This window comes from Paraburkholderia sp., from assembly GCF_024281035.1.
In the GTDB taxonomy this organism is placed as follows: domain Bacteria; phylum Pseudomonadota; class Gammaproteobacteria; order Burkholderiales; family Burkholderiaceae; genus Paraburkholderia.
Window position 1 is genome coordinate 1 of sequence record NZ_JAMXLH010000056.1, and the last position, 46,356, is coordinate 46,356.

At 63.7% G+C, this 46,356-nt stretch carries 43 protein-coding genes, 1 tRNA gene, 1 pseudogene and 1 riboswitch; of the genes and pseudogenes, 16 read left to right on the plus strand and 29 right to left on the minus strand.

All coding sequences use genetic code 11. From position 1 onward, the window contains the following. The coding region (locus Q0L30_RS19335; RefSeq protein WP_296659899.1) for a cytochrome c3 family protein at positions 1 to 588 on the minus strand (588 nt) is incomplete at its 3' end. A gap of 131 nt (positions 589 to 719) precedes the next feature. Beyond that, the gene (locus Q0L30_RS19340) at positions 720 to 1,079 is read right to left on the minus strand and encodes a c-type cytochrome (protein ID WP_296659901.1); all 360 of its coding nucleotides are present in this window, start codon (positions 1,077 to 1,079) and stop codon (positions 720 to 722) included. 671 nt (positions 1,080 to 1,750) lie between these two features. Here Q0L30_RS19340 and Q0L30_RS19345 point away from each other — a divergent pair. Next, complete coding sequence (locus Q0L30_RS19345; RefSeq protein ID WP_296659904.1) at positions 1,751 to 2,239, plus strand: Rrf2 family transcriptional regulator; 489 nt, start codon at positions 1,751 to 1,753, stop codon at positions 2,237 to 2,239. A 774-nt stretch (positions 2,240 to 3,013) separates the two neighbouring features. On the opposite strand, the gene Q0L30_RS19350 is transcribed toward Q0L30_RS19345, so the two are convergent. Further along, entirely contained in the window at positions 3,014 to 3,205 is a 192-nt protein-coding gene (locus Q0L30_RS19350) for a hypothetical protein (RefSeq protein ID WP_296659906.1), read from the minus strand. 433 nt (positions 3,206 to 3,638) lie between these two features. Here Q0L30_RS19350 and Q0L30_RS19355 point away from each other — a divergent pair, with 433 nt between their 5' ends. Continuing rightward, the gene (locus tag Q0L30_RS19355) at positions 3,639 to 3,869 is read left to right on the plus strand and encodes a plastocyanin/azurin family copper-binding protein (RefSeq protein ID WP_296659909.1); all 231 of its coding nucleotides are present in this window, start codon (positions 3,639 to 3,641) and stop codon (positions 3,867 to 3,869) included. A 343-nt stretch (positions 3,870 to 4,212) separates the two neighbouring features. Here the strand turns inward: Q0L30_RS19355 and Q0L30_RS19360 are convergent, their stop codons facing one another. The 3 genes from Q0L30_RS19360 to Q0L30_RS19370 all read right to left on the minus strand — a co-directional run bounded on the left by Q0L30_RS19360 (position 4,213) and on the right by Q0L30_RS19370 (position 6,836). Next, positions 4,213 to 5,814: a peptide chain release factor 3 gene (locus tag Q0L30_RS19360; protein ID WP_293033265.1), complete on the minus strand. Its 1,602-nt coding sequence runs from the start codon at positions 5,812 to 5,814 to the stop codon at positions 4,213 to 4,215. A gap of 399 nt (positions 5,815 to 6,213) precedes the next feature. Then, positions 6,214 to 6,504, minus strand: coding sequence for an H-NS histone family protein (locus tag Q0L30_RS19365; RefSeq protein ID WP_296659913.1), 291 nt, complete (start codon positions 6,502 to 6,504; stop codon positions 6,214 to 6,216). A 104-nt stretch (positions 6,505 to 6,608) separates the two neighbouring features. Beyond that, positions 6,609 to 6,836, minus strand: coding sequence for a hypothetical protein (locus Q0L30_RS19370; protein WP_296659915.1), 228 nt, complete (start codon positions 6,834 to 6,836; stop codon positions 6,609 to 6,611). 532 nt (positions 6,837 to 7,368) lie between these two features. Here Q0L30_RS19370 and Q0L30_RS19375 point away from each other — a divergent pair. After that, on the plus strand, positions 7,369 to 8,412 hold the full coding sequence (locus tag Q0L30_RS19375) for a LuxR C-terminal-related transcriptional regulator (protein WP_296659916.1): 1,044 nt from the start codon (positions 7,369 to 7,371) through the stop codon (positions 8,410 to 8,412). A 17-nt stretch (positions 8,413 to 8,429) separates the two neighbouring features. Here the strand turns inward: Q0L30_RS19375 and Q0L30_RS19380 are convergent, their stop codons facing one another. Further along, positions 8,430 to 8,708, minus strand: coding sequence for a hypothetical protein (locus tag Q0L30_RS19380; RefSeq protein WP_296659919.1), 279 nt, complete (start codon positions 8,706 to 8,708; stop codon positions 8,430 to 8,432). 94 nt (positions 8,709 to 8,802) lie between these two features. Next, a complete protein-coding gene (locus tag Q0L30_RS19385) occupies positions 8,803 to 9,276 on the minus strand; it encodes a BON domain-containing protein (RefSeq protein WP_296660004.1) in 474 nt (157 codons plus the stop codon). A 273-nt stretch (positions 9,277 to 9,549) separates the two neighbouring features. On the opposite strand from Q0L30_RS19385, the gene Q0L30_RS19390 reads away from it, so the two are divergent. The 3 genes from Q0L30_RS19390 (at position 9,550) to Q0L30_RS19400 (ending at position 13,189) form a co-directional block, all read left to right on the plus strand. Further along, positions 9,550 to 10,950: a GntP family permease gene (locus Q0L30_RS19390; protein WP_296659921.1), complete on the plus strand. Its 1,401-nt coding sequence runs from the start codon at positions 9,550 to 9,552 to the stop codon at positions 10,948 to 10,950. A gap of 283 nt (positions 10,951 to 11,233) precedes the next feature. Next, positions 11,234 to 12,706, plus strand: a complete 1,473-nt coding sequence (locus tag Q0L30_RS19395; RefSeq protein WP_296659924.1) for an alkaline phosphatase family protein — start codon at positions 11,234 to 11,236, stop codon at positions 12,704 to 12,706. Positions 12,707 to 12,736: 30 nt separating this feature from the next. Then, positions 12,737 to 13,189 carry a hypothetical protein gene (locus Q0L30_RS19400; RefSeq protein WP_296659926.1) on the plus strand — a complete coding sequence of 151 codons (453 nt, stop codon included), beginning with the start codon at positions 12,737 to 12,739 and terminating at the stop codon, positions 13,187 to 13,189. Between the two features lie 57 nt (positions 13,190 to 13,246). On the opposite strand, the gene Q0L30_RS19405 is transcribed toward Q0L30_RS19400, so the two are convergent. The 5 genes and pseudogenes from Q0L30_RS19405 to Q0L30_RS19425 form a co-directional block, all read right to left on the minus strand. Next, the gene (locus Q0L30_RS19405) at positions 13,247 to 13,732 is read right to left on the minus strand and encodes an SRPBCC family protein (RefSeq protein ID WP_296659929.1); all 486 of its coding nucleotides are present in this window, start codon (positions 13,730 to 13,732) and stop codon (positions 13,247 to 13,249) included. Next, positions 13,704 to 13,838 (minus strand): annotated as a pseudogene (locus Q0L30_RS19410) (transcriptional regulator); the annotation flags it as partial. The gene Q0L30_RS19405 and the pseudogene Q0L30_RS19410, both read right to left, overlap by 29 nt. A gap of 23 nt (positions 13,839 to 13,861) precedes the next feature. Continuing rightward, positions 13,862 to 14,533 carry a SagB/ThcOx family dehydrogenase gene (locus tag Q0L30_RS19415; RefSeq protein ID WP_296659931.1) on the minus strand — a complete coding sequence of 224 codons (672 nt, stop codon included), beginning with the start codon at positions 14,531 to 14,533 and terminating at the stop codon, positions 13,862 to 13,864. Between the two features lie 311 nt (positions 14,534 to 14,844). Further along, complete coding sequence (gene bluB / locus Q0L30_RS19420; protein WP_296659934.1) at positions 14,845 to 15,690, minus strand: 5,6-dimethylbenzimidazole synthase; 846 nt, start codon at positions 15,688 to 15,690, stop codon at positions 14,845 to 14,847. Next, positions 15,648 to 15,824, minus strand: a riboswitch (cobalamin riboswitch). (Overlaps the previous gene by 43 nt.) A gap of 60 nt (positions 15,825 to 15,884) precedes the next feature. Further along, positions 15,885 to 16,781 carry an EamA family transporter gene (locus tag Q0L30_RS19425; protein ID WP_296659938.1) on the minus strand — a complete coding sequence of 299 codons (897 nt, stop codon included), beginning with the start codon at positions 16,779 to 16,781 and terminating at the stop codon, positions 15,885 to 15,887. Positions 16,782 to 16,941: 160 nt separating this feature from the next. Here Q0L30_RS19425 and Q0L30_RS19430 point away from each other — a divergent pair, with 160 nt between their 5' ends. Together Q0L30_RS19430 and Q0L30_RS19435 are read left to right on the plus strand one after the other, a co-directional pair. Continuing rightward, on the plus strand, positions 16,942 to 17,859 hold the full coding sequence (locus tag Q0L30_RS19430; protein WP_296659940.1) for an AraC family transcriptional regulator: 918 nt from the start codon (positions 16,942 to 16,944) through the stop codon (positions 17,857 to 17,859). A 204-nt stretch (positions 17,860 to 18,063) separates the two neighbouring features. Next, a tRNA-Val gene (locus Q0L30_RS19435) sits at positions 18,064 to 18,140 on the plus strand. Positions 18,141 to 18,434: 294 nt separating this feature from the next. On the opposite strand, the gene Q0L30_RS19440 is transcribed toward Q0L30_RS19435, so the two are convergent. From Q0L30_RS19440 to Q0L30_RS19495, 12 genes are all read right to left on the minus strand, one after another. After that, a complete protein-coding gene (locus Q0L30_RS19440; protein ID WP_296659943.1) occupies positions 18,435 to 19,022 on the minus strand; it encodes a YSC84-related protein in 588 nt (195 codons plus the stop codon). Between the two features lie 343 nt (positions 19,023 to 19,365). Further along, complete coding sequence (locus tag Q0L30_RS19445) at positions 19,366 to 20,709, minus strand: TAXI family TRAP transporter solute-binding subunit (protein WP_296659946.1); 1,344 nt, start codon at positions 20,707 to 20,709, stop codon at positions 19,366 to 19,368. Positions 20,710 to 20,829: 120 nt separating this feature from the next. Further along, positions 20,830 to 21,261: a MarR family winged helix-turn-helix transcriptional regulator gene (locus tag Q0L30_RS19450; protein WP_296659949.1), complete on the minus strand. Its 432-nt coding sequence runs from the start codon at positions 21,259 to 21,261 to the stop codon at positions 20,830 to 20,832. 114 nt (positions 21,262 to 21,375) lie between these two features. Further along, a complete protein-coding gene (locus Q0L30_RS19455; RefSeq protein ID WP_296659951.1) occupies positions 21,376 to 22,869 on the minus strand; it encodes an efflux transporter outer membrane subunit in 1,494 nt (497 codons plus the stop codon). A gap of 16 nt (positions 22,870 to 22,885) precedes the next feature. Next, positions 22,886 to 24,391, minus strand: coding sequence for a DHA2 family efflux MFS transporter permease subunit (locus tag Q0L30_RS19460; RefSeq protein WP_296660007.1), 1,506 nt, complete (start codon positions 24,389 to 24,391; stop codon positions 22,886 to 22,888). A 119-nt stretch (positions 24,392 to 24,510) separates the two neighbouring features. Beyond that, on the minus strand, positions 24,511 to 25,611 hold the full coding sequence (locus Q0L30_RS19465; RefSeq protein WP_296659954.1) for an HlyD family secretion protein: 1,101 nt from the start codon (positions 25,609 to 25,611) through the stop codon (positions 24,511 to 24,513). 265 nt (positions 25,612 to 25,876) lie between these two features. After that, entirely contained in the window at positions 25,877 to 26,812 is a 936-nt protein-coding gene (locus Q0L30_RS19470) for a LysR family transcriptional regulator (RefSeq protein WP_296659957.1), read from the minus strand. 281 nt (positions 26,813 to 27,093) lie between these two features. Continuing rightward, complete coding sequence (locus Q0L30_RS19475) at positions 27,094 to 27,459, minus strand: response regulator (protein WP_293034638.1); 366 nt, start codon at positions 27,457 to 27,459, stop codon at positions 27,094 to 27,096. Positions 27,460 to 27,496: 37 nt separating this feature from the next. Beyond that, complete coding sequence (locus tag Q0L30_RS19480; RefSeq protein ID WP_296659960.1) at positions 27,497 to 28,480, minus strand: chemotaxis protein CheX; 984 nt, start codon at positions 28,478 to 28,480, stop codon at positions 27,497 to 27,499. A gap of 153 nt (positions 28,481 to 28,633) precedes the next feature. Further along, positions 28,634 to 29,164, minus strand: coding sequence for a hypothetical protein (locus Q0L30_RS19485; RefSeq protein ID WP_296659962.1), 531 nt, complete (start codon positions 29,162 to 29,164; stop codon positions 28,634 to 28,636). Next, the gene (locus tag Q0L30_RS19490) at positions 29,161 to 29,889 is read right to left on the minus strand and encodes a methyl-accepting chemotaxis protein (protein ID WP_296660009.1); all 729 of its coding nucleotides are present in this window, start codon (positions 29,887 to 29,889) and stop codon (positions 29,161 to 29,163) included. Before Q0L30_RS19490 ends, Q0L30_RS19485 begins: the two co-directional genes overlap by 4 nt. Before the next feature lie 36 nt (positions 29,890 to 29,925). Next, complete coding sequence (locus tag Q0L30_RS19495) at positions 29,926 to 32,286, minus strand: ATP-binding protein (protein ID WP_296659966.1); 2,361 nt, start codon at positions 32,284 to 32,286, stop codon at positions 29,926 to 29,928. Positions 32,287 to 32,545: 259 nt separating this feature from the next. Here Q0L30_RS19495 and Q0L30_RS19500 point away from each other — a divergent pair, with 259 nt between their 5' ends. Further along, positions 32,546 to 33,382, plus strand: coding sequence for an AraC family transcriptional regulator (locus Q0L30_RS19500; RefSeq protein WP_296659968.1), 837 nt, complete (start codon positions 32,546 to 32,548; stop codon positions 33,380 to 33,382). 24 nt (positions 33,383 to 33,406) lie between these two features. On the opposite strand, the gene Q0L30_RS19505 is transcribed toward Q0L30_RS19500, so the two are convergent. Continuing rightward, on the minus strand, positions 33,407 to 33,994 hold the full coding sequence (locus Q0L30_RS19505; RefSeq protein WP_296659971.1) for a LysE family translocator: 588 nt from the start codon (positions 33,992 to 33,994) through the stop codon (positions 33,407 to 33,409). Positions 33,995 to 35,139: 1,145 nt separating this feature from the next. Here Q0L30_RS19505 and Q0L30_RS19510 point away from each other — a divergent pair. Next, positions 35,140 to 35,385, plus strand: coding sequence for a hypothetical protein (locus Q0L30_RS19510; RefSeq protein WP_296659973.1), 246 nt, complete (start codon positions 35,140 to 35,142; stop codon positions 35,383 to 35,385). Positions 35,386 to 35,550: 165 nt separating this feature from the next. Here Q0L30_RS19510 and Q0L30_RS19515 read toward each other — a convergent pair whose 3' ends face one another. Beyond that, on the minus strand, positions 35,551 to 35,847 hold the full coding sequence (locus Q0L30_RS19515) for a hypothetical protein (RefSeq protein WP_296659976.1): 297 nt from the start codon (positions 35,845 to 35,847) through the stop codon (positions 35,551 to 35,553). A 53-nt stretch (positions 35,848 to 35,900) separates the two neighbouring features. On the opposite strand from Q0L30_RS19515, the gene Q0L30_RS19520 reads away from it, so the two are divergent. Together Q0L30_RS19520 and Q0L30_RS19525 are read left to right on the plus strand one after the other, a co-directional pair. Then, positions 35,901 to 36,890 (plus strand): DedA family protein/thiosulfate sulfurtransferase GlpE, encoded by a 990-nt coding sequence (locus Q0L30_RS19520; RefSeq protein WP_296659979.1) that lies wholly within the window; start codon positions 35,901 to 35,903, stop codon positions 36,888 to 36,890. Between the two features lie 130 nt (positions 36,891 to 37,020). Then, on the plus strand, positions 37,021 to 38,724 hold the full coding sequence (locus Q0L30_RS19525; RefSeq protein ID WP_296659981.1) for an FAD-dependent oxidoreductase: 1,704 nt from the start codon (positions 37,021 to 37,023) through the stop codon (positions 38,722 to 38,724). A 257-nt stretch (positions 38,725 to 38,981) separates the two neighbouring features. On the opposite strand, the gene Q0L30_RS19530 is transcribed toward Q0L30_RS19525, so the two are convergent. After that, positions 38,982 to 39,257: a hypothetical protein gene (locus Q0L30_RS19530; RefSeq protein ID WP_296659985.1), complete on the minus strand. Its 276-nt coding sequence runs from the start codon at positions 39,255 to 39,257 to the stop codon at positions 38,982 to 38,984. 606 nt (positions 39,258 to 39,863) lie between these two features. Between Q0L30_RS19530 and Q0L30_RS19535 the strand changes: the two genes are divergently transcribed. The 4 genes from Q0L30_RS19535 (at position 39,864) to Q0L30_RS19550 (ending at position 45,280) form a co-directional block, all read left to right on the plus strand. After that, positions 39,864 to 40,664, plus strand: a complete 801-nt coding sequence (locus tag Q0L30_RS19535) for a class I SAM-dependent methyltransferase (RefSeq protein WP_296659987.1) — start codon at positions 39,864 to 39,866, stop codon at positions 40,662 to 40,664. Between the two features lie 52 nt (positions 40,665 to 40,716). Continuing rightward, on the plus strand, positions 40,717 to 41,028 hold the full coding sequence (locus Q0L30_RS19540) for a thioredoxin family protein (protein WP_296659990.1): 312 nt from the start codon (positions 40,717 to 40,719) through the stop codon (positions 41,026 to 41,028). Between the two features lie 125 nt (positions 41,029 to 41,153). Next, entirely contained in the window at positions 41,154 to 42,161 is a 1,008-nt protein-coding gene (locus Q0L30_RS19545) for a 2-dehydropantoate 2-reductase (protein ID WP_296659993.1), read from the plus strand. A 428-nt stretch (positions 42,162 to 42,589) separates the two neighbouring features. Then, on the plus strand, positions 42,590 to 45,280 hold the full coding sequence (locus Q0L30_RS19550; RefSeq protein ID WP_296659997.1) for a mechanosensitive ion channel family protein: 2,691 nt from the start codon (positions 42,590 to 42,592) through the stop codon (positions 45,278 to 45,280). A 369-nt stretch (positions 45,281 to 45,649) separates the two neighbouring features. Here the strand turns inward: Q0L30_RS19550 and Q0L30_RS19555 are convergent. Further along, a partial coding sequence (locus Q0L30_RS19555) for an AAA-associated domain-containing protein (RefSeq protein WP_296660000.1) occupies positions 45,650 to 46,356 on the minus strand: 707 nt, incomplete at its 5' end.

The window sequence follows — 46,356 nt, forward strand, 5'->3', positions numbered from 1 at the left end:
GGAACAGGCCATCTTGCCCACGGCGATCGGGTGCGCGGAAATCTTGTTGATTTCGGCACGCTTTTCACGGTGGCACTTGAAGCAGACGGTCGGCTGCTCTTCCTTGATACGCACAGGGTCAGTCGGGTTGTGAACCACGTGGCAGCTGGTGCAGGCGACGTCGTTTGCCTGGTGCTGGCTACCCGGCCAATGCATGCGCAGACCTGCCTTGTGGCAGACGAGGCACGCTTCGGACTGCGCCTGCGGGCTGATCGGCGTATAGCCGGCGGGCGAGTGCTTGCTGCCGAACACGCGATCGGGCGGCAGGCGATGACCGCCTTCGGTCTTGCCGCTCAGGTGGTTCTGGCTTTCGCCGTGGCAGTCCTGGCAAGCCGGGGTCCTCGAATCGCCAATCGCGCCATGGGGCGTCTGGTAGATCGAGAGGATCGGTTTCTTTTCAGATTCGTCGTGGCATTTCGTGCAGACCGCGTCACGCTGCTGACGCGTGAGACTCCCCGACGGGGAGTCCTCCGCATGGCTAGCGGACACCAGCCCTAAGGCCAGCATCACGCCGCAAAATACCCCTTTCCACCAATTTTTTGATTTCATGTCTGCACGTCATCCCACGTGTCCGCCGTGCTTCGCCTGCGTTTAGTACCACTAAGGGCAGACGCAGCGCGGAGGACAGTTTCAAGAATTTTTATAGGGAAGCTACCCGGACAACCCGGGTACTCCAGCCGCTATTGAAGCGAGAGGATCCAGTCGATCAGATTCTTGATTTGTGCCATGTCCTTCGGCGGATCCGTTTCGATGATCTTGTGGTTCTCTTCGTGACCATCCGGGAACTTCGCCTTTTCACCGGACGTGACGTGGTGAATCAGCTTGGCCTCTGCATCGGGATTGCCCTTGTACTTCTGCGCAACCTTCGCCCATGCCGGACCATCCTTGTCCTTCTGAATGGCATGGCAACGGAAGCAGTTGTTCTGGCGGGCGAGTGCCTTGGCGGCGTCAGCATCGGCTGCCGATGCCGAACCCGATACAAACAACATTCCTGCGGCCAGTGTGGCGACAGCGAGTGAAACGGTAGAAATTGCTCTCACGACTTGCTCCTTCGATTGATACGAACCAACACCCTCGTCGATGTCATGTTGCTATCCACAGGTTTGTCTTTATTGACCCTGCGGATCCGCCTCAAGACGCCTTTCAATTAACTTACGTTTATTAAGTAAGTTCAATGCAACCCGCTACCTCAACGAACGCCTGCAATGATCCACACCTGCAACGTAGCTAACAATATTTATCCCTACGTTCGTTACACCAAGTTCATTCCTGGTTGCGCTCTATCAATGGCGAATCAGAGAGGTGTTGGCTGTAAATGACATCGCGAAAAGTCATCATTTGTTCGCTTCCCCAATTACCCATCGACAGCGAATAAACATCAAATCGTGATAGAACTAACCTTCTTATGAAATGCATGTTTTTTATATCGCTATAGACGGGCGTCGTGACAGGCACATTAAGCGAAAGGGAGGTCCGTCTTTCAGACTCGGGCGATATAGGCGCTATATGTTTGTTACAGGATGAACGATGTGGACCCGTGTCGCAATTGGGTGTGACGTCAAGTCACGCAGATCGGATGATTCTTGAAAGCCGTTGCAATGTATAACGTCAATCACAGCGAATAGATGAGTGGAAAAACGATAGATTCAGCTCACTATTTGTTAGAAGATTCAAAAACGGTTGCGGCTATCACACAGTCATATGGTGACTTATGAGACTTACTGATTTTACCGATTACAGCCTGCGGGTCCTGATCTATGTTGCGGAGCGCAACGACGAACTCACCACCATTCAAGAGATATCCGACTCGCTTTCCATTGCACGAGGGCACGTCGGAAAGATCGTTCACACGCTTGCGCGCGCTGGTTATCTGAGCACGACCAGAGGCCGGATGGGCGGAATGCGTCTGGGCCGGCCGGCAAACGAAATAACCATTGGCGCCGTCGTTCGCACGACCGAGCCGGATTTCTGCATCGTCGAATGCTTCAGCGCGGGCGACAACAAATGCGCGATCACGGCGGCCTGCGGCCTGCGAGGCGTGCTGGAGCAGGCTTTGCGCGTGTACATGGACGTTCTCGACCGATATTCTTTGGCGGACATATCGATTGAACAAGGCACACTGGCACGTCTCATTGCCTGCGCTCCGCCGGTTCGCCCACTAGTGCATTGCGTTCATGAGTTGGCCGTCATCGAGAGTTGATCGCGTCGAGCGAAAAAAAATCTTCGCACGTCGCGTGGAATGGCAAATGGTTTCATATCCACCGGATTTGCAAACCAAATGGCACTCCGATGGCGGGAGTGAATGACGCGAATTCAAGCACACGATGGCGAAGGAGTTGCATAGGCAACTCGACATATGGAGAGTTTGAGCGAAATATTACGGCGTGTTACATGACTCGCTCTTCTCGGGGTAATTTCCACACAGCACTTCAGCGTAGTCCGGTTTCTGGCGAATGACGCAATTACCATCTTGAAGCCCGGCCGATCGAAAATGGCGCCGCTGTCAGTTTTCTCGCAGCACACTCTAATTCTTAAGAAACCTTAAGTTAAATCGGCGGACAATCGATACGCCTTAAGAAATCTTAAGTAATAATCGCGGGCAGCCTCTACTCCTATTTGATCCACTTGCGCAACTGAAAACTGCCCAACGCAATTTGGCCAATTCTCAAGCACGGCTGTTCGATTTCAATCCGGCTCCCCATCACGTTATCGACATACCCTGCAGAGTCTGCGGCTTTATGCCCCGAAAAAGCTGTGTAAAGTACGCACGCGAATCGCTTCTATTCAATCCGGCCATATTGGATCAGCGCCACAAAATCTTCATATTTTCAACGGTATTAGCCCCATGAGGTGACGCACGACTTACCGTTGAGCGATTCTCTCGTACGCCCTGGATGCGGCAGTTTGCCCGGCGAATTTGAGTCGATGTCTGTTTGGGAATTGCAATGTACAGCCCGGTTTTCTTTCAAATCAATTACTGTTGAGCACTGTCGTTGTTCGAACTCTTCTGCCCGGGTCTGGCGAACTGCATCTGGAATTGATCGGTTGTGAACACACCGATGGCGGTTGCACGCGCCAGGACGGCCACGCATGTATGCCGCAACAAGAAGACTGGCTGGAGCGAATCCAGCGGCGTGGTGCGGCTTGGCGCGCTATTCAGGCTCATGCGCCTCGGGATGTCGGCCGCGCTCTTGGCGGAGCTCTATGCGGCTGCCGGTCACTGTCCGGACTGCAACGGTTGTGCCTGGCGTATTCCGCTGTGTCGTGCGACGATTCGACACCTGGCGGCACACGAATAATCGCGATACAGGCCCTGCCTGTTTGCACACGAGATCACCCGGGGCTGCACCATGCTTGCCCCGCACCGGAGAATCATCGTGAAGACGGCAAGCATCCAGATGCATTGTCTCGCTCGCATTCGCCAGTACCGCAGTCATGGCGCACGGCCATGGCGAAGCGTCAGCCGTGGGCAAGGCCGGCGATCCGAATGAGGTGTCCCGCACGAACGCGGTAACCATGCTGGATACCCTGCACTTCAGCCCGGCCGACATCTCCTCAAGAGAGGCGAAACAATCCGGTTCGTGATCGGGAATGGGGGCGTGCTTCGCCGCGAAATGATGCTGGGCACTGCCGGAGAATTGACGGAGCACGCACAGATGATGCGTGCCATGCCGGATATGGTGCATCACGACGCCAACGCGATCACCGTGGACGCGGGACACAGCGGCAAGCTGGTGTGGAAGTTCACCAGGGCGGAAAAGTTCGAGTTCGCCTGCCTCCAGCCGGGACATTACGAAGCCGGAATGACGGGAACGGTGACCGTGAAGTAACGCGAGGCTGCATGTCGCCTGCGTGAAGTGCCCCGCGTTTCGGGGCACGCTATAGACACGTGATAGACACGCAATAGGCACGCAAAGGCACGCGGACGGAAAATTCGGCACGTACGCGAGCCGCCCTTGCGATCTAGCTTGAGGATGAGGCGCTTCACAGCGCTCTTCTGAATCAGCGCTACTGAATATCGACAGACGCCTGGAACAGATGAAAAAAAAGCCAGGTTCCCCTGGCTCATCATTTCCATTCAGTAAATCCGGATCGAGCGGCGTCAACCCGATCCGAATTCAACACGACTTCGCCTCAAGAATGACAACGCATCCGTGAGGCGAAAACGGGCGACTACAAGCCCTTGCGGAACGGTGCGCCCGAGTGCTCGCGCAACTCGTTGAACACGATCTTCGGCCAGGCCTTCTGCGCGACTTCGATTTCGGAAACGTGCGAAGCAAGGTAAGTCGGCGCGTTCGATGCGTCGTAGGCCATACGGGCCGCGTAGGCATCGGTGAAGCGGCGCAGCTCGGCGGAGTCGTCGCAGGTAACCCAGCGAGAAAGACGGTAGCGTGCGGGCATGATGCGCACATCCACCTTGTATTCGGCGGACAGGCGGTGCGACACCACTTCGAACTGCAGCTGGCCGACGGCGCCCAGAATCATCGAGCCCCCATGCAACGGGCGGAACACCTGAATCGCGCCTTCTTCGCCGAGCTGCTTGAGCGCTTCGCCCAATTGTTTCGCACGCATCGGATCGACCACTTCGATGGTCTGGAAAATTTCCGGTGCGAAGAACGGAAGACCCGTGAATTGAAGATCCTCGCCTTCGGTCAGCGTATCGCCGAGGCTCAGCGCGCCGTGATTAGGAATACCGATGATATCGCCAGGGTACGCTTCGGCCACGGTTTCGCGGCGCTGCGAGAGAAAGCTCACAACGTTGTTCGCGCGGAACGTCTTGTTGTTGCGCGTGATCTTCAGTTGCATGCCGCGCTCGAAGCGGCCCGAGCACACGCGGATAAACGCCACGCGGTCGCGGTGCGCGAGGTCCATGTTTGCCTGCACCTTGAACACGACGCCCGTGAACTTCGGCTCGTCAGGCTCGACCGGGCGCTGCACGGTCATACGGGCGGACGGCGGCGGCGCGAGATCGACGAGCGCATCGAGAATTTCTTTCACGCCGAAGTTGTTGATCGCCGAACCGAACAGCACCGGCGACTGCTCGCCTGCGAGGAACGCGTCGCGATCGAACGTGGGCGTCGCGCCCGTAATCAGCTCGACCTCTTCCTTGGCGCGCTTCCAGTGATAGCCGAAGCGGCGCTCGCCCTCTTCGAAGTCGAGAGCCTGCAGCGTTTCGACCGCGCCGCCGAGCGTTTCCTCGCCCGCGCGGAACACGCGCACCTGGTCGCGCTGAATGTCGTAGACGCCCTGGAACTCCTTGCCCATACCGATAGGCCAGGTGAACGGCACGGCGGCCACGCCGAGGTGCTGCTCGATTTCGTCGAGCAGGTCGAGCGGCTCGCGCACTTCGCGGTCGAGTTTGTTGATGAACGTGAGAATCGGCGTCTTGCGGCTGCGGCAGACTTCGAGCAGCTTGAGCGTCTGCGCTTCCACGCCGTTCGCGCCGTCGATCACCATCACGGCGGCGTCCACGGCGGTCAGCACGCGGTACGTGTCTTCCGAAAAGTCCTCGTGGCCCGGCGTGTCGAGTAGATTGATGACGGCATCGCCGTACTCGAACTGCATGACCGAACTCGCGACAGAAATGCCGCGTTGCTTTTCGATCTCCATCCAGTCGGACGTCGCATAGCGATTGCTCTTGCGGCCTTTCACCGTGCCCGCGATCTGAATCGCGCCCGAAAACAGCAGCAGCTTTTCGGTGAGCGTGGTTTTACCCGCGTCCGGGTGAGAAATGACCGCGAACGTGCGGCGGCGTTTGAGTTCGGAAACTGACATCGAGCTGGGTATCACAGATGAAATTCGGGCAACCGGGCCGCGCGGGCATGGGTTGCTGCAAAGGCGGCGGCGTGGGCGGCCACCCGGGTCCGGTTACCGGACGGCATCGCAGGGCCGGCGTGGGATCCGGCGCCGCGACGAATAGCACGCACGGTCGGGGAATCATGGCTCACACCGGCGCAAAGCGGCGCCGCGGACGAATGATACACGGCATTACGGCGTGCGATGAAGAGTTCGATACGCGCGTATGGGCGCCGCGGCGACATCCTGCATGCGACGCATGCACGCAAACGCCCTGTGACGCGATGTGCGCGACCCGTGGTGAGCTTTTGCGGGAGCGCGCGGCCCGTGCCGCGCAAGAAGGCTGCCGGCCCGCAATCGCTCGTGGCGGCCTGCCGGTTAATCCTGGATCAGGAAGCGGTCGCGATTCTTGCCTGCGAGCCAGCCCGGCGCGCGGCCGCGGCCGCTCCACGTTTCACCGGTTTTCGGATTCCGGTAGCGGGCCGGCAGCGGCTTCTTGCGCGGCGCAGCCGCGCGACTCGAGAAGCCGAGTTCTTCGGCCGTGATGTCGTACTCGGCAATTTTTTCCTTGATCTCGGCGATTGCCTGCGCAATTTCTTTTTCGCGTGCCACCGCAACTTCCTTGTGGAGCTTTTCCAGTTGGGCGGTCAATTGCTTGTAGCTCGGCATGAGAAGTGATCTCCAGAATGGTCACACGACAGCATTGTGACCATTCTGGCGTCAAAGAGTGCCGAATTGCGTCTTTTTTTTCCTCAGTACAGCAATCCATTGCGCTATCGCAGCGTCTGGCGGCGCATGCTTTCGCGCACGCGTGTCTCAAGCGCGTGGAGCGCATCGCGCAGCCGCTTCACACGCTCCGTCTGCGAAGGCGTCAGATTCGCGCACAGCACCGATTCGAGCCGCCCGCGCCAATACGAAAGCGGAATGCGGTCCTGCCCTGAAAGTCGTGCAATGACATGTTCCAGATGCTCGATATCCCTTTCCAGTTGATGGTGATTCACTGTTGCCCCCGGGTTATGACAAGCCATTTAAAGACACGCCCGCGGGCGCATCTACGTATTTTCGGTTTGCGCTGCTTCTTTTAAGCGATGTCCGGGCATTTTTCCCGATTGGCGTTTATGCCGGATTCGTTACGGATAATGGCACGCGCGCATGGCAAAAATCTGTCGCGCATGCCTGAGAAAACCAATCCCGTGATTGTGCTTATCCGCCGACCATCCGCGGTTGTCCGTTGGCTACCGCACTGAAGCTGGGCGCCACGTCTGCGAGCCTGACGACGCATCGACGACAAACCCACTCGAGAGTAACGACGGCTATTGAACCTGTACATTCCTCATTTGTGGAAAAATATGCTCCGCGCATTTTTGCGGACAACAGGCGGTGCCGATATTCAGCGATGAGTCCGCGGTGGAATCGAACGAATCACAATATGACAGTTTGCTGAACGCCATTTACGAAACAATCGACAACTCTGCGTTCTGGAAAGAATTTTGCACAAGATTATTAAAATCGACCGAAACCACCTCGGTTCATTTGTTTGCATTCGACCGGCACCGCAATATTTTCTCGTATGGTGACGGTTTCGATGTCGCCCGGAGCGAGCCGCTCGAACTGATCCGGCCGCTCTATCGCGACGATCCACGGCTTGAATGGCTGCGCGCGTTTGCGCCCGGCAAATGGCTGCATTACAGCGACACCGCCGAAAGCGATCATGCCAGCGGACTTCCCGTATTCGAGCCGCGCATTCTCGCCGCGGAACATCGGCACGTTTCGCTTTGCAAGCTGATCGACAGCTCGTCGCTGACCGTCATGCTCGCCTGCCGGCGCGATGCGGTGCAAGGTCCGCTGTCCGATGCCGCGCGTGCGCTGCTCGACCGGCTCACGCCCCACCTCATACGCGCGCTGCGTCTTCACGCACAACGCAGCACGCTGAACGCATCCGCGCTCGTGCATCGCGCGAGTCCGCCCGCGATGCTCGTCGATGCGCATGGTGAAGTGCTGTACGGCAACGAACGCGCGCAGCAGCTCCTGAACGCGACGCCGCTCGTGCGCGTGCGCGCGCACCGGCTATCCCTCCCGGCCCCCTGGCAGGCACGCTTGCTGGAAGACATCGCCATCGCCGAAGCGCGGCTGCGCAGCGCGACAAACGGTGCCCGGGAGGCCGCCACGCGGTTTCGCGCACTGCGCATCGTCGCGCCCGGCGATACGAACGGCCCGGAAGTGCTCTACGCGTTCTATAACGTGCAGACGTACGGCGACGCCCCGGTCGCCGAACTGTGCGCCGTGGCCGCGCTCACGTTCTATCATCCGCGCTCCGCGCCGCCGGTCGACGAGCAGGTCCTTGCCGACGCATTCGATCTGTCGCCCGCGGAATGCCGTATCGCCCATCTGCTCGCGGAAGGGCTCACACAAAAGGAAATTGCGGCGCGTGTCGGCGTGCAGCACGATACCGTGCGCAAGCAACTGCAGTCGGTGTTCCAAAAGACCGCGACGCGCCGCCAGCCCGATCTGCTGCGCCTGCTGCTGAATCTGCCGGTACACCGGACGCAGCAGACGCACGTGACACACGCAGGCTAGCCGCGCGGGACGCGGGCTTATTTGGCCCGGCAGGCGAACACGAGGTTGAAGGTGGAGCCGCTCGTGGATGTATCGATGGTGTCGTAGGCGCCGCCGCACTGCGCGCGCGCCTGCTGCGAGCAGGAGTCGCGGTCGCCTGCAGACGGGCATTGCACCTGGACCGTCGGGCGGCCATCGGAGAGAAACAGCGGCGGGCTGCTGCTGCACGCGGACAAGGCGGCAAGCAGCGCGCAGGCGAGGGCCGCGAATGGCAGCCTGCACAAGCGGAAGGACAGCGACAAACCTGGACGATTCATGTAGCACCCCAATGAACTTTCTCATTCTTCGATGTGCGATTGTGCCATGCCGCGCACCTGCGGCGCGGCATGCGCCCTGCGCGCGCGGGCACACTCAGTTCGGCGGCGGCAGCGTCTTGTAAGGCAGCGCGCCGTGCGGATCGGCGACCACGCGCACAAACACCTGCTCGACATCCGGGATCGCTTCGAGGCGGCGCTGCAACGCAGCCCGATCGAATGAGGCGGGCGCGCATCCTTCCGCGTAGACAAAACGCCGCTGCACGGTAATCCAGAGGCTCGTGTTCGCGAGCGACGCGTCGCCCTGGAACTGCCGGCGAACCGCGGCCGCGATATCCGCGTCGTAAAGATACGAGTTCGGCTTCGAGCACTTGTGCGCAAGCCAGCAGGTCGTGCCGCGCTCCACACGATAATGCGCATCGTCTTCGGCCTCGGCCCGCGTCATGAACGGCCCGAGCGGCACCGGACATGCGCTCACCGCGCTCGACAGCGCGAAAAACGGATCGTTGTACCAGTTCTTCACCTGCGCCTGCGCGGCGGTTGCCGTCTGCGCATGCACACCGGGGCACATCGCAAAACCGGCCACAGCAACGGCCACAAGACCGGCCGCGCGTGCGCCACGCGCAATCCACGTCATGCGCGGCGGCTTCGCCCGGCGCAACACCCGAATCGAATCGAACCACTTCATCGCCGTCGCCCTCCCCACCGCCAGCACGCCCTGGCACGACCTCGCACGGCCAACGATAGCGCCGGTCAACCGGCGCGGCAATCATCAGACGATTCTGTAGAATTGCCGCGACGCCTCAACGATTGCCGAACCACGATCATCATTGAAGGAAACGCAATGTCGTTTGTCATCGTCCTCGCCGCCCTGGCGTTCCTCATGCTCGCTGCTTATCGCGGCTACAGCGTGATCCTCTTCGCCCCCATCGCCGCCCTCGCGGCCGTGCTGCTCACCGGTCCGTCCGCCGTCGCGCCTGTGTTCTCCGGCATTTTCATGGACAAGATGGTCGGCTTCGTGAAGCTGTACTTTCCCGTGTTCCTGCTTGGCGCCGTTTTCGGTAAGGTTATCGAACTTTCAGGCTTTTCCGAGTCGATCGTCCACGCCGCCATTCGCTACATTGGCCGCTCGCGCGCGAATGCCGTGATCGTTGCGGTTTGCGCGCTGCTCACGTATGGCGGCGTGTCGCTCTTCGTCGTGGTGTTCGCCGTCTATCCGTTCGCCGCCGAACTCTATCGCCAGAGCAACATCCCGAAGCGGTTGATGCCCGGCGCCATCGCGCTCGGCGCGTTCTCGTTCACGATGGACTCGCTGCCCGGCACGCCGCAGATCCAGAACATCATCCCGACGAGCTTCTTCAGGACGACCACGTGGGCAGCACCCGTGCTCGGCATCATCGGCTCGCTCTTTATCGTCGTCGTGGGTCTCACGTACCTCGAATGGCGCCGCCGCACCGCGATGGCGAAGGGCGAAGGCTACGGCACGTCGCTCGTGAACGAGCCCGATCGCGTCGAAACGAAGAGCCTGCCGAATCCGTTGCTCGCCATCGCGCCGCTCGTGCTCGTCGGCGTCGCGAATTTCGTGCTCACGCGCTGGATTCCGGTGTGGTACGGCGAGAGCTTCACCGTCGCGCCCGACGTGCTGCCCGGCATTCACGCGCCCGTCACGACCACCATCAAGCAGGTTGTCGGCATCTGGTCCGTAGAAGGCGCGCTGCTGCTCGGCATCGCACTCGTGCTGGTCACGGCGTTCCGCCGCGTGCAGTCGCGCTTCGCGACTGGCACGAAGGCGGCCGTGGCCGGTGCGCTGCTCGCTTCGATGAATACCGCCTCCGAATACGGCTTCGGCGGCGTGATCGCCGCGCTGCCGGGTTTCATCGTCGTGAGCGACGCGCTCAAGAGCATTCCGAATCCGCTCGTCAATGCGGCAGTTTCCGTGAGTTCACTCGCGGGTATCACGGGCTCGGCATCGGGCGGCATGAGCATCGCGCTCGCGGCCATGTCCGACCAGTTCATCAAGAGCGCGCAGGCCGCGCACATTCCGATGGAAGTGCTGCACCGCGTGGTCGCAATGGCGAGCGGCGGCATGGACACGCTTCCGCACAACGGCGCCGTCATCACGCTGCTCGCCGTGACGGGCCTCACGCACCGCGAGTCGTATCGCGACATCTTCGCGGTCACGGTCATTAAAACGCTCGCGGTGTTCTTCGTGATCGCCGTGTACTACGCGACCGGACTCGTTTGACCGTGCGCGACCGCTTGACCGGTCGACCGCTCGGCCGCTCATGCGGCGGCGGCGCTGAAGGCGTGCGTTTTCCCGGCGCGTGGCCGTCCACGCGCCGGGCAGCGCCGCATCCGGGCACAATGCAGCGCAACCCGCGCGCAATAGCACGTGATTTTCCAGCCGGGCAACACGCCGATTGGCGGCGCACAGCTTCGCGCGGATAATCCGTGAAGCTGCTTCGCGGGCGCAAGCCGACTGGCGGGGCCGCAGCATCGCAAGACTCGTGCAATCCGCAGGAGGCAAGATGACTGACTGGTCCGCCATACGGCATGTCGTTGTCCTGATGCTGGAGAACCGTTCGTTCGATAACGTCTTCGGTTTCTTGCGCCCGGCAGGCCCCGATTTCGACGGGCTCGACGGCGCAGGTTGCGCGGGCAACGACGGCATCGCACCGTGGCCCACGCCCGGGGACACCGGCTGTTCGACGGTCCCCAACCCCGATCCGGGCGAAACGTTCGACGACATCAACGCGCAACTCTTCAACGGGCCGATCACCGGCGTGCCGTCGATGAGCGGCTTCGTCGCCAATTACAACCACCTCGGCGGCAACGGCGCCGATGTCATGCACTGCTTCACGCGCAACGATCTGCCTGTCCTGAGCGAACTGGCGAGCAGCTTCGCCGTCTCGGATCGCTGGTTCGCGTCGGCGCCGTGCCAGACCTGGCCCAACCGGTTTTTCGTGCATGCGGGCACCGCCAACGGGTATGAGAACAACACGCTCGACGGCTTCCCGTTTCCGATGCAGACGATCTTCAACGAACTGCAAGGCGTCGTGCCGTGGAAGATCTATTTCCACGATTTTCCGCAGACCGCGCTGCTCTCGCGCCTGTGGCCGTATTTCGCGAATTTCAGGTTGATCGACGAATTCATCAGCGACGCTGCGGCAGGCCAGTTGCCGGCCTACGCCTTCATCGAGCCGCGGTATTACCCGGATGTGGTGCAATTGCCGAACGATATGCATCCGCCGCATCACGTGCCGTTCGCCGATGCGCTCGTCGCACGCGTCTATAACGCGGTGCGTGCGTCGCCCAACTGGGACAACACGCTGCTGATCGTCACGTTCGACGAACACGGCGGCTGTTTCGATCACGTTCCCCCGCCCGCCGCGACGCAGCCCGAACCGCCACGGCCGATGCAGCGCTTCACGTTCGACCGCTTCGGCGTGCGCGTACCCGCCGTCGTCGTCTCGCCGTACACCGCCGCGGGCACCGTGTTGCGCGCGGACGGTCCCGTGCCGTACGACCACACGTCGATCCTCAAGACCGTGCGCAACTGCTTCGGCATTGCCGGGCCGCTTTCCGCGCGCGAGGCCGCCGCCCCCGATCTGTCCGCAGCGCTCAATGCGCCCTTCGACGCGAATCGCGGGCCGCTATCGATCGATGTGCCCGCACCCATCGTCGACGACGCCACACTGCAGGCCGCGAACGGGCGCGACGTGACGCACATGCAGGGTCTGTTCGCGCTCGCCGCAAAGAGCCTCGCGCCACTGGGCGCCAGCACGACCGTTACCCAGCACATTCAGGACCTCATCCAGTCAAAGAATCCCCCGGCTGGCGCGGCCGATGCCCAGACACCGGCGGCGCCGACGACCGCCGGCGCCGCCGGCACCTTTGCGCGCAGCATCATGCAGAAGATACTCGCGCGTTTCGCGGCCCCGAAGCCGCCGCAGGCAGTGCCGCAAGCAGCGCCGCAAGACTCGATTTATCGCGGTCAATGACGTTTTCATCTGGTTTTCCAGGAGAATGCGATGCCCTTACCCTCCGATACCGGCACCTGGCTCGCGCAGCCCATGAATTACTGGTTCGCCGCGCTGCGGCCGTTCTTTGCGCTTTACGCCGTACCGAGGTCACTCGACCAGTCGATCTTGCCGTGGACCTTCGCGGGCCTTGTGGTCAACGAGAACAATTCGAGCGACCCGGCGACCGAACAGGCCGTCGTCACCAAAGACAGTTATGGCCGGCAACTGGGACGCATCTCCGATGCGCTCGCGTGCCTGATCGACACGCTTGCCGAAGACGAAAAGAAGAACAAGGCCATCGAGGCGTTTCTCGGCATGAAGGCGCAAATCGACGCGATCAAGGACAAGGCTCAGGCCGCGCGCTTCGACAAGGTGCTGTCCGACCTCGCAGACCTCCGCCAGCGCGACGAGCCTACCTTCTACGAACGCGTCGAGCGCATCAGTGCGCTCGCAACTAAATGACGTCGCGGGTAGCCTCCTGAGCATGCGGCGGAGCAATCCGCCGATGAGTCAGGCAGGTTAACGCAGCGCGCTCGCGAACTCGTCGAGCTGAGTGATCACGGTATTCCAGCCGTCGAAAAAACCCAGCTTTTCGTGCTGCTCGCGCGCCGCATCGTCCTGATGCATGACCCGGGCAATGTAGCGGCTTCCTGCGCCTTCGTCGGCCATCGTGATGATCGCCGTGAAGCCGAGCCACGGCTTGGCCGGACGCCAGCCTGCCGTGAGCATCGACGTGAACACGATGCGCGATTGCGGCACGACATCGAGGAAGCTGCCGGGGTTATCGCTGGTGTTGCCATCCGGCCCCCGCATGACGGTATGGAAAGCCCCGCCCGGTTGCAGGTCGAAGGCGCTCACTTCGGTCGTCCACGGCCTGGGGCACCACCACTGCCTGAGCAGGTCCGGCTCCGACCACGCGCGCCACAGCGCGGCCCGGGGTGCGCGCAGCACGCGGGTGATGACGAGGTCGCGGGAATCAGCGTTTTCGGCTTTGGGTTGTGTCATGGGTTTGCTCCTCTTGATGAAGTCGTTCGACAAAATTGGCCATGCGGTCAGACCGTGCTTCCCACACGGCGCGCTGCTCCGCGATCCATTGCTCCGCCTGCGAAAGCGTAGCCGGAATCCGCTCGCAAATCAGGCCGGAAAACCTACCGGGATGAGATAGCCGGGCGTCTGGCCGGGAGGCAGGGCGAGTGTCCGCGCTGCCCGAGCTGCGTCGAAAGAGCCGACGGGCACGGCGACAAGCCCAAGTACGGCGGCCTGAAGCAGCATGTTCTGTGCCGCGTGCCCGACCTCGAGGTCTGCATACCGGTTGGCTCGGGCGCCGTACCTGGGGGCGAGCCGGTTCGGGTCGGCGGCCACTGCGATCACGAGCGGAGCGCCGCCGACTGACGCTTGCCCGAGTGCAAGTTCTCTCAGTTGAGGGCGCAGGTCGGGCGTGGCCCGCGTCTCGGCGCGGTGGCCGTGAGGCAGGTAGTGGATCACCTCCGTGGGCGTCACGGCGTAGAGCTCCAGCGCGTACAAGGCGCCGGCCGACGGAGCCGCGCGCTTGCCATCCGGGCTGGTGATGCCCTGCCCGGCCCACAGCAACTGGGCGATGGACTCGATCGGCACCTGCGCTGGCCCGAAGGTGCGCACCGATCTGCGCCGCGTGATGGCTTCCTCGAAAGAGACCGGGCCGGTGACTTTGGGCTTGGGCAGCGCGATGTCATTCACGTACTTCGCCGGGGTTTCCTGCGCTTCGCAGCCGGCAACCTCGGCCATCGCGCTTGCGGCCAGCACTGCCAACAGTTCACGGCGTTTCATCGGGCGCCTCCAGGAGCGAAGGAGCAGGCCAGCAGGCGGATCCCGCACCCTGCGCGAAGCTCAGTATTTCACGTTTCCGGTCCTGTCTTATTTTGTGTGCACGCAATCCCGCAAAGAGACAAGTGCCTGATAGTTTTGGGTTTTATCTCGTGCGCGAAGGTGTTTCGACCGAGTTTCAGCAGGCGCTGGATCGAGTCTGGAGATTGGCGCCGGCATGTCGAATGCCCGGCCTGGAACAGTCAATGGCCAATCCTGAAAGCGGCCATTGATAAGCGGCCACTCGTTAAGCGCGAGTGGCCCGCATGGGAGAGTTATCTAAACAGCGTCCCGTTCAGACCATTCTCCTGAATGGTTGTCTGTTGCCGACGCAAGCAGTCGACGAGCGGATCGTCTGCTTTGGGCTGTTGTTCCCACTGGTCGACGTACACCAGCTCGTCGATCGGCAGCCTGGGCAACCAACCTGCGCTTTCCAGCTCCGGCTTGTCGTAGAAGTGGCTGACGTAGCCCAGACAGAGGTAGGCCACCGGCGCGATATTGCGGGGGATCTGGAGGGCGTCCTGCACATCGCGCTGATTGAAGATGCTCACCCAACCCACACCCAGTCCTTCGGCTCGCGCCGCCAGCCACAGATTTTGCACCGCGCAGACGCTGCTATAGAGATCCATCGTCCGGATATGGGTGCGTCCCACCACGACCGGGCCGGTACGTTTGCGATCACAGGTGATACACAGGTTGACGGGCGACTCCAGGATGCCTTCGAGTTTGAGGCGGCTGTAGACTTCGCGCTTTTCGCCCTCGAACATCTGCGCAGCTTCTGCGTTGGCCTTTTTGAACAGGTCATGGACGCGCTGCTTGACGTCCTGCGAGCGAACCACCAGAAAATTCCAGGGCTGCATGAAGCCCACCGAAGGCGCATGGTGTGCGGCCATCAGCACCCGGCTTAACACCTCGTCGGGGATAGCATCGGGCAGGAATTGTCCGCGCACGTCACGGCGGCTGAAAATGGTCCGGTAGACTGCGGCGCGCTCTGCTTCGGAAAATTGGTGATCGGGCCGGACAGCTTGGTTTTCCATGGATTCCCCTTTTGGAAAAGATTCGGCTGCCGGGCCTGGCAGCGTTTTTTCGCTCTTCAGGCCGGTCTTCTGACTTGGATTCATCCGTGTAGAGCGCCTTCCCGGCTAACGCCAGTGGCATCTTGCTCTACCCGTCCTCCATACAGCGTTGGGCACGTGGCGGAATCGCACCGCCTTCCCGATTCTCCCTTGCGGGCACCTGAAGAAAAGTCGCCGCAACAAAACGTTGCGGCGGGCCGAATCCTATTACACCCATGCAATGCGGGCAACCGCGCCAATCAGGCAGGCGCACGCCGGGCGAAAATACGGCGTGTCAGATCGAATGCAACGAGATTGCCGGCCAGAATCAGCACCAGTCCAACCACGGCCAGCAATGACCAGCGGTAGCCTTCGAATACGGTCGAAATCGCGAGCGCGACGATCGGAAACAAAACCGTGCAATAGGCTGCGCGCTCGGGTCCGATCCGTCCAACCAGCGTCAGATACGCGGTAAATCCGATCACCGACCCTGCGATGACGAGATAGGCAAGCGCGCCGAGGTAGCGCGCATCCAGTTCGGGCCGGAACGGCAAACCGGCGAACGCACTGCCGGTCACCAGCACCGCGGTGCCGATCAGCATGGCCCAACCGTTCGTGACAAACGGATGCAGCCCCATCGATTGCATGCGGCTGGACAAGAGATTGCCCGCCGAAAAACACTGCGTGCCGAGAAACGCGACGGCGAGCCCGAGCCAGGCGGTGTGATCGCCGATATGGCCCGCCATCTGTTGCATGAACAGGCAAACGATCCCGATCAGGCCGAGCACGGCCCCGCCGACCGCAGAAGGCTGCAGCGGCCGCCCCATGAACAGGCGGCCGTTGATGGAATTGAGCAGCGGCGCGGTCGAGAACACCACGGCGACGAGACCGCTCGGCACGATGCCCTCGGCGTAATAAAAGCACAGGAAGTTAAGGCAGAAGAGCGCCAGCCCCTGGCCCACCAGATATCGCCATGCCGCGCGCGGCGGCCAGATCGGGCGGCGCATCGCGCGCAGCAGCGCAAACATCACGAGCGCCGCGAGCCCGAAGCGCCAGGCGATGGAAACCGGCGCCGGCACGACGCCAAGCTGCCATTTGATGGCGATCCAGGTGGTTCCCCAGATCACGACGGTAAGCGCATAGAGCAAGAGATTCATTGCCGGAACCCGATCGATGCTGAAAGTCCTCACTATCGCGCGTAGCCGCGAGCCGCACTTGTCCAGGATTGCGCTTTTTTTGGCGGCGGCCTGCTCCGGTCGGCGCGCGCGTATACTTTCACGATCCCTCCACCGGTCGCACAGCGGCCTGTTGCGAACCATGAACGCCCAGCCGACTCCCTCCGTGCCCGATCTCGCCGACACCCCATTCGGGCTGCATTCGGTGTGCCGCACGCTGAGCGAAGCCGACGCGACGCTCGAGCGGTTTGCGTGGCTCGGCGACCGGCTTGCGGCAGCCGTCTGGGTGCGCGAGACGCGCGAGGCGGAGACCGTCTACGAGCGGCCCGGCCATCACACGCTGTCGTGCTACATCGACGGCGGCTACCGGACCGAGCGGCAGAAGCTGCCGGGCATCTACGGCGCGCCGAGCCGCCTCTGCGCGCTGCCGGGCGATCACGAATCGCGCTGGTGGGTGCGGGGCCACATGCATTTCATGCACCTTTATTTCCTGCCCGAGCACTTTACGCAACGTGCCGTCAGCGAACTCGATCTGGAGCCGCGCGAACTCACGCTGGCAGACCGCACGTATTTCGAAGACGAGCGGATCGCGGTGCTTTGCCAGACGCTTGCCCACGAAGACTGGACCGATCCGCAAGGGCTTTTGCGCGGCAACGAAACGGCCCACGAAGTGCTGAGCCTGCTGCTGCGCAGCCAGGGCGTGCGCCGCCCGGGCGCGACGCTCAAGGGCGGCCTTTCGGTGGCGACGCGGCGGTGCCTGCGCGACTATATCGACGCCCATCTGGGCGAGCCTTTGACGCTTGGGGCACTCGCCGAAATCGCGTGCCTGTCCGAATACCATCTCGCGCGCATGTTCCGCACGTCGTTCGGGCAACCGCCGCATGCATGGATTGCGGCCCAGCGTCTTGAACGCGCCCGCGCCCTGTTGCGCACGACCGCGCAACCGCTCGTGCGGATTGCAGCCGAGTGCGGCTATGCGAACGCGAGCCACTTCAGCCATCGGTTCCGCGATGCATTCGGCGCCGCGCCCAATACTTACCGGCAAGCAGTCCAGAAATAGCCCGCGGGGGCCGGTAGGGTGACCGCGCGGGTGACCACGCAGTTGACCACGCAGTTGACCACGCAGTTAGCCACGCAGTTGACCACGCAGTTAGCCACGCAGTTAGCCACATAGGCGCCCGCGACGATCTCGCACCAGGAAAGAGAACCCGCAACAAAAGCGCTTGCAAGCGCGCACGAGTCTCTCTATAATTCGCGCCTCGACAGGCTCGTAGCTCAGCTGGTTAGAGCACCACCTTGACATGGTGGGGGTCGTTGGTTCGAGTCCAATCGAGCCTACCAACGAATATTGCAGCACCTGGTTGTAACACCCGGCAATGACGCAGTCCCTCGCGGGAGTGCGTCATTTTCGTTTTTGGCTCTTGGTTTTACGATCGGTTTTACGATCTCGCCCGCGGCCCGCATCTTCGCCACCGTTTTATCGACGAACTGCCTGAACCGCAGATCGATTGCGCCGCGGCATGGATACGTAGTTATCCAAAGCATATTGCGTGGATGTCACGGCGCTGCGCCGCACGTTCGCTATCGAGGGAAAGCCAGGCAAGGCGATTGCGCCTTGCCTTATTTCCTGCGCATCTAGATCTTCAGCCGCGAGACCTTCGTGCCCGCGAGCGACACATCGCCCATCAGGCCCGCGTTCGTCACGATGAACACCTGAACCGGCGCCGTCGCGGTGGTCGTATCGACCGCACCGTTCGCGCCCACCTTCACGAGCGCCACCGACGCATCCGCCCCCACCGACCAGCCCTCCGACGCGCGGAAGCGGTTGAGCGAATCCTGGGTCATGAAGCAGAAGATGACCGCCTTCGACTGCGCGCCCGCCTGCAGGCCAAACGATCCGGACACGGTGCTGTAGTAGCCCACCGTTGCACCGCCCACGCGCAGCGCGCCTTCACCATACTGCCCGCCGACGATGAAGCCGGCCTGCAGCACGGACGGGAACACGAGCACGCCACGTGCCTTCGCTACGAGTTCGTGCGAGCCCGGCACGGTCGTAAAGAGCTTGTTCAAGGCGCCGTCGATACCTGCGTCAATCGACTGGCGCCGCGAGGCGTTATCCGCCGCGCTCGGATTCGTGCCCGGCGTGGTGGTACACCCCTCGAGCGCAAATGCGCCCGAGGCGAGCGCGGCGGCGGCCGTGAGGATGAAGTTTCGTCGTTGCATCGTTATCTCCACACGAATGGGAATGTGGGAACGTGAGCGCAAGCCGCGTTCCCACCCCAGTTTGCACGAAAACGATGAGAGGCGTCCGCACAGTGGTCGCCCCGCAATTACCCCGCGTTATGGCCTGGTTGCCGTGCGGTTGCCGCTTCGATGCATGCCGGTTGCGCACTTCTCCCCGGCTCTCGTGCCATTGCGGTCGCGCGCCCTTTTCGCCATGCGCCCTGGAATATGCACTGGAATCCAGGTAACTTTTAAACGGCGAATAACGAACGCCGATCCGAAGCGTTCCGGCAAACCGGACGGCATGGCCCGATCAATGCGCATCAATGCATACCAATACGTATCAGTGTGTGACCGGCTCGTTCGCAACCAGATGCGACCGCACGAAGCCGATATGCTCCCGCAGCACATAAAACGCATCGGCGTAAGCAAGCGGCATGCGCAGCGTGTTGAGCGACCGCTCGATTTCGTTGAGTTCGCCGATCAGCTGGCGCCGCTCTTCTTCGCTCGTATGCTTGAGCGCATCGCGCTCGATCGCGATGAGCGCACCGTAGTAGCGATAGATGCGCGAGCGCACGCGCCAGCTATACAGTGCGGGAATGGCGCGCAGGGCCGGAAATACGAGTACGGCAAGCGGCAGCAGCAGGACGATGAGCCGGTCCGCCACGCTCGCGAGCCAGAACGGCAGCGTGCGATAAAGAAAGCTCTTGCCCGAGCGGTAATAGCGCGTCGCGTCTTCGCTGATGCGGAAATCGTGCACCGACGTGTTGGGAAACTCGCCCGCGCGCTGCAACAGGCCAGGCGCACTGTTCACCTCGCTTGCAGCTTCGATCAGCAGATCGGAGATCGCCGGATGTAGCGTGCTGCGCGCGACGATCTGCACAGTCGGACCGATCAGGTGCACGGTATCGGGCGGGACGCGGTGGCGCAGATCGAGCACGCCTGGCGGCAAATCGATGTTTTCGAGGTACGGAAAGAGCCGCGTGTAAGCGCTCGTTTCGTCGAGGCTTATCACGGAGATGCCTGGAATCGTCAGCACCCGCAGCATCAGTTCGCGCGTCGTGGAGTCGCCGCTCAGCATGGCGGCATCGACGTTGCCGGAGACGAGTTGCGTGGCGGCCTGCAAGCCGTCGAGCGGCAGCAGCGTGGTATCGCCGCCGGGAACGATGCCGTTCGCGTCGAGCAGCTTCAGCGAGAGCATCCGCGTGCCGCTGCCTTCGCGGCCGATGGCGATGCGTTTGCCTTCGAGCTGCGAAAGCTGCGTGAGACCCGAGCCGCGATAAAACACCACCATCGGAAGATACGCGACGCTGCCGAGCGACATCAGCGAACTCACATCCCGGTCGCCAGTCACGCCGCCCTGCACGAGCGCGACATCGACGTGCGACTTCGGGTCGAGCAGCCGGTCCAGGTTCTGCACCGAGCCATCCGATTCGAGCACGTTGAGCGTCACGCCGTTGCGCGCGAGGATCGTGCGATAGGACTCGGCCAACAGCATGAACGAGCTATCCCTGGGACCGGCGCTGATCGTGATGCTGCGCGGCGGCGCGGGATCGACGAGCCACACCATGAGCGCGACGATAACACCGCAAATGATCGCAACCGGCAGCGCGGATAGCGCGAGATCGCGCCAGTCGGGCTGAGCGTGTTCGCGCAGAAAATGTAGCGGCGGTCGATATCGTTTCATGAGAACCCGGCGGCAACGCGTCAGACTCCTGGAAACCTCATGATGCCATTTTCGCGCCAGATCGGATGGTTATCGGCGCGAAGCGTGCGTTTTACCGATGGGGGCCGCGCGCGCGGCGATTCAGGTGCTGGCCTTCGTCAGCGCAAAGAGTTCGGCGCGCAATGCCTTCGCACGGTCGCGCTTCAAATGCTGCTCGAACTCGGCCTGCGCATCCTGCCACAGCACGCGCGCGCGCTCGTAGCGCCGCCGGCCGCCAGTCGAAAGGCGATAGACAAGCATGCGCGTATCCTGCTGCGACGCCGACGCGACCACGAGCGCATCGCGCTGCAACGGCTTGAGCGCGCGCACGAGCGTCGTGCGGTCCATGACGAGGTCGTCGGACAGTTCGGCAGCGGTCGTGTCGGGATGCCTCGCGAGGCGCGAAAGGATCGTGAACTGCGCAGCCGTCACGCCCGCCTGCGAGAGATGACGCTCGTAGAGTTGCGTGACGAAACGCGCAGCCTGGCGCAGCGCAAAACAGTTGCATTCGTCGCGAGTTACCTGCTTCGTCATGACCTTCACCTCTTCAGTCCCGCGCCACACGGCGCACGGCCATCATACTTTCCCCGGCACGAGCGCGGTACCCGGGCGCCGCCGCTGCAAAACGTCACTGCACAACGGGTGGCGTTATTTCACGCGCACGTCGAGCGTGGTTTCGGCGCGAGGCATATCGGCGGCCTGCGCGATCGCCTCGCCGCTCTGGCTCCAGCCGCCGCCGAGCGACCGGTAAAGCGCAACCGCCGCGAGCGCGCGTTCGCGTTGCGCCTCGTTGAGCAAGTCGGCATCGGCAAGATAGCTCTGCTGCGCCGTGAGCACGTCGAGGAAGTCCGCCGCGCCGCCCTTGTAAAGCTGATTCGCGAGCTTGAGCGCCTGCGACGAGGCCGCCACGGCATCGTTCAACTGCTGTGCCTGTTCCGCCGTGCTCACGAGGTCCGTGCGGCTGTCCTCCACTTCGCGCAGCGCCTGCAGCATCGTCTGCCGAAGATTCAGTTGCGACTCGCGCATGCGGCTCTCGCTCTGGTCGATTTCCGCCGTGATGCGGCCCGCGTTGAAGATCGGGCTCGTCGCGCCGATTGCCGCGCTGAAGAGATTGTCGGTCAGCGCCGGCAGGCCGAGATACGACGCGGCCAGCACGCCGTCCGTGAGATTCAGCGAAAACTTCGGATAGCGCTCTGCGCGCGCAACGCCCACTTCGGCCGCACGCTGCTCCACGCTCGCATAGGCCGCCTGCACGTCCGGACGACGCAACAGCGCCTCCGAAGGCAGCAGTTGCGGCGCACCCACAGGCGCAGCCGGAATCGGCGCGGACGCCGCCAGTGCAAGCTGCGCGACGGCTTCCGGCGTGCGGCCCGTATAGATGGCGATCAGGTTCAATTGATGTTCGACGCTCGCCCGCGCGCGTGGAATGCGCGCCTGCAGTTCGCTCAACTGCGACTGTGCACGCGTTACGTCGAGCTGCGTCGACAGGCCGTATTTCAGCCGGTCCTGCGTGAGCGTCAGCGCGCGCTGCCGGATCGAAACGTTGTCCTGGAGAATACTCAGTTCGGCCTGCGCCCAGCGCAAATCGACGTAAGCCGATGCCGTATCGGCCGCCAGCGCGAGCCGCAGCGCGTCGAGCGCGTGCTTCTGACCAACGAGATTCGCCTGCGCGGCAAGCAGATCGAGCCGCTCGCCGCCGAACACATCCGGCGACCAGCCCAGCGTGAAGCCCGCGCCCGCCTGCTTCACGTAGCCGAGCGGCGGCGGCGTGTTCTGCCGCGCATACGCGCCGTGCGCCGTGAAATCGAGTTGCGGCAGCAGCGCCGCGTGCTTTTGCGTCGTGATCGACTGCGCCTGCTTCACGCGTTCCGCCGCGGCCTGAAGATCGAGATTGCCTTGCAGCACGGTAGAGAGCAGCGCATTCAACGTCGCGTCGCCGAATTGCGCCCACCAGGTTTGCGCATCGACGGCGTCCTGCGGCGCGTCGATGCGCCAGGCAGCGGGCGCGGTTTCGTGAACCGTTGCCGGTAAATCGGTGTGCTGCGCGGGCTGCACGGCGCACGCCGCGAGCACGGCGGCCACGACCGACGCAACGAGCGTGCGCGCAACGCGCAGCGGCCTGAAATTCGAAGACGCTTGCATGATGGACCTCGGTGGCTCAGTGAGCATCGGTGGGCGGGCCGCCTAGCGTGATCGGCCGCGAAAACAGCACGCTCGCCAGTGCCACGACGAAGCACAGCGACAGCGCGAAGAAGGTGTCCGAGAACGTGAGCACAAGCGCTTCGCGCATCACGAGCGCGTGCAATCGCAGGAGTCCGGCCGTGCCCGCGTCGAGCACATTGCCCGCAACGGACGTCCAGTACGACGCCTGCCCCGCGAGCAGCGCTTCCACCTGCGGCTGGCCGTGCGTCACGCTCTCGTTCAGGCGCAGATAGTGGAAATTGAGGCGGTCATTGAGCATCGTTGCGCTCACAGCGATGCCGATCGCGCCGCCGAGGTTGCGCATCAGGTTGAACAGCCCGCTTGCCGACTTGAGCCGCGCGGGCGGCAGCGAGCCGAGCGCCATCGTCACGATGGGCGGAATCGCAAATTGCTGGCCGATGCCGCGCAACGCCTGCGGCAGCAGCAACTGCTCCCAACCCCAGTCGTGCGTGAGCGGTACATAGAGATAGCAGCCGAGCCCGAACAGCAGCAAACCGAACACCATGAGCGTGCGCATGCTGAAAAAGCGCGTGGCGACCGCGTACACGCCGAGTGCGAGCAACTGGAAAATACCGACCGACAGCAAGGCGAAGCCGATCTGCAGCGAACTGAAACCCCGCACCTCGGCGAGAAAGAGCGGCGTGAGAAACACGGCCACGAAGATGCCGATGCCGGTCACGAACGACAGCAGACTGCCGATGCCGAAGTTGCGCACGGCGAGCGCGCGCAAGTCGACGATGGGGTCTTTGGCCGTGAGCCCATGCACGATGAACAGGAACCCGCAGATCGCCGCGATCCATGCGCACGCAATGATCGTGTCGTCGCCGAACCAGTTCTTGCGCGGACCTTCTTCGAGCATGTATTCGAGGCAGCCGAGAAAGCCGCACAACAGCAGAATGCCGACGTAATCGCCGCGCTTGAGCAGCGAGAGATCGGGTTCGTCGACGTGCACGTAGCGCGGCACCAGCATCGCCACGGCGATGCCGGGCACGAGGTTCAGATAAAAGAGCCAGTGCCACGACCACTGGTCGGTGATCCAGCCGCCGATCACGGGGCCGATGGTCGGCGCAAGCGAGGCGAGCGCGCTGATCGTCGTGGACGCAACGAGTCGCTGCTTGCCCGGGAACAGCATGAATGCGGTCGTAAACACAGTCGGGATCATCGCCGCGCCCAGCGCGCCTTGCAGGCCGCGAAAGAGAATCATCGAGTCGATATCCCATGCGAGCCCGCACAGCATGCTCGTGATGGTGAAACCCACCGCCGAGCCGACAAACAGCCAGCGCGTGGAAAACACCCGCGATAGCCAGCCCGACATCGGAATCACCATAATTTCGGCGATCAGATACGCGGTCTGCACCCACGATAGTTCATCCTGACTCGCGGAAAGGCCGCCGCCGATGTCGCGCAGCGAAGACGCGACGATCTGGATATCGAGTGTCGCCATGAAGAAGCCGATGCACATCAGCGCGAACGCGAATGCGCGTTGCCCGAGCGGCTGAAGATGCGGCGCGAGCGGTGCCGTATGTGACTGCGCCGCGTGCGAGGGCGCTGTCTGCGTCGTGGTCATGTCTGTGGCCCGTGTCATTGCGCCGACGCATTCTGGGCGGCGTGGCCCAGATGCACCTTCACCGTCGCCGAGAGGCCGGGGCGCAGCACGCGTTCCGTGCCCTTCGGCACATCGAGCCGGATACGCACGGGAACGCGCTGCACGATCTTCGTGAAGTTGCCCGTGGCGTTCTCCGGCGGCAGCACGCTGAAGGTCGCGCCCGTCGCGGGCGCGAGGCTTTCAACGTGACCGTGCAGCGTGCCGCTGGCCGCGTCGAGCTCGACGTCGGCGCGGTCGCCCACCTGCATCTTTTTCAGCTGGTCTTCCTTGAAATTCGCGTCCACCCACAGATCGGCGGCGGGCACGACGGTCAGGAGCGGCGCGCCGACGTTCGCGAGCATGCCCGTGCGCGCCGTGCGATTGCCGATATAGCCGTCGACGGGCGCATAAATCGTCGTGTAACCGACGTTCAGCGCCGCGAGCCGCTGGGCCGCGACGGCGGTCGCGACGCGCGCCTGGGCGTCGGTCACCTGCGCGGCCAGCACATCGAGTTGGCGCTGCGCGGCCTGTACGGCGGCACCGCTGCTCGCCACCGAGGCCTGCGCCTTCGCGTAATCGGCGTTAGCCCGCTCGACCAGCTGATTCGACACGGCGTCGTCCTTCACGAGTTCGCGATAGCGTGTCTCGTCCTGCGCACTACGCGTGAGCTCCGCGTTCGATGCGCGCACTTGCGCCTGCTGCTGGTTGATGACGGCGGCCTGCAGCGTGCGGCGCGCCTCCAGTTCGGCGACCGCCGCGCGGGCGCTGTCCACTTCCGCGTTCGCCTGGGCGAGCTTCGCGTCGTAGTCGCGCGAATCGAGACGGATCAGCACCTGGCCTGCGTGCACGCGCTCGTTGTCCTGCACGAGGATTTCATTGACGAAACCGCTCACGCGCGGCGCCATCACCGTGACGTTGCCGCCGACGTAGGCGTCGTCGGTCGTCTGCACGAAACGCAGCACGAACAACCAGTAGCCACCCGCTGCCGCGAGCACCAGCGCGACCGCGACGAGCGCCAGCGCCATCCAGGGCACCCGGCCCGGCTGGACGCGCACGGCGACCGGTTGGTCTGCAACGGAAGTGGAAGGACTCGACATGACGCTCACCTGTGTATATGCACTTCTTGAGACAAAAAAAACGCCGCTATACGACCGGACGCGATGGTTGCACATTGCGGCACGATGAAACTGCATGGCTCAGATGGCGAGCGCGCGGGCGAACGGCTAAGCAGTCATCGTGTTCGGGAAGCCGCAGAAATGCGTTAGTGTGCATACGCACAGATTAGCGGGCACGGCGCCCCGCCACAATCGCCAGGCGCGACATCACAGTGTGAACGCGCCGGCAATAATGACCCTCAACCCTTCAATTGTCTTTCAATGTGACTGGCGCGGATTCAGGGTGCCCGACATCGTCGAAGAACGCGGTGACGTGGTCGATGAACGCGCGCACCTTCGCAGGCAGCAGCGTGCGCGTCGTGTAGGCAAGGCGGATTTCGATCTGCGCGTCGACGATGGGAAAGTCGTCGAGCACCGTGACGAGCCGGCCCGACTCAAGCTCGGCGCGGACGAGCCCGAGCGGCAGCACACCGATGCCGAACCCCTCCAGCACCATCTCGCGGTTGAACGCCGGGTTGTTCGACGCAACTTCATGCTTGAGCTGCACGACCACATCCTCGTTGCCCGCGCGAAAGGTGATCGCCGGTTTGCGCAGCGAGGGCGGCATCGTCACGAATATGTGCTGCTCCAGATCGGACGGATGCGTGGGCACGTTGCGCGCGGCCAGATAGCCCGGCGTCGTCACGAGCGCGAGCGGAATGCGTTCGAGCAGGCGCGTCACGGTCGTGTCGTTGTTGAGCATGAACGGCAGCACGAGGCCGAGATCGAAGCCGTCCGCGACGAGATCGACGGGACGTTCGGTCAGCGTCACGTCGAGACTCACCTTCGGATGCGCGTGCTTGAAGCTGGAGACGAGCGGCACGAGCCGGCTCACCATTGCCGTGGTGTGCGCAACGAGCCGCAGCACGCCTTCCGCCTCGCGCGTCTGCTCGGAGGCGACCGCCTCCAGCGCATCGAGGTCGTCCAGCACGCGGCAGCAGCCGTCGTAGAAGCGCTCAGCGGCTTCGGTAAGCGAGATGGCCCGGGTCGTGCGGTGAAAGAGGCGGCTGCCGAGGCGTTTTTCGAGCCGCGCAATCGTACGCGACACGACCGGCGTCGTGACCCCGTGCATGTCGGCGGCACGCGTAAAGCTGCGCGCCTCGACGACGGAGCGGAAGATGCGCAGGCTGTCGATATAGTCCATGGCGTGATGGCAAGTGGAAATCCGGCCACAAGAGCCGGAATCGGGCGCCCGCATGTCTCGTCCACATGCGAACAGGCCCTAGCTTAGCGCCACCCGGGCCCACTTGTCCTGGGGCGGCCGCGCCAGGGAAACCCCTCGTCGACCGCCGCCGGAAACCACGCCCTCAGTTGCCTACCCTTGCCTGCACAACCGTCTCATCGGCACGGCCCGCCCGCGCGCCTGCGCTGCGCGGGCGGCCGCCCGAATCGGCCCGCAAATCAGCCCGCCAGTCAGCCCGCAAATCAGCCCGCGAGCTTGCGGAACGTCTCCAGCACGGCGTCGCCCTTGAACGGCTTCACGATCCAGCCGCGCACGCCCGCCGCCTTGCCGCGCTCCTTCATCGCCGGGCTGCTCTCCGTCGTGAGCATCACCACGTTGACCGCCGTGTTCGCGAGCTCGCTGCGGATTTTCTCGACCATCGTGAGGCCGTCCATGTTCGGCATGTTCACGTCGCTCACCACGAGCTTCACGCCCGGATTCGCGCGCACCTTCGCGAGGCCGTCCTTGCCGTCCACCGCGGTGTCCACGTCGAGTCCGTTCTTGCGCAGAAAACCTGCCACTTCGTCGCGCACCGTGCTCGAATCGTCCACCACCAGAATTTTCGCCATTTTGTTTTCCTCTGCGTCGTGCCCGACGCCTCCTTCGTCAAAACAATTCCAGCTCGCCTGCGTCCTGTGCGCACGGATTCGCGCTGGCCGTCGCTGCCCTTTGAAGCGTTTCGTCGAACGCCTCGGGCGACCACCCGAGGCTGAACACGAAACGCTGGTCGATCGTCACTTCGTGCCCCGTGCCGCGCCGGGCGAGCCGGTACTTGATGCACAGCTGCGGGTTATCCGAACCGAACGACAGGTAACGCCGCCGGTGATTGATGAGCAGCGGCACCTGCACTTGCGTCCCCACGGCGGCGAGCGCCTGCACGTCGCCCAGATAGCGATTGCGAAACGCGCCCCAGATCAGGTTCGTCAATTCGCCGAGCACGCTGTTCATCTCGCGAAAATCCGTCGCCGCTTCGCGGCCCGCGCGCGGCGGCAGCAAGCCGAGAAGCGGCGCCTCCTCTGCCTGCATCAGCAGATAGCCGCGGCACCACGCCGTCTCCAGCGGAATCAGGCTGAACACCTCGCCGAAGATGATGCGGTCACGCACGATGCTCGGCGCTTCCCAGCTCACGTCGACGTCGCCGAACACATGGTGCAGGCGCTCCGCCGTCATTTCCGTGATGCCGCGCACGAGTGCATCCGGGTAGTCCTGCGTGAATACGCACGCATCGAGCGCCGCGCGCAGCGACGCCGGATCGCTGTGTGCCCACGCGGCGCGCGATGCGCGCTGCAACGCGTCAGGCAAGCCGTCGAGCGTCGGCTGCGACGCCCGGCGCACGATGATCGGCAATTCGGGACGCGCGGCGTCGAGGCTCGCGGCTATGGCCGCGCTCGCTTCGAGCGACCCGCCAAAGTCTTCACTGAGCAGCACGCCGCCCAGATCGCTATGGGCGCGCAGCGCACCGGCCAGCGCGTCGCGGCGCACCGGCACGCCCACGAGATTGTGGTCTTCGCAAAAGCGGCCCAGCGCATCCGCGCAATCCGTGTCGCTTTCCAGCAGCAACACCTTGCTGACCGGTTTGTTCGAGTCCATGCGTGTTCTTCCTGCGTCCTGCAACTGCGCGTTGCGTATTGCGTATTACGTATTGCGCCTTGCCCGTTGCCGTGTGATTGCCTGAATAACGTTTCGATGCTGCTTTGTGGCTGTACTGTTGCTGCGTCTTGATGGCCGCGTTCGCTCGCGGCTTTAAAACATTTCGAGTTCGCCCGAACTTTCGCAGGACGCTTCCTGATCCGCCGCGACGAAATCCAGCGGCGTCTTCGAACACACACACAGCGTCGCGCCCAGCCGCACGCTTGCGTCGAGCGTCAGCGCATGTGACGAGAGATAGTTGGGTTTCAGCTCCTGCAGATACGGCAGACACCCGCCGCTCAGCACATAGGGCGTCGACATGCCGAGATCCGGGAAATGCTCCACCAGTTGCTGGTTCATGGCTCCGCAGCAGAGATTGCCGAACTCCATGAACGTTTCCGCTAGCGTGCGCTGCGCGTCGCCCACGTAGTACCGGCGCGTCGCTTCGTCGTCGTTGAAGTGCAGCAGCAACAGCAGGCGAAACTGCATCGACGAGATCGTCAGTGCGACCACCTGCGCGCCCTGCGGCGTGTCGCCCGCGTGAGGCACGATCTCGCAGGCATGCTGCGCGTCGGCCACGAGGCGCGTGCGCGCCGCCGCGAAAAAAATGCGGTCGATGCTGTCCTTCGCGCGCTCGCCAATCATGCCAGCGCCTCGGCATGCGCTTCGTCAAGTTGCGCGCGCAATTGGGTCGACAGCGATTCGACGCTCGCGAGCGACGCCGCAATCATCTTGCCGCCCGCCTGAATGTCCTGGAATGTCGCGGCCGTGACGAGGTCGTTGCGGTGCAGGCTGTCGCGATAGCTCTTGGAGAGTTCCTGCGAGCGCGTCGCCAGCGCGCGCACCTCGCCCGCCACGATCGAGAAGCCGCGGCCCGCCGCGCCCGCGCGCGCAGCTTCGATGGATGCGTTGAGCGACACGATCAGCACGTGGCTCACGATCGACGACAGCTCCTGGTTCTTCTGGTGCATGTCGTGGTTCTGCGCCATCAGCGAGATCATCTGCTCGTGCCAGCGCTCGAATGTCGCCGACATATGCCGCAGACGCGCGGCTTCATCGGCGATGCCCGCCGCGCGTTGCTGCGCAGCCTCGCACCGTGCGCGCTCGGCGTAGAGTGCTGCGTCGAGCGCGTCTGCCGCCGACTTGCGCTGCGCCAGTTCGGCGCGCAGCGCGTCGTTCTGCGCCGCAAGCGTGTCGATTTCGTGCGCGCATGCTCCGAGCCGCTCGTTCGCGTGCGCCTCGGCCCTGGCGAGCGCGGCGGCGTGCGCGGCGTCCTGCGCTTCGCCCTCGCGCCGCCAGCGTGCGCGCGCGCGCAAGTGCACGCCGAGGACGGCGAGCGCCATGAGCACGGCGAGCGCCGCGCCTCCCATCAGAATCGGCAGAACCACTGCAACCCCCGAAATACGCTAGTCCGCCAGCGCCTGCGCGCGCACCGCCCGATCCGCTCCGGCAGCGGCCACCGCCCACTCCTGCGGCAAATACACGATCGTCTCGAAGTGTCGATAGTCCGCGCCGTCGTTGCTATCCGTGAAGCGCAACTCGATGCGCCCGCCTGCGCGTTCGAGGAAAGCGCGCACCGCATCCATGCCCACGCCGCGCCCCGACACGGAAGTCACGCTCTGGGCGGTCGAAAAGCCCACGCGGAAGATGAAGTCTGCAATCGTCTCGTCGGTAGCGGCTTCGCCGTCGGCAAGCCAGCCGCGCTCCACGGCGATGCCGCGAATGCGCGCGAGTGCAAGACCGCGGCCATCGTCGGCGAGGGTCATCTGCAGCGCACCGCCCGTCACGTCGACTTCGATGGCGATGTGACCTGCGTCGGTCTTGCCTTGCTCGCGGCGCTGCGCCGGTATTTCGATGCCGTGGTCGAGCGCGTTGCGCAGCAGGTGCGTGAACACGTCCTTCACGGTCGAGGTAATTTCGCTGCGCAGACGCAAGCCGTTGTCGTCGACACGCACGACCGGTGCAGCCTTGTCGAGTTCGGCTGCCAGCGACGGCAGCGAGCCGAGCACGCCCGCGAGCGCATCGGCCATCGTCTCGGTGCCGATGCTGCCCAGCATGCCGCGCAGCGTCTCGCGCATCGCGCGCAGCGAAACGAGATCGTCTTCATTGGCGGCGTCGATCGTGCGCAGCGCCGTTTCGATCTGCCCGCGCGCCACGCTCACGCTGCCGTCGCCACCCGTGATGCGCGTGCCGCGGCCAAGGCTCACTTCGTTGATCGTCGCGTAGTGTTCGAGCGACGCCTTCACGCGTTCGAGGTCGTCGATGAGCGCCTGCTGGTCCCACTCGTGATCGGTGTCTTCGCGACGCAGCGCGTCGTAGCGCTGCTCGACCTCGTGCACGACGCCGGTGAGATGCTGCAGGCTGTAAGTGCGCGCATTGCCCTTCACCGTGTGCATGTTGCGGAACAGCGCTGCGATGGCGGCCATGTCGGCGCAGTCGTGCTGACGAATGATGCGCTCGTTTTCGTGGATGAAGCCCTTCGAGCTTTGCACGAACTGATGGAACTTCTCTTCGCTCACCGCGAGAATTTCGCCGATCATCTGCAGGCGGCGCTTCTGTTCGCCCGCTTCGGCGGCAAGCTCGCGCAGTTCGGTCACGTCGCGCACGCACAGCATCAGGCGCACGACCACGTCGTTTTCGTCCGTGATCGCCGACCAGCTCAGGTCGAGCACCTTCTCGCGGCCATCGGGCATGCTGCGCGTAATTTCATTCACGAGCAGATGCTGGTTGAACCCGAAGTTCACGCTGTCCTCGCCGAGGCACGCGTCGACTGCGGCACTGACTTGCGCGATCGTGTCGGCATCGAGATTCGTGTGCGTGAACACGAGATCCATCAGCCCACGCCCGGCGATCTCGTCCGTTTCGAAAATCGCTTCCAGATACGCCGAGTACTCGTTGTGAATGGTTGCGCCTTCCACAACGGTGAGAATGCCCTGCTGCATGTTCTGCAGCATCGCCTGAATGTCGGCGGTCTTGCGCTTGAGCTGCGCGGAGCTCTGCTGAATCTTTTCGATCATGCCGTTGAACGCGACGATCGAACGGCCGATTTCATCCATGCGGCCCACCGGCACGCGCCGCGTGAAGTCCTGATGCGACGCGATCTCGCTCATCATCTCCTGCATGCGCGAGAGCGGGCGCGTGATCTGGCGATACAGCAGGAGGCCAATTACGGTGAGCAGCAACACGGCGCCGCCCGTCACGCCGGCAATGGCGCTCGTCGTGGTATCGAGCGTGCTGTTCAGCGCACGAATGGCGTCGTCTTTCTGGCGATTCTTCTCGACGCGCATCGTCGTGACGATGCCCTCAAGTTCGTCGCGGTATTCCGCGACGTTCGCGAAGAGATACGCTTGCGCAAGTTCGTTCTTGCCCGCGGCCTTCATTTTCGCGGTGTCGTCGATCGCGGCGAAATAATTGGTCAGGCTCTCTTGCCCCTGCGCGACGAGGCCGTCCTGGGCGTGGCTCGCCGCAGCCTTGCGTTGCACTTCGAGTGCGGTGCGCAGCGCGGCTTCCTTCGTTTTAAGCTCATCTTGCGCCTGCGTAACCATGTTTGCGTCCGGCGCATAGACGAGCGTCATGGTCGCAAGCTGGACGTCTTTCACGAGTGAAACGAGATCGGAGGAAGCCAGTGCGCTCGGCACGACGCCTTGCGTAACCTGGCGGACATCGGCGGCGCTGCGACGTGTCTGATAGACCGCGAAGCCGCCGATAGCGGACAACGCAACGAACATCAGCACGATGAGCAGGGTGATACGGTGACGAATGGTCATGGTCGAAATCCCCGGGCGTTGCCGTATCGGTCACGCTATGGTTGCGCAACTCATGACACGGTGGCCAAATATTCGAGCGTGGATTATCGCGGCGAGCATGTGACATGCATGTGACGTTCATAATGATGCACGTTCGAATGCTGAGATCGCGCAACGTTCGTCGATTGTTGCGCAACAGCGGGGTGCAAAAAAGCGGTATGCGCAGGCGCACTGGCGTTGCGATAACATGATCGGCAAACCTTTGCTCGAGAGACGACCCGTGTCCGCAACGCCGATTCCCGCCGACGCCCTGCCGCAGTTCTGGCGCGACCCTGCGCTGCCGTTCATCGAAGCGCGCGCAATCGCCGATGGCCGCAAGGTCCGCTATGGCCGGCACGCGCACCGCACCTTTTCGATCGGCGCGGTAACGGGCGGGCACAGCACTTATCTGAACGCGAACACGATGGAGCGCATCGGCGCGGGCGCGGTGGTGGTCGTCAATCCAGAAGTTGTACATGCATGCAATCCGGCCGAGCACGCACCGTGGGCCTATCGCATGTTCTATGTCGACGCGAGCTGGCTCGCGCAGCTTCAGCAGGATCTCGGCTTCGGCGCGAATCAGGGCTTTCGCGCATTCGCGCAAATCTTGAGCGTGCGGCGCGATCTCTTCGCCGGTTTGAACCGGCTCTACGATCTGCTCACCGATGTGCACGAAGATACGCTGCACAAGGAAAGCGCGATTACGGCTTATTTCTCGGCGCTGCAGCAGACGCTTAATCCCGCGCCGGTCGCGCTGCGCGAGCCGAACCACCGGCTCGCGCGCGCCGCCGAGTTCATCGAAGACAACTACACGCGCACGCTCAAACTCGAAGAGATCTGCGCGGCGGCGGATCTTTCGCCGTCTTATCTGATCCGCGCGTTCAGGCAGCAGTACGGCATGACGCCGCACGCGTATGTCGTGAACCGGCGCATCGAGTTCAGCCGCGCGCAACTGCGGCGCGGCCATGCGATTGCCGACGTCGCGCTCGAAGCCGGTTTTGCCGATCAGGCGCATTTGCAGCGCGCATTCCGCCAGTTTGTCGCCGCGACGCCCGGGCAGTATCGCGGCAACGCGTGAGTGCACGCCCACTTCGTTATTTCGTTACGTCATCAGCAGATAGAGCGCCGAAGCGGCGAGCAGCGCAGCCATGCAGCGGTTGACGAGCCGCACGCGCGCGCGCTCGCGTAACGCATGGCGCAGCGACGCGCCCGCCCACGCCCAGCAGGCAATGGACAAATAGCAGACGACAAAATAGATCGCCGCGAATTGCCATACAAGCACCGGCTCGCCCGCCACCGCATACACTCCCATCCCCGCCACCGAAGCGAGCCATGCCTTCGGATTGAGCCACTGCATCGTCGCACCGATCATGAGCGATGGTCCGCGTGCGCTGTTTGCGTCTTCGATATGGCCGTCGTCGGCGGCGAGCCGCCAGGCGACATAGAGCAGAAAGGCCACGCCCGCCCAGCGGATCGCGCGCGTGAGCACAGGCCATTGCACAAGCAGTTCGCGCAGCCCAAGGCCAATTAGCAGGAGCAGCAATGCGAACCCGACCGTTGCGCCCGTCACGTGGCGCAGGCTTGCGCGCAGGCCGTAGCGCGCGCCCGCGCTGAGCGCAACGAGGTTGACGGGTCCTGGGGTGATCGACGTGGCCAGCGCGAATGCGGCCATGGAAAGCGCAATGCTCACGGTTATCCTCGTTACGCCCGGCGGCGATGAAACACTGGCGCAGCATAGGAGGACCGCCAAGGCGCGTATTGAAGAAAATTGCCCCGCGTGGGAATCGGGGGCCATCAGGTACGCGTTGCAGTTCCGTCGCCCGACACTGATATACGCTTCATAGTCCTGATTAAATCGAGGCTAAAACGGGGAAATCGATTCATGCATTTTCACCATTCAGGGATCGCTCGCGCACCGCTCGTGTCGCATCGGTTCAAGTTACCCACAGAAAACGTGGAGAAGCCTGTGAGTATCTTCCTGGGAAACACGCCAAGTCCTTGAACGCAAAAGAACTCCGCACGTCGCTGGCAAATCGGGCCGCGCATGGAAACATCCGCTGAAAATGCGCCGGGTTGTCCACAGAAAACGTGGAGAAGCCTGTGAATATCCTCCGGAGATATACGCCATCGCCTTGAACCAAAACGAAATTTGCCTTCACTTCGCGTGCAGGGCACGATCGTCAAAAGACACAGAGCGACTACGCGTGTCAAGAAGCGCCACCACAACCGCGACTTTTACCGGGGTGAGCGCAAGCGGTGCAGCGCTTCACCGTGAACGGCGCAACCCTGCGCATGCGACAGAGGCGCAACCAGGCAACTCCGAGGCAAACCCGAGCCAAACCCGGCCAAACCCGCGCCGCACCAATCGCCAGACCGGATCCGATTGGTCTGAAAGATCGGCGTTAGTCCCATCTCGACGCCGCGACCCGCCCCGTTCACGATCTCACTCGTCAGCACCTCCTGCGTGGATCTGCTGATCCGAGTAACAACGGCGTTTACACGGCTCACCCGGCTATGCCGGGTGAGCTTTTTTCTTTTGCGGACGGTAACGCATTTGGTCGTCCTGGCCGCGTCGCACCGCGATCGGATTGCGTCAGGCTAATGACAGCTTGAATCGACAGCTTAAATCGACAGGTTGATTCGGCAGTTAAATTCGCCGCGTGCACCATCGCAGCGCACGCAAAAAAGGCGCGAAAATCTGGCGAGTCGCGTTAAACTGATTCGCCGGGGATGGGCGCTAGTGTTGCAATGTGCGCCCGCGCGCACTCGCACAGACACACCGCGCGACCGACCCCGTACAATGGCTCGAACAACCAACGCATAAGGACAATATCAATGCGCACGACTGGGTCTTCCGGAACCATGACCCTGCTCACCGAGCATGACGTCGATAGCGGGCGCGAACTGCGCTCGCTGCGGCTCGAATCGACGGCCGACGGCAAGAGTCTGCTGCTGATCGAAGTCGACGAGCGCAAGCCGGGCATTCACCGCGAAGTGCGTTATGAAATCACGCCCGCGGAGTTGATTGCGGCTATCCGCGCGCAAGGCGCCGAGCTGCCAGGGGAATCGCACAGCCGGTAATACACCCGGTTGTACGACCCGGCACCGAACTCGCGCGGTGCCGGGTTGCGCATGCGCGCGAGTTCCATTGCCTTCTCTTGCCATTGCGCACGCAACGACCGGCGCGTGAAAAGCTCGTCCGTATCGAACGCGTACGTTCCGGCCAATCGTGTGCGAACCATACGATCAGAACAACCAGGTAATTGCAACTTTTAGTGCACGATTCAACGCACGATTCAGCGCGCCATTCAGACCCAATTGTGAGTGCGCCGCGAACACGCGCTGCCGCTTTTCAATCCCGTGTTCAGTCTCGTGTTCAGGCGCCTGCGAAGTCGCGCAAAGTCTGCGAGAATCATTCCCTGATTGCGCCGCAACGCAATAAAACCATCTTCTCCGGTACATAAAATCGGCGCGATGCATTTCCGGAAAACGCACGCCTGGATCGATATTCGCCCCACTTGAACGCCCGGAAATTGCATCCATAATCGTTAGGTTAGTCTGCTGTTTGTACTACTCACCGCGACGGAAGTAAGCAGATGCTACATGATCTCGTCGAGCAGTACGGGCCTGCTCTTGTGTTCGTGAACGTGCTCGCCGCCTCGCTGGGCCTGCCGGTGCCCGCGATGCCGGCGCTCGTGCTGTTCGGCGCGATGGCCGCCATGCATCCCGGCTCCATCGGCACGCAGGTCGCGCCCGTGCTCGTGCTCGCCGTGTTCGCCACGCTGATCGGCGACAGCGCCTGGTTCCTCGCCGGGCGGCTCTATGGCGGCAATACGCTCAAGACGCTGTGCAAGCTGTCGCTCTCGCGCGACACCTGCGTAAAGAAGACCGAACGCTTCTTCGGGCGTTGGGGCGTGCGCGTGCTTGCAGTCGCGAAGTTCATCCCGGGCCTTTCGATCGTCTCCGTGCCGATGGCCGGCGCGATGGGCACGACGTACCGCCAGTTCCTGAGCTTCGACGGCATCGGCGCAACGCTGTGGTCCGGCACGGGTTTGTTGATCGGCGTGATGTTCGCGCCGCAAATCGACATGCTGTTCGCAGGCGCAAGCCGCCTCGGGCGCCTCTCCGCCGTGGTCGTCGCCACATTGCTGGTGCTCTACGCGCTCTATCGCTGGCAGCGCCGCCGCCAGCTGATCAAGAAGCTTGCCAAGGCGCGCATTACCGTCGACGACCTGCATCGCGCGATGAGCAACACGCCGCCGCCCGTCGTGTTCGATATCCGCTCCGACGAAAAGCGCAAGCTCGATCCGTACATCATCCCGGGTGCGCTGTTTGCCGATGAGCGGCAGCTCAGCGACATTCTCGAGAAATACCCGCACGATCAGAAGCTCGTGATCTATTGCTCGTGCCCCAATGAAATTTCCGCTGCCTGGATGGCGAAGCAGCTCGCCGAGGCCGGCTTCACCGACGTGCTGCCGCTGCTCGGCGGACTCGACGCGTGGCGCGACTCGGGCCGCCAGATGGAATCGCTGTCGGTTAAGCCCAGCACCGGGGTGCCGCCCCACATCACGCCGAAAGCCGTCTGATCCTGGCGTCGCGCGCGACCAGTTCCGGGTCGCGCCGCCGCACCATGACACGCGTCCCGCGCGACCCGCAGGACATGCGCATCCGTTAGCCCGGCCTCACCCGGGCGCACCGTTCGAGGAGAACCGCCAGATGGGCACCCTCACCGAAGCCGAGGTTCATCACGCCGACTCGCAGCCGCAACCGGCCGACGCGCCGTTTTCGACGCTCGCGACGCGGCGCCACCAGATGTTCCCCGAACTGACCGGCGAAGAAATCGACCGCCTGCGCCGCTTTGGCGAAGTGCGTCGCTGGGCGCCGGGCGAGTTGCTGTTCCACACCGGCGAGACCGGCCCCGGCATGTTCGTGCTGCTTTGCGGCGCCGTGAAGGTGTACCAGCGCGACGGGCTCGGACGCGAGATGCATGTCGTCGAGCAGCATCAGGGTTCGTTTCTCGCCGAGGTCGGCCAGCTCTCGGGCGGGCGCGCACTCGTCGACGGCATGGCGCTCGAACCCGTCGAGGCACTGCTGATTCCGCCGGAGCGCCTGCGCGCGGCGATCATCGCCGAAGCCGAACTCGGCGAGCGGATCGTGCGTGCGTTGATCCTGCGCCGCGTCGCGCTCATCGAAAAGGGCGCGGGCGGCCCGATCCTCGTCGGCAAGCACAACGACCCGTCGATGCTCGCGCTCCAGGGGTTCCTCTCGCGCAACGGCCACCCGTACAAGCTGCTCGATGAAAGCGACGAGAGCACGCTGCGCGTCATCGAACAGTACGCGGCGCGCAGCGACGACCTGCCGCTCGTGATTTGCCCCGATGGCACCGTGCTGCGCCATCCCTCGCCGCCCGAACTCGCGACATGCCTCGGCTTGTTGCCCGAACTCGACGGCAAGCGCGTCTACGACGTGGCGATCGTCGGCGCCGGTCCCGCAGGGCTCGCAACGGCCGTCTATGCGGCATCCGAAGGGCTCTCGGTCATCGTGCTCGATGCGCGCGCGCCTGGCGGCCAGGCAGGCGCGAGTTCACGCATCGAAAACTATCTCGGCTTTCCCACCGGTATTTCCGGCCAGGCGCTGGCCGGGCGCGCGTTCGTGCAGGCGCAGAAATTCGGCGCGCACATGGCGATTCCCGTGAAAGTTCGTACGCTGCACTGCGACGAACAACCGAAGCGGCTCGAAACGTGCAGCGGCGACGTGCGCGCGCATACCGTGGTGATTGCGAGCGGCGCGGTGTACCGGCGGCCCGGCATCGAAGGACTCGATCGCTTCGAAGGGCACGGCGTTTATTACTGGGCGTCGCCGGTCGAGGCAAAGCTCTGCAAGCACGAAAACGTCGTGCTCGTAGGCGGCGGCAATTCGGCGGGCCAGGCCATCGTCTATCTCTCCACGCACGCGCATCACATCGACGTGCTGATTCGCAAGCCCGGTTTCGAATCGACGATGTCGCGCTACCTCATCGACCGCATCGCGTCGCTGCCGAACGTCGACGTGCATCCGGGCAGCGAGATCGGCGCGCTCTACGAGGACGATGGCGGGCTCGCTTCGGTTCGCCTGAAATCGCCGTGCGCGGACGGCATCGATCATTTCGACGCGCGCCATCTGTTCCTGTTCACCGGCGCGGACCCCAATACCGAATGGCTGCATGCCTGCGGCGTGACGCTCGATGCGCACGGCTTTGTCGTGACCGGCGACGGCGATGCGTCGTGCAGTCTGGCGACTTCGGTGGAAGGCGTGTACGCGATTGGAGATGCACGCGCAGGATCGACGAAGCGCGTCGCGGCGGCAGTGGGCGAGGGTGCGGCGGTTGTCGCGCAGATCCATCAACTGCTTGCCGCCCTGCCCGTGCGCACGACGGCATAGCTTGATTTCGACAACGCCATTGAAGGCAGTTTGCACGACGCGAATCGAGGGAGCTTTTATTTTGGATCGCGAATTTTAGCTCCGCGAAGATTGACTGGAAGATTGGCTGCGAAGGTGTATTGGATATGCGAAGCGGGAGAGGCGGAACTGGTTCACTGCGGATTCACTGCTGGTGCACTGTTGGCTTGGCGCGGCACGGCTGGCGATGAGCGATAAGAACGCGGACGGCGGCGCACTGCGCGCCGCCCGCGCCGCGCTTAACGCTCCAGCTTGACGCGCAGTTCGCGCGCGGCTTCCAGCAGGCCCTGGTAGCCCGAGCGAGCGTGCTCGGGCAAATCCGGATCGCCCACGAGCGCGCCGAGCGTTTCCACCAGGCTATAGACGAGCCCCCTGGCTGCGCCCGCCGCGATCTTGCCGGACTTCACGCCCTCGTCGACGTGGGTGAACGCCGCGCTCAGATGTTCCAGATCGGGTTGTGCCGGTTCGCCGCCTGGCGTTTGAGCGTCTTGCTTGTGCATGTCGTCGCTCGTCATGATGAACGGTTTCTCCTGAATGACACGAAATCGAATGGATCTCGTGTGTCTGTTATATACCGATCGCACGTCGCCGTCCACGGGCCGTGCAGTCGGCTCCCGAATCTCCTCACCTTTGTAGCATCCGCGAAACCGCGATGTGCGTGAGCGCCTGTCGAGCGATTGCTCGTGCGCAACGAATCCCCCTGAAAAACAAGGCTCAAGTGCACATTCCGGCGACCGGCTTGCACCATCGCAAGTCCAAGCCGGCACCGTGCGCAGCGCTCCACCTTCGACTCCCGCAAACGCTCACCTTTGTCTTGTCGATGCCTCCAAAGCCGGTGCACCGCATATGTTCCGCGCGCGGCCATAAACGAACCCGATTGCACTCTAGTCCTTGTTTCAAGGCACTTTTTTGCGCATGCCGTGCGTAGCCGAACGTCCGCTGCGCACGCAGCGGTGCAATTTTCGCGCGCGGCCCGCTCACTCCCGAAAAGACTCACCTTTACCATCGCGGGCCGTTTTGATGCGCCTTGACGCGTCTCGACGCGCCTTGACGTAAGCACGCGGCATCTCCAGACTGTTCAGGCCATGCTCCCGAACACGCATTCGCCAGCCCGACACGCCATGAGTTCAATCACGCCTTTCGTCCCCGACCGTTTTCGCAACGCCGCCCCGCACTATCTGATCGGCCGCCCCGCGTACTCGCCCGCGCTGATTCGCCGTGTCGCGCAAATCGTCGGGCTCGACGGCACGCAGCGCCTGCTCGACCTCGGCTGCGGCCCGGGCCAGCTGTCGCTCGCGTTCGCAAGCTGGGTCGCGAAAGCCATCGCGATGGATCCGGAACCGGCGATGCTCGGCGTCGCGTCGCAACTTGGCGCGGGCATCGCGCCGAACATCGAATACCGGCAAGGCAGTTCGTACGATCTCGACGCGAGTGCCGGGCCAATCGATCTCGCCGTGATCGGCCGCGCTTTCCACTGGATGGATCGCGCCGATACGCTCGCGCGTCTCGACACACTGCTTACGCAACGCGGCGCGCTCGCGCTCTTCAACACCGCGCATCTCGACGATCCGCTGCGCCCGTGGGCGGCGCAGTATCGCGGGCTGCTCGATCGGTACGCGAACCTCGATCCCGCGCGCAAGCTGCGTCAATCCACTGACTGGGAAAGCCACCTCGACGTGCTGGCGCGTTCGGCGTTTCCGGTGCTCGAACGCGTCTCGATCGTCGAATACCGGCGCGTGAGTGCCGAACAACTGAAAGCGCGGCCGCTTTCCATGTCGAGCCTTTCGCGCGAGCGTCTGGGCGAGAAGCTCGACACGCTGCTCGAGGGTATCGACGCGCTCGTCGCCGAGCACGCCGCCGACGGCTGGCTGGTCGAGCGCATCGAATCGACGGCGATCATCGCCACGCGCGCACTCGCCTGAATACGGCTGCGCGTTGCGGTATCGTACGAACGTGCCATCTACGGAAAACACCATGAGCTATGCCACGATTGCGCCCGCGCGCAACGAAATCGACGCGTTGACGGGCCCTGCCGTGCTCGAATTCGGCACCGACTGGTGCAGTCATTGCCAGGGCGCGCAGCCGCTGATCGGCGCGGCGTTCGCACAGCACCCCGAAGTGCAGCATCTCAAAGTCGAAGACGGCCCCGGCCGTGCGCTCGGCCGGTCATTTCGCGTGAAGCTGTGGCCCACGCTGATCTTCCTGCGCGACGGTGTGGAAGTGGCGCGCGTAGTGCGACCGACGCGGCAGCCCGAAGTCGACGAAGCATTCGCCGCACTCGGCTGACGCGCGACGTACGCGGCTCCCGAATATCCTCACCGTTGCACTGCACGCACGACGTGCATCGCATGCGCCCGTTCTCGCCCGCACGCGGCGACGGTCAGCGCGATCCCTTGCATCAGGAGTAAGTCTTGGTTACCCGGAATCCAGACATCACAGTCGTCGGCGCAGGTGCGATTGGCGGACTCATCGCAGCGCGGCTTGCGCACGCTGGCGTTCCCGTCAACGTGCTCGCACGCGGCGCGCAACTCGATGCCATCCGCCGCAACGGGCTGACGATCGCCGAAGGCGACACGCGCTACACGGTGCACGTCGACGCCACTGCGGACGCCGCGGCGCTCGGCCCGCAAGACCTGCTGTTCATCTGCCTGAAGGGTCAGGCGCTCGTGCAGGCCGCAGCATCGCTTGCGCCGCTCGTCGGCCCGCAAACGCATATCGTGTCGGCGATGAACGGCGTGCCGTGGTGGTTTCTCAACGCGTTCGGCGGCGCGTACGCCAACGGACGCCTCGATGCGGTCGATCCTGGCGGCGCCGTCTCGGCGGCGCTGCCGCCCGCCCAGGCGTCGGGCTGCGTCGTGCACCTCTCGTCATCCATTGCCGCGCCCGGCGAGATCCGCAAGGGAAACGGCAATCGGCTGATCGTCGGCGCGTCGGCGCCGCAACTAGCCGACCGCGCCGACGAGGCGCGCGCGCTGCTCACGCGCGCAGGCTTCGACGTGGTTGCGCCCGCATCGATCCAGGGCGAAATCTGGGCGAAGCTCTGGGGCAACATGACGATGAACCCGATCAGCGCGCTCACGCGCTCGACCGCCGACGTCATCCTCGACGATCCGCTCACGGCTCATCTTGTCGCCGCGATCATGGCGGAAGCGCGCGCGATCGGCGAGGCGCTGGGCATCGACATCGCGATGACGATCGACGAGCGCAACGCCGTCACGCGCAAGCTCGGCGCGTTCAAGACCTCGATGTTGCAGGACGTGGAAGCAGGACGCTCGCTCGAAGTCGAAGCGCTGCTCGGCGCGCCCTACGAACTCGCGCAACGCACGGGCGTGGCGGCGCCGTCGCTCGGCATGCTCTACGGCATGGCGCGTCAGCTCGACGCAAATCTTGAGGCAGCGCGACGCGCCACGAAGGGCTAGATCCGCAGCTGATGCGTTTGATTCATCGTCAGCGTTACCGATTTGTGGGCCGCGCTCGCGATAATCGGCAAGCGGGCGCGCGTGACAGGCGAACCTCATTTCTACAACTCGGGAAAAATCTGCCTGTCATGGCGCGCGACAGACGCAGCCCGCGCCGCCTCATCCGGCACCCGATAGCGCGCCAGCAACCAACCCGCCTGAATCCGCGCGACCACGGCCTGCGCGCCTGGCGGCGCATACTGGGCGCTCCGCGTCCTGCCCGCGCGTCTTTCACCCGCTACGCCCCGGTCCGCGCAAAACCGGACGCAACACGGGGCACGAAATTTGCAAATACGTGCCGAATGTCCGTGCGGATCAGGCTGCGCTTATGCCACCGAGTGCCGCCCGATGCCGCCGCCACTGAAGTCATCGATATCCGACCCGTTCTCATGCAAAGGTTCTTCCGCTTTTTCGCATTTCGCTCGCACGGCTCGCCGCGTCTCGCAACCCGCGCAGCCCTCGCCACCCTCGCCACCCTCGCCACCCTCACCGCCTTCGCCTGCGCGCTGTGCACGGTCAGCGCTCAGGCAGCGACGCCGGCCAATCCCGCCGCGCCAGTCGTGCTGACACCCGCGCAGGCGCATGCCGCGCTGCAGGTGCTCGACGATCCGGTCCAGCGCGGCCATGTCGAAGACACGCTGCGCGCCATCGCCGCCGCAGGCGCGCTCTCTACGCCCGCCAGCGCGCCCGCAGCCGCGAGCGTGCCCACATCGGCTGCAGAGGCTGCGGCGGCAGCGCCCGCCTCCGCACCGATCAAGGAAGCATTGCGCTCGAACGGCCTTGTGTTGCAGATCGCCGATCGCGCCGCGCACAGCGCTCAGATCCTCGGCGCGCGTCTGCTGCACACACGCACGGCGCTCTTCGATCTGCCGTCCGCGCGCGCCTGGTGGGCCGAGCGGCTGCACACGCCTGCTGGCCATGCGCTGCTGCTCGGCCTGCTGCGTGTGCTGCTGCTCACGCTTGCACCCGCACTGATCGCCGAGGCGCTCACGCGCCGCTTCATCGCCCGGCCGCATCGCGCGATCGTTGCGTACGCCACGGCTACGCTTGCCGATACAGCACCCGCTGCGAACCCGCCCGTGCGAGACGACGCCGCGCGCGTGGCGCGAGACGAAGCCCTGCGTGCCGCAGCAGGCATGAAGCCTGCCGGGCCGCCTGCCGCCGCAGGCGACGATTCGAACGCCGGACCCGGCACCCACGCGCAGGCGAGCGTGGCCGAATCCGCCACAGCGGCACAAGTGCGGAGTGCCGCGACACGCCTGCGCGCGCGCACCGCGCACCACTGGAAGCGGCTGCAACGACTGCCCGCCGCGCTGCTGCTCGCCTCGCTCGAACTCGTGCCGGTTCTCGCATTCGGCCTGTGCGCGGCGGGCGTGCTCTCGCTGTTCGGCTCGAACGACGCGGCGCTTACGGCAGCGGTCGGCCAGCTGGTCGATACGTATGTGATCTGCCGCATCGTGATCGCTGTCGGCGCGCTGCTCTTCGCACCCGATGCCGACGCCCTGCGCCTGCTGCGGCTCTCCGGCGGTGCAGCGGCGTTCGCGCAGCGCTGGACCGCGCGCATCGTCGCGATCGGCGGCGCAGGCGGCGCGCTGACCGCGGCGGTGCCGCTCGGCATGACCGAGGACGCGCATCTCGCCTTCATCAAGGTCATCACGCTGATCGGCCACCTCGCGCTCGCCGTCATGATCCTGCAGTGCCGCCGTCCGGTGGCCGATGCCATGCGCCGCTCGAGCTCCGGCCGCGGCACGCTCGCTTATCTCGCGCACTGGTTCGCCGACATCTGGGCCGGCGTCGCGATATTCGCCGTCATGGCGCTGTGGCTCGTCTGGGCACTCGATCTGCGCGGCGGCTATCGCGAGCTGATGCGCGCGGGCGGCGTGTCGCTCGTCGTGCTGCTTCTCGCGCGCGTGGTCGCCATCGTCGCGCTCGGCGCACTCGGCCGCGTGTTCGACCCGCTCGGCAATCGTGACGACGCAACCATCGCGCAGCGCCGCACCTACCGCTACTACCCGTTGCTGCGGCATATCGCGACGGCTGCGGTCTGGCTCGTCACGCTCGACGTGCTGCTGCACGTCTGGGGTCTGCATCCGGGCCGAGTGCTCGTGAACGCACCGATCGGCCATCTGCTCGGCTCCGCGCTCGCGACCATCGTCGTCGCGATCCTCGTCGCCGTCGCGATCTGGGAGGCCGCAAACGGAGCCGCCGAACGGCGCCTCGAAGCCTGGAGCGACGCGGGCGACTACGTGCGCGCAGCGCGCTTGCGCACGCTGCTGCCGATGTTCCGCACCACGCTCGCTGTCGCGATCTTCGTGGTCGTCGGCCTGACCGCGCTGTCGCAACTCGGCATCAACACGGCGCCGCTCATTGCGGGCGCAAGCATCTTCGGCGTGGCGCTCGGCTTCGGCTCGCAAAAGCTCGTGCAGGATTTCATTACCGGCATTTTCCTGCTCACCGAAAACGCCATGCAGGTGGGCGACTGGGTGACGCTCGCCGGCGTATCGGGCACGGTCGAGTTTCTGTCGATCCGCACCGTGCGCCTGCGCGGCGGCGACGGCTCGCTCTATACGGTGCCGTTCAGTTCGGTCACGACGGTCAACAACACCAATCGCGGCATCGGCAATGCGGCGGTGAAGGTGGCGATCGCCTACGGCGCCGATGTGCAGCGCGCAATCGATACGATGAAGGAAATCGGTGCCGAACTGCGCGCCGACGACAAGTTCAAGGCGGGCATCCGCAGCGACTTCGCGTATTGGGGCGTCGATCAGGTGGACGGTGCGAGCGTTACGCTCGTCGGGCAGATTCAGTGCACGGATGCGGCGCGCTGGCCGGTGCAGCGCGAATTCAACCGACGGCTGCTCGAGCGCTTCACGGCGCTCGGCATTGCGCTCGCGAATCCGCAGCGCAATTTCGTGGTGGGCCTGCCGGGCGCTACGGATGTGGAAGGTCAGGCCGACAACGACGGCACATCCGACGACGAAGCGCGCACGACACGGCGCAGTGCGCCAGACGACAAGCCGCACAACGGACGCTCCGGTGACGGACACGGATCGCCGGGTGCGGGCCGCAAGCCGTCGTGACAACCAGGGTTGCCATCGCCGTTGCAACATTCCGCCGAGCATTTTCACTCCCGAAAACACTCACCTCAAGCCGCTGAAGTCCGCTGCGCCGATCCTTCGGCGTTTCGGACTTTCCCGTCCAATCAACAACCTACGCGCGGCTACACCATGCGCTGCACAAGCGCCGCGCCCGCTCCCGAAGAAGCTCACCATTGGCGTCGTACCGAATTGTGAGCTTGCGGCGTGACGCACCGCAGCCCGTTTCGCGCTTTCATCGACGCGGCCCATGGCGCCTGCAATCTCGAACGCCGCTCGACAAATAAAAAGGCGCCCCACAGGGCGCCTCCGAAAAAGCACGCTGGCGAACCAGCGGCGGCGGCATGTTGCCGCTTATGCCTCGACGTCTTCGAGACTGAAGATTTCCGACTGGTCGTTGTACGAGAAGATCTCGCCGTAACGGCCCCAGTCGATCACCGTATCGAGCGTTTGCTCGGCGGCGACATCGGAGAGGAAGTCTTCGAGTTCCTGCTCGAAGCGCACGCGCGGCGCGCGATGCCCAGGACGTTCGTTCAGCACCTTCTTGATGTTCGCCGCGAGCGGAACGTTGCGCAGCAGATGCTCCGCGAACATCATCTTGCGCGCCTGGGTGCCCATCTCGACAAACACGCGCGCGGGCGGCGTGAGCAGCAGGTCGCCTTCGCGCACGTCCGCGAACCCGAGCAACTGGAGCATTTCGGCAATCGGGAACAGATCGTCGACTTCCAGATGCAGCGAGCGCGCGATTTCCGGCATGTCGGCGCGGCCGTGGTACGGCGCGGCCGCGAGCGTTTCGATCAGACCGGCCATCAGGTTGGTCGAGACGTTCGGCAGACGGCTGCCCACTTCGAGCGCGCCGTGCGACGCGGCGGTGGCTTCACGCGCGGTCATCCTCGCGTAGATCTCGTCGACGAGCTTGCGGAACGCAGGATCGAGACGATTGCGCGGATGCTTGAACGGCACCTTGATTTCGGCGACGACGCGGCCCGGATTCGACGACAGCACGAGAATGCGGTCGCACATGAACACCGCTTCTTCGATGTTGTGCGTGACGATCAGCA

Bases quoted from the DNA above. Each gene is read 5' to 3' on its own strand.
- Q0L30_RS19395 (WP_296659924.1), top strand. From the start codon at position 11,234: ATGACTGACTGGTCCGCCATACGGCATGTCGTTGTCCTGATGCTGGAG.
- Q0L30_RS19540 (WP_296659990.1), top strand. From the start codon at position 40,717: ATGAGCTATGCCACGATTGCGCCCGCGCGCAACGAAATCGACGCGTTG.
- Q0L30_RS19415 (WP_296659931.1), bottom strand. From the start codon at position 14,533: ATGAAACGCCGTGAACTGTTGGCAGTGCTGGCCGCAAGCGCGATGGCC.
- Q0L30_RS19535 (WP_296659987.1), top strand. From the start codon at position 39,864: ATGAGTTCAATCACGCCTTTCGTCCCCGACCGTTTTCGCAACGCCGCC.
- Q0L30_RS19485 (WP_296659962.1), bottom strand. From the start codon at position 29,164: ATGATTGGCGAGCGCGCGAAGGACAGCATCGACCGCATTTTTTTCGCG.
- Q0L30_RS19440 (WP_296659943.1), bottom strand. From the start codon at position 19,022: ATGCAACGACGAAACTTCATCCTCACGGCCGCCGCCGCGCTCGCCTCG.
- Q0L30_RS19405 (WP_296659929.1), bottom strand. From the start codon at position 13,732: ATGACACAACCCAAAGCCGAAAACGCTGATTCCCGCGACCTCGTCATC.
- Q0L30_RS19445 (WP_296659946.1), bottom strand. From the start codon at position 20,709: ATGAAACGATATCGACCGCCGCTACATTTTCTGCGCGAACACGCTCAG.
- Q0L30_RS19550 (WP_296659997.1), top strand. From the start codon at position 42,590: ATGCAAAGGTTCTTCCGCTTTTTCGCATTTCGCTCGCACGGCTCGCCG.
- Q0L30_RS19490 (WP_296660009.1), bottom strand. From the start codon at position 29,889: ATGGGAGGCGCGGCGCTCGCCGTGCTCATGGCGCTCGCCGTCCTCGGC.
- Q0L30_RS19510 (WP_296659973.1), top strand. From the start codon at position 35,140: ATGCGCACGACTGGGTCTTCCGGAACCATGACCCTGCTCACCGAGCAT.
- Q0L30_RS19385 (WP_296660004.1), bottom strand. From the start codon at position 9,276: ATGTGCCCCGGTGTGCATGCGCAGACGGCAACCGCCGCGCAGGCGCAG.
- Q0L30_RS19525 (WP_296659981.1), top strand. From the start codon at position 37,021: ATGGGCACCCTCACCGAAGCCGAGGTTCATCACGCCGACTCGCAGCCG.
- Q0L30_RS19390 (WP_296659921.1), top strand. From the start codon at position 9,550: ATGTCGTTTGTCATCGTCCTCGCCGCCCTGGCGTTCCTCATGCTCGCT.
- Q0L30_RS19465 (WP_296659954.1), bottom strand. From the start codon at position 25,611: ATGTCGAGTCCTTCCACTTCCGTTGCAGACCAACCGGTCGCCGTGCGC.
- Q0L30_RS19450 (WP_296659949.1), bottom strand. From the start codon at position 21,261: ATGACGAAGCAGGTAACTCGCGACGAATGCAACTGTTTTGCGCTGCGC.
- Q0L30_RS19495 (WP_296659966.1), bottom strand. From the start codon at position 32,286: ATGACCATTCGTCACCGTATCACCCTGCTCATCGTGCTGATGTTCGTT.
- Q0L30_RS19380 (WP_296659919.1), bottom strand. From the start codon at position 8,708: ATGAATCGTCCAGGTTTGTCGCTGTCCTTCCGCTTGTGCAGGCTGCCA.
- Q0L30_RS19365 (WP_296659913.1), bottom strand. From the start codon at position 6,504: ATGCCGAGCTACAAGCAATTGACCGCCCAACTGGAAAAGCTCCACAAG.
- Q0L30_RS19475 (WP_293034638.1), bottom strand. From the start codon at position 27,459: ATGGCGAAAATTCTGGTGGTGGACGATTCGAGCACGGTGCGCGACGAA.
- Q0L30_RS19350 (WP_296659906.1), bottom strand. From the start codon at position 3,205: ATGAGCCTGAATAGCGCGCCAAGCCGCACCACGCCGCTGGATTCGCTC.
- Q0L30_RS19425 (WP_296659938.1), bottom strand. From the start codon at position 16,781: ATGAATCTCTTGCTCTATGCGCTTACCGTCGTGATCTGGGGAACCACC.
- Q0L30_RS19400 (WP_296659926.1), top strand. From the start codon at position 12,737: ATGCCCTTACCCTCCGATACCGGCACCTGGCTCGCGCAGCCCATGAAT.
- bluB (WP_296659934.1), bottom strand. From the start codon at position 15,690: ATGAATCCAAGTCAGAAGACCGGCCTGAAGAGCGAAAAAACGCTGCCA.
- Q0L30_RS19530 (WP_296659985.1), bottom strand. From the start codon at position 39,257: ATGACGAGCGACGACATGCACAAGCAAGACGCTCAAACGCCAGGCGGC.
- Q0L30_RS19480 (WP_296659960.1), bottom strand. From the start codon at position 28,480: ATGGACTCGAACAAACCGGTCAGCAAGGTGTTGCTGCTGGAAAGCGAC.
- Q0L30_RS19515 (WP_296659976.1), bottom strand. From the start codon at position 35,847: ATGGATGCAATTTCCGGGCGTTCAAGTGGGGCGAATATCGATCCAGGC.
- Q0L30_RS19455 (WP_296659951.1), bottom strand. From the start codon at position 22,869: ATGCAAGCGTCTTCGAATTTCAGGCCGCTGCGCGTTGCGCGCACGCTC.
- Q0L30_RS19460 (WP_296660007.1), bottom strand. From the start codon at position 24,391: ATGTGCATCGGCTTCTTCATGGCGACACTCGATATCCAGATCGTCGCG.
- Q0L30_RS19345 (WP_296659904.1), top strand. From the start codon at position 1,751: ATGAGACTTACTGATTTTACCGATTACAGCCTGCGGGTCCTGATCTAT.
- Q0L30_RS19470 (WP_296659957.1), bottom strand. From the start codon at position 26,812: ATGGACTATATCGACAGCCTGCGCATCTTCCGCTCCGTCGTCGAGGCG.
- Q0L30_RS19360 (WP_293033265.1), bottom strand. From the start codon at position 5,814: ATGTCAGTTTCCGAACTCAAACGCCGCCGCACGTTCGCGGTCATTTCT.
- Q0L30_RS19430 (WP_296659940.1), top strand. From the start codon at position 16,942: ATGAACGCCCAGCCGACTCCCTCCGTGCCCGATCTCGCCGACACCCCA.
- Q0L30_RS19520 (WP_296659979.1), top strand. From the start codon at position 35,901: ATGCTACATGATCTCGTCGAGCAGTACGGGCCTGCTCTTGTGTTCGTG.